Genomic DNA, 57,671 nt, shown 5'->3' with positions numbered 1-57,671 from the left:
GGTTGGCGCTGGCGGTGTCGGTCATGCTGTGCCGGATGCGACGCAACCTGTCGAGCCGGCCGCCGCGCATCGGCTCCATGCTCGCCATTGCTGCGGCCTGCGCGGTGGCGATCGTCGCCGCGGGCATCGTGCACGCCTTGTTCGCCAGCGTCGGCGGCGACGACAACGGCGGCCTGCCGGGGTTCTGGCGCTTCGTCGGCGGCAGCGCGGCGATCGTCGCGCTGATCACCGCATTGGCGCTGCGCTATTTCTACGTGATCGACGGTTGGCGCGCGCAGGTCAACGCCAACGCGCGCGCGCAAGCCGATGCGTTGCAGGCGCGCATCCGGCCGCATTTCCTGTTCAACAGCATGAACTTGATCGCCAGCCTGCTGCGCAGCCAGCCGGCGGTCGCCGAGCGCGCGGTGCTGGACTTGTCCGACTTGTTCCGCGCCGCGCTGGATGCGGGCGAAAGCGGCTCCAGTCTGGCCGAGGAAGTCGAGTTGGCCGAACGCTACCTGGCGATCGAATCGCTGCGCCTGGGCGAACGCCTGTCGATCGAATGGAAAAGGCAGGAGCCCTTGCCTTGGTCGCTGCCGATGCCCCGGCTGACGCTGCAGCCGCTGGTCGAGAACGCGGTGCTGCATGGCGTCTCGCGGCTGCCGGAAGGGGGGCAGGTAGAGATAGGGCTGGAGGCCGACGATCATTTGCTGCGGATCCGCATCCGCAATCCGGCGCCGCCCGTGGCGTCCCCGGTAGGTGCCGGAGCCGGCCATGCGCAGCGCAGCATCGGCCATCGGCTGGCCTACGCTTTCGGTCCGCGCGCACGGATGACCGCCGCCTGGGCGGAGGGCTACTATGAGTGCGAACTCAGCCTGCCGCTGGGTTATGCCCGACGGCCGTGAGGGGGCCAGCGCTTTGAAGATAGTCATCGCCGACGACGAACCCCTGGCACGCGAGCGCTTGCGCGATCTGCTCGCCGAGCAGGCCGGCGTGCAGGTGGTCGCCGAGGCGGGCGACGGCCGCGAAGCGCTGCATGCCTGCGCCGAGCACGATCCGGATCTGGTGTTGCTGGACATCGCGATGCCGGGCATCGACGGGTTGGAGGCGGCGCGCCACCTGGCCGCGTTCGATCCGCGCCCGGCGGTCGTGTTCTGCACCGCTTACGACGCGCATGCGCTGTCGGCGTTCGAAGCGGCGGCGATCGACTATCTGCTCAAGCCGGTGCGCCCCGAGCGCCTGGCCGCCGCGATCGAGCGTGTGCGCACTTTCGCCGCAGGCCGCGAACGCGACGCTTCGCATCCGGGCACGCGTCTGCGCACGCATCTGTGCGCGCGCATGCGCGGCAGCCTGCGGCTGATCCCGATCGAGGACGTGCATTACCTGCAGGCCGACGAGAAGTACGTGGTCGTGCATCACGCCCGTGGCGAGGATTTGCTGGAGGAATCGCTGAAGTCGCTGGAAGAGGAATTCGGCGAACGCTTCGTGCGCATCCACCGCAACTGTCTGGTGGCCCGGCATGAACTGGTCGAACTCAAACGCGCGCCGGACGGGCACGTGCACGCGATCCTGCGCCATGGCAAGCAGCCGCTGGAAGTCAGCCGACGCTGCGTGACCGGCTTGAAAGAAGCCGTCAAGCATCTGTAATGCCCGCTCTGTAACGCCCGCTCTGTAACGCCTGCTCTGTAACGCCTGCTCTGTAACGCCTGCTCCGCTGCCCTTGTTTTGCTCTGAGTTTTGCTCTGAGCTTTGCTCTGACTCTGAGTAGAGCGGGGCAAGCCCCGCTGCTCTTGCTCTTAAGCGGTTCGCTCTTAAGCCCTTCGCTCTTAAGCCCTTCGCTCTTAAGCCCTTTGCTCTTAAGCCCTTTGCTCTTAAGCCGTTCGCTCTTAAGCCGTTCGCTCCTATGCCGTCATCCCAGCGAACGCTGGGACCCATGTTGCTCTTGCTGTGCCCCTCAGCCGTCATCCCGGCGAAGGCCGGGATCCAGGCCCGCGTCCTCGCCGCTTGCGCTGCGGCTCGCGCCATGGACAAAGGCTTCCGCGCTGCGCGCGGGTCACTTTCTTTGCTGGCCCAAAGAAAGTAACCCAAGAAAGGGCCTGAACTGCGGTGCGATGCGTCGCACCTGAAAGTCCGCCAGCGGATCTGCTTTCGTCGTGGCTGACCTTCTTACGCAGGTACTAGATTTTGATTCGCCGCGATTGTAGTGACGTGGCTTTTGCGGAGTTTCGCTAAGGAGCGTTCTGGTCGATCGCCTCGAATCTGAATGTCGAAGCGAGGGAGGAATCCCGAGGGCCGGCGAGAAGGGCCAAGAACACGGGGAACCCCATCGCCGGGATCCCTTCCAAAGGCCCTTTTTCTTTGGTTACTGTTCTTTTTGGGCCCCACAAAAAGAAAGTAACTCGGCCGCGGTTTTAGCGGACGAAACCCCGGCCGGCAGGTCGCCACAAACCCCAAGCAAAGGCAGCGGAGCAAGTTCCGCGCTACAAAGCAACAGCAAATCTCCCCCCGGCCCTCTTTTTCAAAGAGGGGAGACAAGCCAAGGCGCTGGATTCCGGCACTCGACGGGATGACGGCTTTGAAGCAACAGTGGGGTAAGCCCCGCTCTACAAAGCGGAGGCAGGGGGCGATAATGGCGCATGGCCATTCTTCGTATCGCAACCCGCAAAAGCCCGCTGGCGCTATGGCAGAGCGAACACGTCGCAGCATTGCTCCGCGCGGCGCATCCCGGCCTCGCGGTGGAATTGGTGCCGATGAGCACGCGTGGCGACGAAGTGCTGGACCGCTCGCTGGCTGCGATCGGCGGCAAGGGCCTGTTCCTGAAGGAACTGGAAGTGGCGATGCAGCGCGGCCAGGCCGATTGCGCGGTGCATTCGCTCAAGGATGTGCCGATGGAACTGGAGCCCGGCTTCGCGCTGCCGGCGATCCTGGAACGCGCCGATTCGGCCGACGCCTTCGTCAGCAACCGTCATGCATCGATCGATGCCTTGCCCCGGGGCGCACGCGTCGGCACTTCTTCGTTGCGCCGGCAAGCGCAACTGCGCGCGCGGCGCCCGGATCTGCAGCTGCTCGACCTGCGCGGCAACGTCAACACGCGTCTGGCCAAGCTGGATGCCGGCGAGTACGACGCGATCGTGCTGGCCTGCGCCGGCTTGCAACGGCTGGACCTGGCTTCGCGGATCCGCGCGCGGCTCGATGCGCCGGACTGGCTGCCCGCGCCGGCGCAGGGTGCGATCGCCATCGAATGCCGCAGCGAAGATGCCGCGACGCAGTCGCGATGCGCAGCGCTGGACCATGCCGACACCCGCGCCCGCGTCGAAGCCGAGCGCGCGATGAACCGCGCGCTGCACGGCAGCTGCCACGTGCCGGTGGCGGCGCACGCGTCGCTGGCAGGTTCGCGTTTGTCGCTGGAAGGCTTGGTCGGTTCGGTCGAGGACGGCCGCTTGCTGCGCGCGAACGGCGAGGGCGATGCCGATGCTGCAGAGGCGCTCGGCATCGAAGTCGCGCAGAAGCTGCTCGATCAGGGCGCCGGCGACTGGCTGCGCGCGCACGTCTGAGGCGTTTCTCTGCCTTCGTAAGAGCGGCTTTAGCCGCGAGCTTTTGCCCGAATCGCGAAACCGCGAGAGAAGAGCTCGCGGTTAAAGCCGCTCCTACGAAGAGCGAATGTCAGAACGCGTATTGCAGCTTCACCGAACCTTCGGTATCGATCGTAGCGTCGCCGCCGGTCGCCGCGCGCCGCGTCTCGACGCCGGACTTGAGCGTCACCTGCGGCCGGATCTCGACATCGAAACTGATCGCATTGCGCACGAAAGTGGTGTTGTTGCGCCCGCTTTCCAGCTGCACCTGCTGGCTCCAGCGCGCGCGCTCGCCGAAGCGCTGGTTGAAATCCAGGCTGGCGCGCGCCACCGGGCCGGTGACGCCGACGCCGTCGTCGACCCAGGGCTGCAGCCGGTAGCCGGTGCCGAAGATCATCTTCACTTCGGTGTTGGGCCGCCGGATCGCCGCCACGCCGTAGCGGGCGCCGACCCGCCAATCCTTCGCGTAACTGTCCATCCAGTCGCGCGACGAAGCCGGCGCGTTCAGATGCAGGCCGTAAACCGGCTGGCCTGGCAGCGGCTGCGGCCCGGGCTTGTCGGCTCGGCCGAAGCTGAGGAAGCTGCGGTTGGACCATTCGGCATCGCCGCAGACCAGGCTGAAACAGGTCGGCAGCGCGGACATGCGCGCAGCCGCTACCGCGACCGCCAGCGGCTGGTCGGGCAGTTCAGGCAGGGGCAGCGGTGACAGGGGTTGGCCGATCACGGCGAACCACCAGGCGGCCAACATGGCGCATTCCTTGAATGTAAACGTTTACATGCCCATTATGCAGCCAAAACGCGGCGATCCCAAGGCCCTGGACCGGATCAGTAGTAGCGGCTTACCACGTGTTTAGCCTCGGCGAAGAATAGCCAGCGCTCGACGAAGGTACCAGCCAGCATGCAGACCACGGTCAGCGGGAACAGTCCGGCGGCGGCTTTGGGCCAGAGCGCTATCGCCACGGCCGCCAGCACCGGCACCCCGGCGAACAGGCCCAGCGCTAGCCGGCGCAGCCGCCGTGAATGCTCGCGTGCGACCACGAAGACCATTTCTTTGGTGATGAAGTTGGCCTCGGTATGCGGGCGTTCGAACACTTCCACCTCGCGCCCGGGCAGACCGACGGCCGCGCCGCGGGCCGGCCGCGGGTCGCTGCGGTCGGTCTCGCGCCAGTACAGCAGCTTCAATAGCGCGGCCAGCACGCCCAGCACCGCCAGGATCTTCGACAGCCCGCCTGCCGCCTGGGCGTCGGGCAACCGCCACAGCATCAGCAGGAACAACAGCGCCGCGCCGCCGAGCAGGGCGAACAGCAGATAGCCCGGCAGCACCAGCGGATGTGTCCAGGCGGGGATCGGCTTAAGCGAGGCGTAGATCATCGCCGTGCAGGCGATCGTCGCCAGCGCCAGCATGGCGGTGACCATGCCGACGATCACCAGCAGCGCCGCAGCGTCGGCGGATTTTTCGTTGCGCCACAACAGGAACACCATCGCCATCGCCGGCAGATAGGTCAGCAGCGACAGCACGCCTTCGCGCGACAACCATGAAGTGCGCCATTGCGACATCGCGCGCCAGGCGCGTTGCGGCTTGCCCAGATGGCCCAGCGAGCACAGCAGGCCTACCGTCACCAGGACTATGGCCAGCGCCGCGGCGATCAACTGCATCGAGGCCAGTTGCGGTGCCATGCTGCCGCGCGTTTGCAGCATCGAGACCGAGATCCCCAGCCAGACCAGCAGGCCGTAGCCGGCGCCCGACAGCGTGGTGAAGAAGATGACGGAGAGGGCGGGGTGCATGCGATTCCGACTTCCTGCTTTGCCGTTGCTTCAAGGCCGTCATTCCCCGCGAAGGCGGGAATCCAGCGACTTGGCTTCTTGTTTCAGAAGACAAAGTACTGGAAATGCGAACGGAAAGTCACTGGATTCCCGCCTTCGCGGGAATGGCGGCTTAAAAGCCCCCACAAACAGCAACCTGCAAGCGTGATCGGCTTAGCGCTTCAGGATCCGATCCAACCAATGCAACGGCGACGCCGCTTTTGACGGATTTTCGGCCGCGCCTTCATCGCCCGCGCGCCGCGGCCGCGGCGGCAGATAGCGGTTGACCGGCTGGTAGCCCAATTCGGGCATCAGCGCCACGCCGCCGCGTTCGGCCACCAGTTTGGACACTTTCGATTCCGGATCGCCCAGATCGCCGAAGTGCCGAGCCTTGGTCGGACAAGCCTGCACGCAGGCCGGCTGGCGTTCGCTCTCTTCCAGGTTCTGGTTGTAGATGCGGTCCACGCACAGCGTGCATTTCTTCATCACGCCTTCGACCGCCGAATACTCGCGCGCGCCGTAGGGGCAGGCCCAGCTGCACAGCTTGCAGCCGATGCACTTGTCTTCGTCGACCAGCACGATGCCGTCCTCGGCGCGCTTGTAGCTGGCGCCGGTGGGGCATACCGTGACGCAGGCCGGCGTTTCGCAGTGCAGGCAACTGCGCGGGAAATGCAGCGTCATCGCCGGTTGCGCGGCTGCTATAGCCCCTCTCCCTCCGGGAGAGGGGTTGGGGTGAGGGTTCGGCGAAGCGACGGCGTTCAAGCGGACGTCGTACTCCGAACCCTCATCCGCCCTTCGGGCACCCCGGATCGAGTCCGGGGCAGGCTCTTCTCCCGAAGGGAGAAGGGAAGCCAACGGTGCGACTTCGTAGCTGTGCACGCGGTTGAACCAAACCCCGGACGGATCCTTGCCATACGGGTTCTCGTCGGTCAGCGGCCCGGCGATGCCGCCGGAATTCCACTCCTTGCAACTGGTCGCGCAGGCATGGCAGCCGACACAGGTGTCCAGGTCGATGACCAGGCCGAGTTTCTTCTTCGACGGCGGGGGCAGCGCAGTCATGGTTCGCCCCTCGCTATCAGCCAGAGTCCCGATGCCGCAATGGCAAGGCCTCCCGCCAGCCTCACGATCAGGTCGCCGGTGGACGGCGGATCCGCGAATGGATTCGCGTCGTCCGATAGCTGCGCGCCCGCGGGGTCCAGCAGGGCCCAGAGCGAAAACACGGCTATGCCTGCGCCGAGCGCCACTACCGCCCATCCGGCCAATCCGAGCAACCGTTTCATCCGTGCGCCTTCTTACGCGCCTGCGCGCCGTAGCGAAGCGGCTTTTCGTCGCCTTCGCCGAAAGAGATCGGCATGAATTGCGGCTGCGATTCCATCGCCGCGCCGTCGACCTTGCGGATCGCGACGCGCAGGTCGAACCAGGCCGCCTGGCCGGTGACCGGATCGGCATTCGCGTAATCGCTCTTGGGCAGCTTGTCGGAAATGAGGTGATTCAACAGGAAGCCTTTTTCGCCTTCCGGCGCATTTTTCGCCAATCGCCAGGCGCCCTTGCGCTTGCCGATCGCATTCCAGCTCCACACGGTGTCCGGCTGCATGTTGCGTGCGAATTTGGCCTGCACGGTGATCTCGCCGTGATGAGAACTCAGCGCCACCCAATCCAGATCGGCGATGCCGTACTTGGCGCCGGTGTCCGGATGCAGGTACAGGTAATTGCGCGCCGCGATCTGCCGCAGCCACGCGTTCTGCGAACCCCAGGCGTGGTACATGAACATCGGCCGCTGGGTGATGGCCGACAACGGGAATTTGCTCTTTCCTTCTCCCTTCGGGAGAAGGTGCCCGAAGGGCGGATGAGGGTTCGGAGAAGCGTCGTAAGCCGGAGCACCGTCGTTCTCCGAACCCTCACCCCAACCCCTCTCCCGGTGAGAGAGGGGCTTCATGTCGTCGATTTCCGCACCTTCAAAGGGCTCGTACCAAATCGGCAGCGGATCGAAGTAGGTTGCCACGCGGTCGCGCTGCTCGTCCGGAGGCTGCGCAGCGCCATGGCCTTGCGCGGCTAAGCGGAACTTCTGCAGCGTTTCCGAATACAGTTGCAGCACGATCGGTTCGGTGGATCCGACGAAGCCGAAACGCTGCGCCCATTCCAGATAGCTGCGGTTGGCCATCTTGAAATAGCGCGCATGCTCGGGAATTTCCTCGCGCCAGAAGCCGCCGTTGTCGATGTAGCGCCGCATCTGTTCCGGATTCGGCGCGCCCTTGCCGTGCTGCGTGCCGTCAGCGCCGCGCCAACCCGCAAGCAGGCCAACGCCAGGCGCGCGTTCGTGGCGGACGATGTAGTCGGCGTAGTCGCGGTACAGCGGCGAGCCGTCGGCGTGCACCATGCCGGGCAGGCCCAGCCGCGCGCCCAGATCCAGCAGGACCGACTGGAAGCCGCGCACGTCGCGGCCTTCGCGCTGTGTGGCAGGATCGAACACGGGGTGGCGGATCGCATCCGCGGCGCCGTCGGCGTCGGAGATCGGCCGGTCGAGCAGGCTGATGCAGTCGTGACGTTCCAAATAGGTGGTATCCGGCAGCACCAGGTCCGCGTACGCGACCATTTCCGATGCGTACGCGTCGGAATAGATGATGCGCGGGATGCGGTATTCGCCGTCGTCGCGCTTGTCGGTGAGCCAGCCGATGGTCTCGCGGGTGTTCATCGCCGAGTTCCAGCTCATATTGGCCATGAACATCAGCAGCGTGTCGATCGGATACGGATCGCCGGCATGCGCATTGCGGATCACGGTATGCAGCATGCCGTGCGCGGCCAGCGGGTAACGCCATGAAAACGCGTGGTCGATGCGGCGCGGCTGCCCGTCCGCATCGACCAGCAGGTCCTCGGGCGCATGCACGAAGCCCAGCGGCGGCGCATCGAGCGCGCCGTTGTCCTTGCGCGTCTTGCCGGGCCGGTTGGGCGGCGCGATCGGCTTGGGGAACGGCGGCTGGTAGCGGAACGAGCCGGGCGCGTCCACCGCGCCCAGCAGCAGTTGCAAAAGATGCAGCGCGCGGCAGGTGTGGAAGCCGTTGCTGTGCGCGCTGATGCCGCGCATCGCGTGCATCGCCACGGGGCGGCCGACCATGTTCTTGTGTTCGCGGCCCCAGGCATCGGTCCAGGCGATCGGCAGGGTCAGATTGCTTTCGAACGCGGCCTGCGCCAGTTCGCGCGCGATGCGGCGGATGGTGTCGGCAGGGATGCCGCAACGTTCGGCGACGGCATCCGGGGCGTATTGCGGATCGAGGTAGCGTTCTGCGATCAGTTGGAAGACGGGCACGGCGCGGCGGCCGTCGGCGAGGGTGAATTCGCCGACGACTGCAGGCGAAATTCCAATGGCGTCGGCGCTTGCTTGAGCTCCCTCCCTTTCGCGTAGCGGAGGGGAGGGTTGGGGAGGGGTGCCTTTCGCTTGCGGAGAGTCTTGCCGCAGCTGGCTTACCCCCTCCCAACCTCCCCCTTCGCTGCGCGAAAGGGGAGGAGTTGAGGCGTCGCGATCCCAGCACAACGGATTGCCTTCGGCATCGCGCGCGAACAATCCATCGTCCGCACCGCCCGGATTGCGGACCACCAGCCAGTGCGCATTCGCATACCGCACCAGATAGTCCAGATCGATCCGATCCATGCGCAGCAATTCGTGGATCAGCGCGAACGCGAACAGCCCGTCGGTGCCCGGGCGGATGCCGATCCATTCGTCGGCGATCGCGCCGTAACCGGTGCGTACCGGATTGACCGCGACGATCTTGGCGCCGCTGGCCTTCAACCGGCCCAGGCCGAGCTTGATCGGATTGGAGTCGTGGTCTTCGGCCACGCCCCACAGCATGAAGTAGCGCGCATGCTCCCAGTCGGGCTCGCCGAATTCCCAGAAGCTGCCGCCGAGCGTGTACAGCCCGCCTGCGGCCATGTTGACCGAGCAGAACCCGCCGTGCGCGGCGTAATTGATCGTGCCGAACTGCTGTGCCCACCAGCCGGTCAGCGCTTGCGACTGGTCGCGGCCGGTGAAGAAGGCCAGCTCGTCGGGATTGCGTTCGCGGATCGGCGCCAGCCAACCGGTCGCGATCCGCAGCGCTTCTTCCCACTCGATCTCGCGGAACTCGCCGCTGCCGCGCTCGCCCACGCGCAGCATCGGCTTGTCCAGCCGCGCGGGCGAGTAGTGCTGCATGATCCCCGAGGCGCCCTTGGCGCAGATCACGCCCTGGTTGACCGGGTGCGCGGGATTGCCTTGGATGTAGCGGATCTTGCCGTCGGTGAGCCAGACTTTGATGCCGCAGCGGCACGCGCACATGTAGCACGTGGTCGTCTTGACGTCGTCGCCCGGCGAGGGCGAGGTGTTGATGGCTGGCTCTTTGGGAGCGGGCGCGGGCATGCCGCGTATTGTGCCTGCGCGCGGCACGCGCGTGGTGCTCTTGCTGTTCCCCTTTGAAATTTGCTGTTCCCCCCTTTGGAAAAGGGGGGCAGGGGGATTTGCTTTTGATCTTGGGTCCACAACAACAGCAACGGCAAGAGCAAATCCCCCTTAATCCGCCTTTTTCAAAGGGGGAAACAGCAAGGGCGACGGTGTTATTGCGGCGGGTCGATCTTGATCGAGGGGTCGTTGAAGCGCGTATAGCGGATCGTGACGTCCGCGGCCTTGCCTTCCTCGCTGCTGGTGTGGCGGATCTGCACCGGCAGACCGTCTTCGCCGATCCACATGGTCACATCGGTCGGCTTGGGTTGGGTGTTATGCACCAGGTACTTGCGCGCCGCGATGCCGTCCACGGTGTCGCGGCCCTGCGCTTCGACGGTCAGCGTGGCCTGGCTCTCGGCCAGCTTGGCCGGGTCGCGCCATTGGCTCAGCGTGCCCTTGGGCATGGGCATCTTCATCGAGCGGCCCTGCACGCTCATATACATGGTGTCGCCGATGATCACCTGGGTGCCCATCGGCATCTGCATGCGATAGCGGTCCGGGGCGACGAAATCCATCTCCGTTGTCATGCCGCCGCCCGGCATCGCGGCGCCGGTCATGTTCATGGTGGCGTGGAAACTCTTGACGTCCAGGAAGCCGTCCATCGCGGCCTTGATCTCGTCCTTGGCGCTGGGCAAGGGGTTGAGCTTGTCCGCGACCGCGGCGGCCGTCGACTGCGCCTCGGCGGGGGCGGGCGCGCCATCGGCGGCGGGTGCGGCGGGCTGTTGCTTGCAGGCGGCCAGTGCGGCGATCAGCGACAAGGCGAGCAGGACGACGGGAAGGCTGCGGCGCATGTGGGTTCCTTGTGGGAGAGCGGCTCGGCGGGCCGGTCCCGGCCCGGTATCCCTGGTGAGAACGTAGCCGCGGCATTGTGACGGACAGACGCCGCCACGACGCCGAAGAAGCCGCATAATCCGCCCATGGACCGTTACGAGCGCATCAACGCCCTGCACCGCATCCTGAAGTCCGCGCGATACCCGGTGACGGTGCCGCGGCTGCAGGAGGAACTCGGCTGCTCGCGCGCCACCGTCTACCGCGATCTGGCCTTCCTGCGCGATGCGCTGATGGCGCCGGTGGTCGGCGACGGCGAAGCGGGTTTCCGCTACGAATCCGGCGAAGCCAGCCGTTTCGAATTGCCCGGCCTGTGGCTGAGTTCGGAAGAACTGCACGCGCTGCTGGCCGCGCAGCAACTGCTGGCGCGCACCGGCGGCGGCGTGCTGTCGAGTGCGCTGGCGCCGCTGCACCAGCGCATCGAAGGCCTGCTCGCCGAGCATGCCGGCGGCAAGCGCTGGCCGGTGGAAAGGGTGCGGGTGATCCCGCACCGCACCCGCCGCACCGACGAGCACGCCTTCCGCACCGCCGCTTCGGCGGTGCTGGAACGCAAGCGGCTGGCGTTCGAATACCGCGCGCGTTCCACCGATGAGAAGACGCGGCGCACCGTTTCGCCGCAGCGCATCACCCACTACCGCGACAATTGGTACCTGGACGCCTGGGACCACGAACGCGACGCGCTGCGCAGCTTCTCGGTGGACCGCATCGGCAACGCGCGCGTGCTGGAGGAAGCCGCGCTCGACATCGGCGACGACCAGCTCGATCAGCACTTGTCGTCCAGCTACGGCATTTTCTCCGGCGAGCCCAAAGGCTGGGCCACGATCGTGTTCAGCCCCAAGGCCGCGCGCTGGGTGGCCGACGAGCACTGGCACTCGATGCAGCAGGGCCGCTGGCTGCCCGACGGCCGCTACGAACTGAAAATCCCCTACGGCACCTCGCGCGAACTGCTGATGGACGTGCTGCATTACGGCAGCGACGCCGAGGTGATCGAGCCCAAGTCGCTGCGCGAACAGGTGCGCTCGCTGCTGTCGCTGGCGCTGAGCCAGTACGACCGCGATTGATGGCGGCGGCGGAAGCCCCGAAGATCCGCCGCGGCGAACCCGTCGCGCTCGCATTGGGCGCAGGCGGCGCGCGCGGCCTGGCCCAGATCGGCGTGATCGAAGCGCTGGAGGCGCGCGGCATGGAGATCGTCACCGTGGCCGGTTCGTCCAGCGGTGCGCTGGTCGGCGGCATCTTCGCCGCGGGCAAGCTGCACGAGTACCGCGAACGCTTGGTGGCCATGGACCGCGGCGATTTCATCCGCCTGCTCGATCCGGCATTGGGCGGCAACGGCCTGTTCCGTGGCGAACGGCTGATCGATGCGATGCGCGAAGTGGTCGGCGATCCGCTGATCGAAACGCTGCCGATCGGCTACGTCGCCGTCGCGGTGGACCTGCTGCGCCAGCGCGAAGTGTGGCTGCGGCAGGGCCCGCTGTGGCAGGCGATCCGCGCCTCGTTCGCGATTCCCGGTCTGTTCACGCCGGCCGAAGTGCACGGACGCGAGTTGGTCGATGGCGGATTGCTGGCGCCGTTGCCGATCGCGGCCACGCGTTTGTCCGATGCGCACCGGCTGATCGCCGTCGACATGCACGGCTGGCCGGAAAAACCGCCCGGCCAACCTGCCGTAGCAGCCGATGCGCCGGCGCGCGAGAACCGTTTCACCGCCTGGGTCGAGCGCCACCTGCGGCGGCGCATGCGCGAGGAGCAGGGCGAAGAGATCGGCCTGAGCGAGATCATGGCGCGTTCGCTGGACACCATGCAGGCGCAGATCGCACGCATACAGCTCGCGCTGGATCCGCCGGAACTGGTGATCCGCATCCCGCGCGACGCCTGCCTGTTCTACGAATTCTGGCGCGCCGGCGAAATGATCGAGCTCGGCCGCATAGAGGCGGAGAAAGCGTTGGACGCCGCCGGTTACTGAACCTGACCGGACTCTCGACGCCGGCGCAAGGATCGCGCGGTTAGCATGGCGCGATGATCCAAAGCGCGCTGATCGTGTGCGTAGGCAATATCTGCCGCAGCCCCATGGCCGAAGCCTTGCTGCGCCATCGCCTGGCCGGCCGCGACTTCGCCGTCGGTTCGGCCGGGCTCGCCGCCTTGCGCGGCAACCCGATCGATCCGCTGGCCGAACAGGTGCTCGCGGCGCACGGATTGAGCGCGAAAGCGCACATCGCCCGGCAGATCGAACAGGCTTTGATCGACCGCGCCGACATCGTGCTGACGATGGAAAAACGCCATATGGCCGCGTTGCGCGCGCTGTCGCCGCAATCGAGCGGGAAAATATTCCTACTGCGCAGGTGGCGGGACGGCGCCGACATTCCCGATCCGTACGGCCGCAAGCTGGACGAATTCGAACGCGCCTACGACATGATACACAGCGCGATGGACGATTGGATTTCGCGCGTCTGACGCATGCGTTACAGCGTTAGACGACGTTCATGAACGGCGCACTCATGCGCGAACGGATCGATCATGCGCTGCACCTATTCAGCAGTCTGAAGCTGAGTTCTTCATCTTTTCATCAGGTTGCTATCACTAAATTCGCTTCGGCCTAACGGTAACGCCGAGGCGCAGCAAGTGATTCGTTTACTCCACATAAGGAAATTCGACCGCCCGGGGGGACGGTTGTTGTACGTGCGGATGCACACGGATTCCAACAACTAATAAAACAGCCTCCGAGGCACGCATGGATGATCCAAAACTGGTCGCAGCCAGCGCCATCGCATTGGCCGTGACATTGTTCGCCATCTTCTCCATACGGCCCGTTGCGCGCCGCTTCGGGTTGGTGGACAAGCCGGGCGGGCGCAAGCTCCACCGCGGCCGTATCCCCCTGATCGGCGGCCTGTGCATCTTCGCCGGCATGCTGGTGGGACTGAGCTACCTCGGCTATCTGGATCGCTTCGTGATGAGCCTGATGGCCGGCGGCGTGCTGATCGTCCTGATCGGCCTCGTCGACGATTTCGGCGACCTGAGCGTGCGCTCGCGCCTGTTCGCGGAGGCTGGCGTCGTGGCGCTGGTGATCGCGGCATCGGGATTCCACGTCGACGATCTCGGGCTCAAGCTCGGCGAGCACAGTTTGGCGCTGGGTGCGTTGGGCGTGCCGTTCACCATCGTCGCGGTGATCGGCTTGATCAACGCCTTCAACATGCTCGACGGCATCGACGGCCTCGCCGCTTCCATGGCGATGGTCAGCATCGCGGCGATCCTGTTCTTCGACCAGACCAGCTGGTCGGTGCCCAGCGTGCTGTTGCTGCTGCAGGTGCTGTTCGCCGCATTGATCCCCTACCTTTTCGTCAACCTGGGGTGGCCGGACGGACGCAAGATCTTCATGGGCGACGCCGGCAGCATGCTGATCGGCTTCCTGCTGGCATGGAGCCTGGTCTTCCTGAGCCATCGCAATGTGGCGCGGCTGGCGCCGGTCGACGTGCTGTGGTGCGTGGCGCTGCCGATCATGGACACGTTCGCGGTGATGTATCGCCGCCTGCGCCTCGGGCGATCGCCTTTCAAGCCGGATCGGCAGCATCTCCATCATCTGCTGCTGGACGCCGGCTATTCTCCGCGCCTCGCTCTGGCGGCCATCGTCTCCGCCGGCGTCCTGCTGGCGACGTTCGGCTATGTCTTGCGCGGCTTGCCGCACTTGGTGAGCGCAGCGGCGTTCGCAGCGACGCTGGTGGCCTACGTGTTGTGGCTGCCGCAGATGTTCGTGCGGCTGATCGCGCCATTCCGCTTGCGGCCTGCGACGGCCGAACGCGCTGCGGCCATCGTGGCCGGCGAGGGCGCGTTGGCGCAGGCGTGGGAACCGTCGCTTGCCTCCGGCGAACGCGGTAACGGCGGCGCCGTCGACGCGCCGGCCGCCGCGGAAGCGGACTCGTCGCAAAGCCCGTTGAAGGCTTTGTGGGTGCTCGCGGACCAGGCCGATGCGGACAAGATCGCGCCCATCGCCCAGCGCTTGTCTCAGGACGAACGTTTCGGGCCGACGGTATGCGTCGCCGCGAGCTCGGGCCAGGATCCGGACGCTGCGGTCCAAGTGCTCGATATGCCGCTGGGCCGCATGCCGGATCCCGTGGAGCCGGCTCGCGATCCGATCGAAATCGGCTCCGCGGCGTTCAGCGGCATGGAGCGCGTGCTGCGCGAAGTGCAACCGGACATGGTGCTCGTGCCCGGCGCCGCCGCCGCTTCGTTCGCGACGACCCTGGTCGCCTACTACCACCAGATTCCGGTGGTGTGCATCGATACCGAAACCGCGGACGACACGGACGCTCCGGGCGTGCCCGACGAAGCCAGCCGCAAAGTCATCCGCACGTTGGCGTCGTTGCATGTGACGGGCAACGCATCCGCCGGCCGGCATCTGATCGAAGACGGCGTGCCCGTCGAGCGCGTGCTGGTGGCCGACAGCGACCAGAGCGATGCCTGCGGGCGCATCGTCGAAGCTTTGGCGGGCTTGCGCGCCGCACCCGATGATCAAACCCCGCCGGTGCGGTACGCAGGCTCGCCACCGACCGCCGCGATGCAAGGCGCGCAAGCGTTATGACGTCCCAGGCCGCCGCCGTTCCCGGATGCGGCCGAAGACGAGCGCGCGCGATCGCTGGCGTAACGCCGGCTCCTCTCTACTCCCATCGGTGAAGAAACATGTCTAGCCCCCTGATCACGAGAATGGAACCGCCGCCGCAGGCGCCGCAAGCGATGCGCGAAGACGATATCGATCTTCCGTCGCTGGTGACCACGCTGGGCGAGAACAAGCGGCTGATCCTGTTCGGAACGGCATTGTTCCTGCTCGCCAGCGTGGCGTACGTGCTGCTGGCGACGCCGAAATACGAGGCCAATGCGGTGGTGCAGGTCGAGAGCCGTCTGCCCACTTTTCCCGGCTTGAGCGCGCGCGCCGGCATGCAGCCGCCGATGGCCGAAGAGGCCCCCGCGACGACGGAAATCCAGCTGCTGACGTCGCGCCGCGTGCTCGGCGAGGCGTTGCGGAACCTGCGCCTGGATATCGAAGTCCAGCCGTTGCGTTTCCCGCTGGTCGGCGACATCGTCGCGCGGCAGTTCCAGAAGTTGCAGCCCGGAACGCTGTCCGAGCCGTGGTTGGGCCTGAACCGCTACGGCTGGGGCGGGGAACGGCTCGATATCGCGCAATTCGAAGTGCCCGCCAACCTGGTCGACGTGCCGCTGCAACTGACCGCGCGCGAACGCGGCCAATACACGCTGTCGGACGGCAACGGCAATCTGCTCGCCAAAGGACGGGTGGGCGAAGTCGTCGCCGCGCAGGGCGTCAAGTTGCTCGTGCGGACGCTGGAAGCCAATCCCGGCATGCGCTTCGAGATCAAGCGCATGAACACGATCGCGATCATGGATACGCTGAGGAAGGAAATCAGCGCGACCGAACAGGGCAGGAGCTCGGGCGTCATCGCGCTGAGCTACGCCAACACCGACCCGGTGCTGGCCCGCGAAGTGCTGGACCAGGTCACCCAGGCCTACGTGCGCCAGAACGTGGCGCGCAATTCCGCCGAAGCGGCCAAGCGGCTGACCTTCGTCACCGAGCAGCTGCCGAACGTGCGCCGCGAACTGGCGAAGGCCCAGGCGGCGCTGAAGAATTTCCAGTCCCGCACCCAGACGATGGATGTGGGCCTGCAGAACAAGGCGCTCCTCGACCAGACCATCGCGCTGGATACCGGCATCCAGCAGCTGCGCATGCAGATGACCGAACTCGCCAGCCGCTACACGCCGCAGCATCCGGCCTACAAGGCGCTGCAGCAGCAGATCGGCCAGTTCCAGAGCGAAAAAGGCGCATTGCAGGGGCGCATCCGGCAATTGCCCGATACGCAGGAGGGCTTGTTCCGGCTCAGCCGCGACGTGGAGGTCACCAACCAGACCTATGCCAACCTGCTCGACCAGGCGCAGCAGCTCAACATCGCGCGCGCCAGCGCCGTCGGCAATGCGCGCGTGATCGATCCGTCAGCGGTCAACTTGGGCAGTCCGGCGTGGCCGAAGCCGATACCCGTCATCGCCGGCGGCACGGCGCTCGGCGCCTTGCTGATGGTCGCGATCGTGCTGTTGCGGCAGATGTTCAAGCGCGGCGTCGAAGATCCGGTCGACATCGAGTTGCTGGGCTTGCCGGTATACGCATCGATTCCGTTCAGCGAAAAGGGACGCGAACTGGCCGTGCATCCGCGCCATTTCCGCCGCGAAGGCCGCCAGCGCCTGCTGGCGCTGAGCGCGCCGACCGACCTGGCCATGGAAGCCCTGCGCACCTTGCGCACCAGCCTGCATTTCGCGCGGTTGGAAACCAGGAACAACCTTCTGATGATCGCCGCGCCGAGCCCGGGCGTGGGCAAGACCTTCGTTTGCGCCAACCTGGCGGTGACGATCGCCCAAGCCGGCCAGCGCGTGCTGCTGATCGATGCGGACATGCGCCGAGGCACGCTGCACGACGCCATCGGCGTCAAGGCCGAAGGCGGCCTGTCCGAACTCATCTCCGGACGCATCGGATTGGACGAAGCGTTGCGCCGCGTGTCCGGCACCGACAGCCTGGCGTTCATTTCGCGCGGCGCCGTGCCGCCCAATCCTTCCGAGCTGCTGATGAACGCCAACTTCGCCACGCTGCTGCACAAGCTGGCGCCGTGCTACGACATCGTGGTGATCGATACGCCGCCGGTGCTGGCGGTCACCGATGCGGCCGTGATCGGCCATCAGGTCGGCACCTGCCTGATGGTGGTGCGCTGGGGCCTCAACCAGCAGCGCGAGATCGCGCTGGCCAAGCAGCGGCTCGAGCAGAACGGCGTGCAGGTGAAGGGCGCGATCTTCAATGGCGTCCAGAAGCGCGGCGCCGGCCAATACGCCTACAGCTATTACGAGTACCTGCCGGCGCGCAATCCCTCGCCGACGCACTAGGGCTTATCCCGACAACGCTTACAGGCCCTAAGGCACCGCATGCAGATCACCATGTCCCCGTACTACGGCAAGCCCGATTTTTCCGGGCTTGCGCCCGGCGCCGCCGGGCCAGGCCAGGTCGACCCCGTGTCGGTGGCCGACCTGTTGCGCAACGCGTTCGTTTACCCGCCGCATTCGATACTGCAAGGCGTGAAGCTGGTGACGTTCGGCTTCTGCCCGCAGCACGACATGCATACCGCGCCGGAATTCCGCTTCAAATTCCGCAACGCGGGCGAGGTTCCGGAAACCGCCAGCCAGGACCAGGATTGGGTCGGCGTCTACCATCGCTTGTTGTGCGAAGCGGTAACGAACTCGTGCGCGGAAGCGCGGGCGCCATGGCTGCTGCAAAGCGGCGGCAAGGATTCGACCACGCTGGCGATCGCGATCGCCGACGCTCGCCCGGACGCCACCTGCGTCACCTACCTAGGCGGCCGCGAGGAGAACGAGCTGGAATCGGCGGCCTTCGTCGCCCGCAAGCTCGGGCTGCGGCACGAAGCGCTGGTCTGCGATCCGGGCCGCGCCTACGACCGTTATCTGGCGGCCGTGCACCGCATGCCGCTGCTCACTGCCGACTTCGCGCTGCTGTCGTACATGGACCTGGCGACCGAGATCGCCGCGCAGGGCGGCGACGGCGTCATCGACGGTCTCGGCGCCGACAGCTACTTCGGCACGCCGGTGAGCCGGCAGCAGCGGTTGCTGGCGCGGCTGGCGCGGCAGATGCGGTTGCCCGATCGCGTCGCGGAGCTTCCGCTGATCGACCGCAGCTTCGAGTTGTGCTTCGCGCTGGGGACTTTGCAGATGAATCCGATCGAGCGCGTCTTCCCCGGCTCGCGCTTCACCGACAGCGAAGTCGACAGTCTGTTCGGCCGCGACATGGCGAGCCTGTCGCGCGCGCGCCTGGCGCTGTTCACCGCCGAAATCGATTCGGCGACCAGCGCCTGGGAATGGCGCGACATGTCGATGTCGATCGCGGGCTCCGCGGGCGCTTTCGCCAAGGGCCTGTATGCCGCCCATGCCCTGTCGCTGCACGCCGCTTATCCCTTCTGCGATCGCGCATTGCGCGATTGGGTGCATCACCAAGTGCCGCGGGACCAGAAAGTGGATCCGGAAACGCGTGTCAACAAGATGCTGATCCGCAAGCACATCGCCACGCGCTTCGGCGATCTTCCCTACGTGCGCAACAAGGGCAGCTTTCGTTTCGACCTGCGCGGCCTGGCCGCGCAGCGCTTCGACCAGGTGCGCAGCTATGCGCAACAGGCCGCCGATCTGCTGCCGGGAGCCACGCCCTGGTTGGACAGGAATCGCCGCCGCCTGGACAACAAGTACCACGCTTCGAAGTTCTACTTGTTGGCCGTCGTCCTGCCGTGGGTGGTCTGCCGCAGCCGCGACGGCGCTTCGACGGCTGCCGCGCCATGAAGCGCCCCGGCGATGAAGGCGCGAGCCTGGGCTCGCGCAGGGATTTCATGGGCGGGCTGCTGAGCCTGGCCGCGTTCGCTGCGGTCTGCGGCGCGCTGCCCGCCATCGCCCGCGTCGCCGCTGCGCCCAGAGTGCGCGGCAATGCGCGGATAGATGTGCGCGACCACGGCGCCAAGGGCGATGGCGTCAGCGACGATACCGCCTCGTTCCAGGCCGCCATCGATGCCCTGCCGAAGGATGGCGGCACCGTATACGTGCCGGCAGGCGCCTATCTGATCGACCCGACGCGCAGCGTCAAGCTGCGCAGCCGGATGCACCTGTCGATGGACGATGCGGCCAAGCTCGTGGCCAAGCCCAATGCCGCGACGCGCGCATATGTGCTGCTGGCGCTGCAGGTGGAGAACGTGGAGATTTCCGGGGGGCGCATCGTCGGCGATCGCGATTCCCATTTGGGCACGGGTGGGGAGTGGGGCCACGGCATCAGGGTCCGCGGCTGCACTGCCGTCACTATCCGCGATATCCACATCTCCCGCTGCTGGGGCGACGGCATTTCCGCCGGCGGCGTCATCTTCAAGGGCGGGTCGTCCACGCCCGGCCGCGATCTGCTGATCGCCGATGTTGTCTGCACCGGGAATAGGCGCCAAGGATTGACCTTAGGCAGTTATCGCGGCGCTGTCGTGCGCGACAGCGAATTCAGCGGCACCGGCGGCACGCCGCCCGCCGCCGGCATCGATATCGAGCCCGATACCGATGTCGCGCGCGACATCCTGATCGAGAATTGCCTGGTGCGCGGCAACCGCGGGCCCGGCATCCAACTCTACAAGCGCGCCGCCGAAGTGACGATCAGGAAATGCACCATCGAACGCAATCGCGGAGACGGCATCCTGGGGCTCGCCGCGATCGACTGCGTCATCGTCGACAACCAGATCCGGAACAACGGGTCCAGAGGCGTCTCGCTGCGCGCCGGCTCGCGCAACGTCCGCATCGCGGGCAACCGGTTCGTCGGCAATCTGCAGGGCGGCAAACAGCAGATACGCACGGCCGACGACAGCGTCGCTGTGCGCATCGAATCGAACAATCAGTTCGAATAACGGCGCGAAGCGCGTTCCGCATCGACGTGATCTTTCCGTCGTAATGCCCGTCTGAAGCTTCCTGAATCCGTCTCTTGCATAGATTCATCTGCAACTGAATACGCGGACGCGTTTTTCGATCCGCTGCGTAGTCATGAACTTGAATAGGGGCGCGCGATGAACGGTTTATCGAAAAATTGATTCGGATATCACAAATGCGCGCAGCTGAGGTGGTCCGAGCGGACAGGATGCGGTAGGTTTAAAAAAGTGACGAACTGATGAAGGAGACAAAAATTGCGGCTGTTCGACGATATCCACGCCCTGGAAAATGATCCGAATAAGAACAATAAGAAAAGCGATCTTGCGCAAGCGATATCCGGGGCAGGCATCGGCCGCCGCGATTTCCTGCGCCAATCGTTCGCGATCGCGCTGCCGGCCGCGCTGATCGGCATCGCAGGACCGGCCCTGGCCGCTGCGGGCTCGGCAGCGACGGCCTCCAGCTACACGCTTCCCTCCCGCCAGCGCGGCAGCACGGTGCGCAACGTGCGCAACTACGGCGCAGTCGGCAATGGCGTCGCCGACGACACCGCAGCGTTCCAGGCGGCGATCAATTCGTTGCCGTCGGCGGGCGGCACGGTCGAGGTTCCGGCCGGCACGTACCGGATCGACGCGGTGACTTCCGTGAAGCTGCGCAGCTACATGCATCTGAAGCTGGCGCAGGACGCCAAAATCGTCGCCAAGCCGAACAGCGCGGAAAGGTACAACATCCTGTACGTGAACAAGGTGCGGGACGTCGAGATCTCTGGCGGCCAGATCATCGGCGAACGCAGCGGACACAACGGCACCACCGGCGAGTGGGGCCACGGCATCTTCGTTCGCGGGTCCAGCAACGTCACGATCCGCGACACGCACATCTCCAAATGCTGGGGAGACGGCTTGGTCGTCGCCGGCGCGGACATGTGGCAAGCGCCCGCGCAGCGCTCTTCGAACGTTTTCGTGGCCAACATCGTCAGCACCGGCAACCGGCGGCAGGCCATGTCGATCGGCTACGTGAACGACCTCAAGGTCTACGACTCGGAATTCAGCAACAGCAACGGCGCCACGCCCCAGTGCGGCATCGACATCGAGCCGGAGAACGGCAACACCTCGTACAAGGTGCTGTTCGAGAACTGCCTGGTCCGCGGCAACGCCAGGTACGGCATGCTGCTCTACAAGGGCTCGCAGGGCGTGACCATCCGCAACTGCATCGTGGAGAACAACGGCAGTTGCGGCATCGTCACGCGCAACGCGACGGCGACTTACATCGTCCAGAGCACCATCCGCAACAATTCGGCGACGGGCATCTTCATCCAGGACGGAACCAAGAACTGCCAGATCAGCCAGAACACCTCGTACGGCAACTACAACCGGCTCGGCACGGTCACCAGAACGCCGTTCGAGATGTCGGGCTGGAGCCCGGCGATCGAACGCGACATCCTGATCCAGGGCGCAGTTTCCGACATCCGGATCACGACCAACTACTACCGCTGACTCCGCGCGCCGCCCCGCATCGCCGGGGCGGCTTCGCGATCGCCGCCCAGGCGCCATGCGCAGTTCGGCGGAACGGCCAATACAAGCATCAGGATTAACGGTTCGGGAATCGCGCCAGCGGTCCGTCACATTGGAATCAGGCAGTCGCGATTAACGTCAGCCGATTGTCCGGCAACAACGTGATGCATGGTCATTCCGCCTTCCAACCCGCAACCGGGATTCCGGCGAAGCGCGCGCATCGAAAAGGCCTGTGCGTGACGGTGCCCGTGAGCATGACCGCATGGCGCCGTGCGGCGATGACCGTTTCGATGCTGGGCGTCGCCACGGCCGTCGGCGCGCTGATGGTATTCCTTACCCAGGCGCTGCTCGCGCGCCAGATGGGGCCCAATGCCTATGGTTTGTTCGCATCGTCGTTGGCCACGGTCACGATGATCGCGCCGCTGGCCGGCTTCGGACTGACCCAATTCCACCTGAAGGTCTACGGCGTCGAGGGATGGCAGGCGCGGCGTTGGCTGAAGCCGTCGATGGCTTTCATCCTGGCCACGACGCTGGCGGCGTTGGCCGTCGTCGTCGCATGGGCGCTGACGGGCGCGCCGCACGACGGCACGCGCTTCAGCCTGCTGGTGCTCGTGCCGGTGGTGTTGAGCGTTCTCGCCGTCAACCTGGTCAGCAACAAATACCGCCTGGAAAACCGTTTCGGGCGGATGGCGTTGAACCAGATGGTGATCCCCGGCAGCCGCCTGTTGGCGGCGATCGCGTTGCTGGTGGTGCCGCGGCCGTCGGGGGAACTCGTCGCGCTCTGTTACGGGGCGATTTCGCTGCTGGTCGCGTTGTCCGCGATACCGCAGATGCGGGCGATGTTCAGCGGCGAGATTTCGCTGGTCGGCTATGGGCCGCGAAGCGAATCGGAAGCGCCGGCCGCCGCAAGCCCCGGCATGGGCGCGGTATGGTCAGAAGCATGGGCCTACGGCGTGTATGCGGCGCTGTATCCGGTTTTTTTCCAGATCAGCACGATCCTTCTCAAATACCTGCAGGGCGATAGCCATGCCGGCATGTATGCGATCGCATTGGCGGTGATGACCGCGATCTACCTCATACCCGCCACGATCTACCAGAAGTTCCTGCAGGGCAAACTGCACCGATGGGCCGCGCACGACAAGCCGAAGTTCCAGCTGGTATACCGCAAGGGCAACGTCGCCATGTTCCTGCTGGGGTTGGCGGTGAGCGCGGCGCTGGTGCTGCTCGGTCCCTGGCTGGTCCCGCTCGTGTTCGGCGAACGCTATCAGCGCGTGGTGGCGATCCTGATGGTGCTGGCGTTCTGTCCGCCGATCCGCTTCCTCTCCACGTCGATGGGTTCGGCGCTGCTGACCGAGAACCACATGCGCTTCCGCGTGTATGCGATGGCGTTCGCTACCGTTGCCGCTGTCGCCGGCAATGCCTTGGTGATCCCCGCCTACGGCGACCTGGGCGCAGCGTGGGCCACCGTCGCCGCCGAAACGATACTGCTGCTGGGCACGTACTACGGCGTACGCCGTTTCACCCGAATTCAACGAGCCGGTGACGATAGTGATCGCGGCTAGCGCGCCGCCCGCGCTCGGCGACGAGATCGCCGCCGGCCAGGAAGTCCCGTTTATGACCGCAATCCCGGAGTATCGGACGAAGACGACGCATCCCTCCGCGTCCGCGGGCGCCCCGCTCAAGCGCGCAGTGGTATTGGCGATCTTCGCCGGATGGACGCTGTTCTCCGTCTACGTCTACAGCCGCTACAGCCAGCTAGGCGACGCGGAGGCGTACCTGACCGGCGGATACGACGAATACTCGCAGAGCCGCACGCTGCTGATCGCACGACTCGCCGGCGGTTTGCGGTCCGTGCTGGGCGCCGATGTGCTGGTGCACCTGGCGTTCTCCTTGTTCGCCGCCAGCGGCGTCTGCTATCTGGTCGCGCAGGGCGACATCCGCGGCCGCTATCGATGGCCGCTGCTGGCGATCCTCCTCAATCCCAATTTCGGCGTATGGGCTTCCGTCACCGGGCGCGAATCCCTGTTCGTGGGCCTGCTCGCCTATTTCATGGGAGCGGTGCTGGGCCACTATCGACGCCATGGCATGCTCCGCGTCCTGATCGCATCGCTTTGCGTGGCCGGGATGATCTATATCCGCGCAGCGTTCGGCATCGGCATCGCGTTGTTCCTGCTGATCTACCTTCTGTACGCGTGGGGCCCGCGCTTGCGCTTGAGCATCGGCATACAGGCGTTGTTTTTCGTGTCGCTGGCGGCGCTGGGCCTGTTGCTGGCCTGGCCGTATATCGACGACTACATCAGCAACGAGATCCTTCCGCTGGCCAGGAGCTATTTCACGGTGGCATCCGCCACCACCCGTACCTGGGTCGACCTGCAGACGACGCGCGATCTGCTGAGCGGCCTGTGGTGGATATTGCCGCTGTCGCTTATCGGCCCGACGCCCGCGGAGGTGCTCGCGAGGCCCGTCATGCTGCCGTTCCTGGCCGCGGGCCTGGTCGTGTTCGGTGTGCTCTGCCATTCGGCTTACGTGGCGCTGTTCAAGGCGCCGCGCGGGCCGTCGCGAGGAATCCTGGTGCTGGGATGGCTGCCCGCCACGCTCGTCATCCTGGTGTCGTACGCGCCGTTCGGCATCTACAACCCCGGAAGCGGCATTCGCTACGCTTCCTGTTTCCTGCTTTTCCTGGCATTCCCGTCGTTGCTGCTCGCGACCGCGCCCACCGTCGCGAACGTCAGGCGTTCGTTGCGGGGAAGCGCGGATGCGGACGATGCCGCAACAGCGAGTACGGCGATGAGCACATGACAGGCTTTAGGTTCTTGAACCGCAGACAACCCGATCGCGACGGAGAAATGTTTTCTAACATTCCCTGTCGCATGCGCCGGCTAGAATCGGGCCCCTTGCGACTGCCGGCACCGCATCGGCGATCGTCCGTCCACACCTTACGGAGAATCTGCAGATCACGATGAAGATAGCGTTCTTCGCGAATACCGATTGGTATCTGTACAACTTCAGGCTGTCGACGGCATTGCGGCTGCGGTCGCTCGGCGCCGAGGTCCTGATGGTGTCGCCGCCGGGCGATTTCGGCGCGCGTTTCGCCGAGCACGGGATCGCATGGCGGCAGTTGCCGATGAACCGCAGCAGCCTGGACCCCGTGCGCGAAACGCTGGTGCTGCGCGCGCTGGTGCGGCTGCTAGCCGCGGAGCGACCCGACCTGCTGCACAACTTCACGGTGAAGTGCGCGGTGTACGGCGCGCTGGCCGCGCGCATGGCGAAAATACCGGCCGTGGTCAATGCGGTGGCCGGCATGGGCTACGTGTTCACCAGCGACCGCATGAAGGCGCGCGCGCTCCGGCCGGTCGTCAGCGGCTTGATGCGCCGCACACTAGGGCACGGCAATTCGCGCACGATCCTGCAGAACCCCGACGACGTCGAGATGTTCGTCGCGCTGCGGCTGGCCCCGGCCGAGAAGATCCGTCTGATCCGCAGTTCGGGCGTCGATACGAACCGCTTCTGCCCGACCCCGCGCGACTCGGAAATCAGGCGTCCGCTACGCGTGCTGCTCGCGGCGCGACTGCTGTGGGAGAAGGGCGTGGGCGAATTCGCCGCTGCGGCCGCGATGCTGCGCCAGCAAGGCCGGGAGATCGAATTCCTGCTCGCGGGCATGCCCGATCCGGGCAACCCGCGCTCGGTGCCGCGGGCGGAAGTGGAGCGTTGGCAGCAGCAGGGCACGGTGAAGTGGCTTGGCCATGTCGACGATATGCCCGCACTGATGTGCGGGGCCGACGTGATGGCGTTGCCCAGCTATTACCGCGAAGGCGTGCCCAAGAGCCTGATCGAGGCCGCGGCCAGCGGATTGGCGCTGGTCACCACCGATCTGCCCGGTTGCCGCGAGGTGGTGGCCGAACACGGCGTCGATGGCTTGCACGTGCAGCCGCGCAGCGCGGAATCCTTGGCTGCGGCGCTGGCGCGGCTGGACGACGATCGCGCGCTGTTGCGGCGGCTCGGCGGCCGCGCGCGCGACCGCGCATTGCTGCACTTCGACCAGCGCAACGTCATCCAGCGGACGATCGACGTCTACAACGAACTTCTGCCGGTGCCGTTGCCGGACGACAGCGCTTTCAAGCCTGACGATGCGGAAGCGCTGCGGCATGTCGCCTGACGCGCCGGCGGTCTGACGCGCCGCGCCCATGCCGTCGATACAGGATCTCGTCGTCTCTTTGACGTACCCGCCGACCTTGTCGGCGGCGTTGCTCGCGTGCGCGGGATTGGGACTGTGCTTGCGCATGCGCAACACGGCGGTCGCGATCTCGGCTTTCGCGATCGCATGGTCGCTGGTCTGGTCTGTCCCGCGGTTTTCGGATGGGTTGCGCGGCCACCTCGAGTCCCGCTATCCGGTGGCGGACGAAGCGGCGTTGCCCGACGCGGATGCCATCGTCGTGCTGGGGGGCGGGCACTACGGTTGGATCAATCGCCCGGGTTTGCGCATCGACCAGCTCGAAAGCAGCCGCATCGCCGCCGGCGCGCGCGCCTGGCTGAGCGGGCGCGCGCCGATCGTCGTGCTTTCCGGCGGCGGCAGCGAAGCGCGCACGATGGCGAAGGCGATCGCAAGGTTCGGCGTTCCGGCATCGGCGCTGATATTGGAGGATCGCAGCCGCAATACGCGCGACAACGCGTCGTTCACCGCCGCCTTGACCAAGGGCCGCGGCGTGCGGCGGATATTGCTGGTGACCTCGTCGCTGCACATGCCGCGCGCGAGCCTGCTGTTCCGCGAAGCGGGCATCGATGTCGTGCCGGTGCCGGTGCCTGAACGCGCGCGCCGAGCGACGTGGCGGGAGCGCTGGGTGCCGTCTTTCGGCGCGTTGTGGCGCAGCGGACGCGCGCTCAAGGAGTATGTCGGCCTGCTTGCGGTCAGGTTACAGAACTGAATGCGAAAAATACCGGTCATTTTCATGAACGTCCGCAGACCGGCGCGCCGATCCTCACGCGATTGATGCAAACCAAACTTTAGGATTCCGTTGCGGCACAACGGCAGTGCCCACCTTCGCGCGGTGCGTTGCGCATTACACCGGCACATCCTCGCATGGAGATGCGGGCGATTATCGGCATCGCGATACCGATGTCCGTGCCGCGAGCCAAGAGGAAAGAACGTTGAAAATCACGACTCGTGCCTGCGCGCTTGCGCTCGTTATCGCGGTCAGCGGATGCGCCGGCCAGCAGATGAACACGCGTTCGGTGCAGAGCAGCGAACAGGGCGGCGACGTCGCCATGGTGCCGATCACGGCCGAGCTGGTGGCCGGCGAACAACGCCCGCTGCAGCGCCTGCCGTCGGAATTGGCCAGCTACCGGCCCGAGACCTACCGCATCAGTCCCGGCGACACGATCCTGGTCACCGTGTGGGACCACCCCGAACTGACCACGCCCGCCGGCAACCAGCAACAGGCCGTCATCAACGGCCGCTTGGTGCAGCCGGACGGCACGTTCTTCTATCCCTATGCCGGCAAGATCAACGTCAAGGGCATGAGCATCGAGGAACTGCGCAGCACGCTGTCCAGCCGCCTCGCGCAGTACATCCGCGATCCCAAGGTCGACGTCAACGTCGTCGGTTACGGCAGCCGCATCGCCTTGCAGGGCGCGTTCGTCGACACCTCTCCGCAGGACATCACCACGGTGCCGCTGACCTTGTCGCAAGCGATCGGCAAGGCGCGCATCAATGTCGAGCAGGCCGACCTGTCGGGATTGGTGCTGACTCGCGACGGCCGCGACTACAAACTCGATCTGGACGCGCTGAACCGCAACGGCAAGATCGCGCAGGACATCTATCTGAAACCCGGCGATCACCTGTACCTGCCGTTCAACGATCGCAAAGAGGTCTACGTGATCGGCGAAGTGCTGCGGCCGCAGGCGATCAACTTCAAGACCACGGACATGTCGCTCACCCAGGCCCTGGGCCGCACCGGCGGCTTGAATCCGATCACGTCCAAGGGCAGTGCGGTTTACGTGATCCGCGGCGTCGAGGAAATGAAGAACACGCCGGCAACGGTGTACCACCTCAACGCCAAATCGCCGGTGGCTTTCGCGCTGGCCGACCGCTTCTCCTTGCGGCCGGGCGACGTGGTGTGGGTGGGTCCGGCCGGGGTCACCCGTTGGAACCGCTTCCTGTCGCAGTTGCTGCCGTTGTCCGGCCTGATCAGCAACGCGGCCTCGGCCGAGTACAACTTCGGCCGTCCCGACTGATCGCCGCCGCCGCTCCGGCGACTACCGGAGCGGTTCGCGTCGCGGTCGCAACTTGTGAGATGGCCGCAGGGCACGGTGCGCTCCCGACCCGATGGAGCGTGCCATGTCTGTCTTCGCTGCCAACCCGACCCGCCGTGCCGCCTCCGCTGCCGACCCGGAGCTCGACCGCTTGCTCAAACAAGCGGTATTGATCGGCCTGATCGTAGTCCTGGCCCTGCCGACCGCGCGCGGCTACAGCGCCTGGTTCGGCTGGGTGCCGCTCTGGCTGCTGGGCATGCCCCTGACCGCCTGGTGGGCGCTGCATCGGTTCCGGTTGCCGCAGCGCGCCGTCGAGGGCGCCCCTGCGATGCGGCGCCGTCCTCGCGTCCAGGCGCGGCGCCGGTTCCAAGCCGCCGCACCGCATCGGCTGAGCCGGGCCGCCTGACCCGGCCGGCCGCTGACCTTCGGCACGGCAGCCGCGCCGATGGCCTGTGCTAGCGTTGGGGTTTCCAACGTTTTCGCCGGGGAGCGCCCATGTCGAAGCTGTCGCAGGCTTGCCATACCTTATTAATGGCCTCTGGCCTGGCCGCGTCGGTCGCCGGCGCCGCCCATGCCCAGGAGGCCGATAAAGTGACCGATCCGTCCGATACCTATGCCTGGCTGGAAGGCGTCGAGGATCAGAAGGCTTTGGAATGGGTCAGGGCCGAGAACGCCAAGACCGAGGCCGAGCTGGCCGCGACGCCGGAATTCAAGAAGCTGGAAGGCGAGATCCGCGCGATCCTGGATTCGGACGCGAAGATCCCAGGCGTCGAAAAGATCGGCGATTACTACTACAACTTCTGGAAGGACGCCAAGCACGAGCGCGGCCTCTGGCGCCGCACCACGCTCGAGGAATACCGCAAGCCGCAGCCCCAGTGGGAGACGGTGATCGACCTGGACGCGCTGAACGTCGCCGAGAACCGCAGCGGCGAGGAAAAGTGGGTCTGGCACGGCGCCGACTGCTTCAAGCCCGAATACAAACGCTGCCTGGTGGCGTTGTCGCCCGGCGGTTCCGACGCCGACGTCACCCGCGAATTCGACCTCACCACCAAGCAATGGGTGAAGGACGGCTTCTTCCGCAAGGAGGCCAAGGGCGCCCTGGGTTGGATCGACCAAGACACGGTGTACGTGTTCACCGATTTCGGCCCCGGCACGCTCACCAGTTCCGGTTATCCGCGCATCGTCAAACAATGGAAGCGCGGCACGCCGATCGAATCGGCGCAGGTGGTCTACGAGGGCAAGGCCGACGACATGTACATCGCGGCCATGCACGACAACACACCGGGCTACGAGCGCGATTTCGTCAGCCGTACCATCGCCTTCTACAACGACGAGCTCTACTTGCGCGGCAAGGACGGCAAGCTGAGCAAGATCGACGTTCCCAATTCGGTCAACAAGTCGGTGCACAAGCAGTGGCTGACGCTGGAGTTGCGCGAGCCGTGGACGGTCGGCGGCAAGACGTACGCGGCCGGGTCGCTGATCGCCGCGAGGTTCGACGATTTCATGGCCGGCAAGCGCGATTTCGACGTGCTGTTCGAGCCCACCGAGAAGACTTCGCTGCAGAGCTTCGTCTGGACCAAATCCCACGTGGTGCTGAACGTGCTGGACGACGTGAAGAACAAGCTGAGCGTGCTGACTCCGGGCACGGGCGGTTGGAAGAAGGGCGAGTTCGTCGGCGCGCCGGCATTCGGCACCCTGGCCGTGGGCGCGGTCGACGAAGACGACAGCGACGCGGTCTGGCTGACCGCGACCGATTACCTGACTCCAACCACGCTGTCGCTGGTCGAGATCGGCAAGCAGCCCGAACAGCTGAAGGCGATGCCGGTGTTCTTCGACGCCTCGAGGGACGTCATCGAACAGCACTTCGCCACGTCCAAGGACGGCACCAAGGTCCCGTACTTCATCGTCCGGCCGAAGGACATGAAGCTCGACGGCAGCACGCCGACGTTGTTGTACGGCTACGGCGGCTTCGAAATCTCGCTGACGCCGGCCTATTCGGGCGGCATCGGCAAGGGCTGGCTGGAGAAGGGCGGCGCCTATGTAGTCGCCAACATCCGCGGCGGCGGCGAGTACGGCCCGCGCTGGCACCAGGCCGCGCTCAAGGCCAACCGCCACAAGGCGTACGAGGATTTCGCCGCGGTCGCGCAGGACCTGGTCGCGCGCAAGATCACCTCGGTCAAGCGCCTGGGCATCCAGGGCGGCAGCAACGGCGGCCTGCTGACCGGCAACATGCTCACCCAGTACCCGGAACTGTTCGGCGCGGTCGTCGTGCAGGTGCCGCTGCTGGACATGAAGCGCTACAGCCATCTGCTGGCCGGCGCCTCGTGGATGGCCGAGTACGGCGATCCGGACAAGCCTGAGGAATGGAAATTCATCCAGACCTTCTCGCCTTATCACCTGTTCGATGCGTCCAAGACCTATCCGCCGACGATCTTCATGACCTCGACCAAGGACGACCGCGTGCATCCCGGCCACGCCCGCAAGATGATGGCCAAGATGCAGGCGGCCGGTAAGGACGTGCGTTATTACGAGAACATCGAGGGCGGGCACGGCGGCGCGGCCAACAATGCGCAGCAGGCGCATATGAATGCGCTGGCGTATACCTTCTTGTGGAAGGAACTGACCAAGTAACCCATCACCCGCCATCCCAGCGAATGCTGGGACCCATGTTGCTCTTCTGTTTTAGGCGGTCATTCCCGCGAAGGCGGGAATCCAGCGGCTTGAACGTCTAGTTTCCGAGAGCAAGATCAAAATGAGTCCCAGCGTTCGCTGGGATGACGGATAACGAACCCCCGTTGCGCTTTGCCGGATCGGACCCCATACATGAAAACCACTTTCTTCTCGCTGGCCACCCTTCTCCTGATGACCACCAACGCCGCCGCAGCCGATCTTCCGTCCCCGCCCGACGCCGCCAAGAAGCCGTACGAGGTGAAGGCTCCGTTCGGCGCGACCCGCAGCGACGAGTACTACTGGCTGCGCGACGACAAGCGCGAAAACAAGGAGATGCTGGCCTACCTCAACGCCGAGAACGCCTACGCCGACGCCTACATGGCGCCGCTCAAGCCGGTGCAGGACAAGCTTTACGACGAGATCGTCGCGCGGATCAAGCAGGACGACAGCAGCGTGCCGTTCCGCGAGCGCGGCTACTGGTACTACACCCGTTTCGAGACCGGCAAGGACTATCCGATCCACGCCCGCCGCAAGGGCACGATGGACGCGCCGGAAGAAATCCTGCTCGACGTCAACGCGATGGCCGCCGGCAAGGACTACTTCAACGTCGCCGAGTACGAAATCTCGCCCGACAACAAGATCATGGCCTGGACCGACGACGATGTCGGCCGTCGCCAGAACAAGATCCATTTCAGGAACCTGGAAACCGGCGAGACCTATCCGGAAACGATCCCCGGCGTCACCTCGTACACCGCCTGGGCCGACGACAACAAGACCCTGTTCTACGTCGAGAACGATCCGGAGACGCTGCTCACCACCCGGGTCAAGAAGCACGTGCTCGGCACGCCGGTGTCGCAGGACGAAACGGTGTACGAGGAGAAGGACAACAGCTTCTACATCGGCCTGTGGCGCACCCGCGACGACAAGTACATCTGCATCGACGTCGGCAGCACGGTGATGACCGAAATCCGCTGCGCGCCGGCAGCCGATCCTAAAACCTTCGCCGTCCTGTCGCCGCGCGAGCGCGATGTGGAGTACTACGCCGACCATCTCGGCGATCGCTGGGTGATCCGCACCAACGCCGACGGGGCCGAGAACTTCAAGATCGTCACCGCCCCCGACGGCAGCGCATCGCGCAAGGATTGGAAGGACTGGGTGCCGCACCGGGAGGACGTCTTCATCGAAGACATCGAACTGTTCGACGGCTTCGCCGCGATCTCCGAGCGCTCCGAGGGGCTCGAACGCATCCGCCTGCTGAAGGCCGGCGACAAGGAGGAGTACGTCAAGGCCGACGAAACCGCGTACTCGATGGGCTTCGCGGTCAACTCCGAGCCGGACACCGACTGGCTGCGCTACACCTACACCTCGATGACCACGCCGCCGACCACGTACGAGCTCAACACCAAGACCGGCGAGCGCCGCCAACTGAAGCAGCAGCCGGTGATCGGCTACGATCCGTCCAAGTACGCCACCGAACGCGTCTGGGCCACCGCGCGCGACGGCACCAGGATCCCGGTGTCGCTGGTCTACAAGAAAGGCTTCGAGAAGAACGGCAAGGCCGCGATGCTGCAGTACGCGTACGGCAGCTACGGCGCGTCGATGGACCCGGGCTTCAGCATCGTCAACGTCAGCCTGCTCGACCGCGGCATGGTCTACGCGCTGGCCCACATCCGCGGCGGCCAGGAAATGGGTCGCAAGTGGTACGACGACGGCAAGCTGTTCCACAAGAAGAACACCTTCACCGATTTCATCGACGTGACCGATCATTTGGTCAAAGAAGGTTATGCGGCGAAGGACCGCGTCGCCGCTTACGGCGGCAGCGCCGGCGGCTTGCTGATGGGCGCGATCGCCAATATGGCGCCGGAAAAATACCGGGTGATCCTGTCGCAGGTGCCGTTCGTCGACGTGGTGACGACGATGCTCGATCCGACCATCCCGCTGACCACGAACGAATACGACGAGTGGGGCAATCCGGAGAAGAAGGAATACTACGATTACATGATCACGTACTCGCCGTACGATAACCTGAAAAAGCAGGCGTATCCGGCGATATTCGTCGGCACCGGCCTGTGGGATTCGCAGGTCCAGTACTGGGAGCCGGCGAAATACGTCGCGCGCCTTCGCGATCTCGACACCGGCAAGCAGCCGGTGCTGTTCCGGACCAATATGGACGCCGGGCACGGCGGCAAGTCGGGACGGTTCCGCAAGTATCGCGAGCAATCGGAGATGTTCGCGTTCATGCTGGATCAGTTGGGCGTGGGCGCCACGACCGCGACGCATTGATCGCATAACGCAGGCTGCCGTTGCCCCCTTTGAAAAAGGGGGCGGATCGCCGAAGGCGATGGGGATTTGCTTTTTGTAGGAGCGGCTTTAGCCGCGAGCTTTTTAGCAGCATCAAAAGCTCGCGGCTAAAGCCGCTCTTACGAAAGGCAACATCAAAAGCAAACCCCCCTCGATCCCCCCTTTTTCAAAGGGGGAAGCAAAGCAAGATCGCTGCGCCGGCTATCATGGCGCCATGACCGATCGCATCCGTTTCCGCTGGGCCTGGTGGCTGCTGGCCTACGTGAGTCTCGGCGTGGGCATCGTCGGCATCTTCGTGCCGGGGTTGCCGACCACGGTGTTCGTGCTGGTCTCGGCCTGGGCTGCGGCGAAAGGCTCCGAGCGCCTGCATCGCTGGCTGCTTGCGCATCCGCGCTTCGGCCCGGCGATCCGGGATTGGCAGGCGCACGGCGCGGTATCGCGGCGCGCGAAATGGATGGCGACCGTCACGATGGCCGTATGCGCAGTCGTGTTGCTGCTGGTGATGCTGCGCTTCCCCGCGCACCGCTGGTGGATGACGGCGTTGCCGATCGCGTGCATGGCGATCGTGGCGATATGGCTATGGCGGCGGCCCGAACCGTAGGGTGGGCCCTGGTCCACCGTTGCGAAATTGCTTACGCGGCGTATGCGCGAACGAGCCCGGAAATTATTGACGCGGCCGGTTTGTCGAGTCGCGACGGCGGGCCAAGGCCCGCCCTACGCCTGGAATTCGGCGACGATCCGCGCGATGCCGTCCGGCGAAATATCGAACCCGATGTCTTGGCCCGGATTGACGACCAAGCCGTAACCGGGCGGCAGCCGGCGCAGGAAATCGCCGCCGTTCAACATCAGGCAATACGGCGCCATCGCCGCGAATTCGCCGAACCGGCTGCGGTCGGTGAAACAGGCCACCATCTGCACGCCTTCCTTGGGGAACAGCAAGGGCTGGAAACCGGCGCCGTCGGGCATCACTTCCTCGCCGCTGGGCACGGCGATTTCGGCTTCGATCAGCGCGGTGATCACGCGGCGGATGTCGGTGTCGCCCGTCTGCGCTTCCACCAGCGTCGCTTCAAACGGATTCATCGGCACGAAAGGCGCGGACATCGGTCATCCAATGCGTAAAACGTCACCCGCACCCTAGCGCAGGCCGGACGTCCGCGCAAACGGAAGAGCAAAAGAATTTTCGACACGGATAAAATCGGATAAAAGCAGATAAGGATTTTATTTTTATTCGCTTTGATCAGATTTTATCCGCGTCTAAAAAGCGGCTGCTTTCTCCACGAACCCGCTTCAGAACATCTTCAGCGGCATCCACGAGCCGTTCTCGCCCAACTGGAACAGCATCGAGCCGCGCGGGATCGGATCGCCGCCCGGCAGCACGAATTCGCGCGTCGGGTTCACCAGGAAGCCGCCCTTGTCGCCTTCGATCCGCACCGCGGTATGCCCGCCTTCGAGGAAGTGCGGCCAGCCGCCGGCATCGGCGGCGGTCGGCAGGCGGGTGCTCTTGCCGTCCAGCGGGAAGCTGATGCCGTAGATCACGCCGTCGCCGGCGGTGCCCTTGGCGACGTCGACATAGGCCAGGTCGGCCGAAGGCGCGCGTCCGGTGAAGCGCGAAGCGTCGGCGGCGTTGGCGATGGCGCCCGAATCCTCGATCGGCATGAAGAAGAACGCGCTGCCGTCGCGGCCGAGCGTGGCGTTGCCGGCGGTGTAGTACTTCAGGTTGCTGTTGCCGAAGAAGGCGACGCCGTATTCGCTGGGCTGCGCGGCCTTGGCGGTGAGCGCGGCGACATCGGTGGTGCTGCCCGCCGGCAACGCCAGTCGCGTCGGCGCGGCTTCGATGGCGCGAGGTGCGATGCTGGTCAGATGGCTCACGTCGTCGACATGGCTCAGCGCACCGGCCGCGCGTGCGCCCTTGGCCGCTGCGTTCACTTCGCCGGCGCCGATGAACATGCTGCCCACGTCCACCACCAGGCGTCCGCCGAACTTGGACCAGTCGCCATCGGCGGCGGCGGCCTGATAGCCCTGCGTCACGCCGTTCCACAAGCCTTCGGCCGTGCGCATATTGCCTTGCGGGTTCAGCGCCCAGCCGACCGGGCTGGTCAGGCTGCCGATGGCGATGCCGGTGTTGGCCACCGTCTGCACGCGCTCGAAATTGCGGTCGGCGTGGGTGGCCCATTCCAGCGGGTTGACCAGCTTGCTGGCGCCGTCGGCGAGCTGCACCACGCCCTTGCCCATGTCGTAGGTGGCGAGCAGGGCGCCTTCGGTGATGCCGATCTGGTTGGACACGTATTGGCCGACGCTGCGGCCGACCACGCCGCCATGTTCTTCGCCGAAGGCGACGATGTCCTGGCGGAAATCGTCGATGCCTTCCTCTGCGGATTGAACGGCGCCATCGATCTTTTCGCCGACCCAGTTCTTGGCCTCGTCAACATCGTCCAGCCGGTCGCCGACCCAGGTGCGGGCGTCGTTGGCGGCGTTGCCGATATCCGTGGCCCGATCGCCGGCCCACGACGTGACGCTGTTCCAGGCGCCGCTGATGCTGAATCCCATGGCAACCTCCCATTCGGGTCGGAGGGCGATGGCAAAAGGTTAGGTTTGCCGCCGGGCGCTGCCCAGCTAGGGCAAACCCTAAAAAACGGCGCCGCGCGGGCCCGGTTCAACGCCGCGTCGGCGGCCCGGGCGCTTCGTTCCGGCGTTGCGGGCCGCTACACTGCGCCGATGAAGACACGTTTGCTGCTTTTGTCGATCCTGGCGGCGCTGGCCCTGGCCGGTTGTGGCAACAAGGGTCCGCTGGTCCAGGCGCCGCCCGACCCGTCGGAAGAGGCGCCCGCCGACGACGGCACGCCGCCCGCCCACGACGAGTCAGAACCTGTCGATGCCGACGACACCGCGCCTGCACCGGAGAGCGAAACCGAACCGCCGGCCGACAATCCGGTCATCGAACCGGTGCCGCCCGCCGCCGGCACCGACGGCGCGTGAGCATGGATCGCGCCGCGCATCCGCGGGCGTCGGCACTGCGCTTCACCAAGATGCACGGCGCGGGCAACGATTTCGTCGTGCTCGACCTGCGCGACGGCATGCCGGCGCCTTCGGCCGACCTGTGTCGCGCCCTGGCCGATCGCCGTACCGGCGTGGGTTGCGATCAGATCCTGACCATCGAGCGGCCGCGCAGCGGGCAGGCGGTGGCGGCCTACCGCATCTGGAATTCCGACGGCTCGTCTTCGCAGCAATGCGGCAACGGCGCGCGCTGCGTGGCGGCATGGCTGGTGCGCGACGGTGCCGCAGGTAGCGGAGATTTCGCGCTCGACAGCCCGGCCGGCACGCATGCGGTGCAGCCGCTCGGTGGGCATCGCTATCGGATCGCGATGGGCGTGCCGGACTTCGCGCCGCAAGCCGTGCCGCTGGCCGGCTTCGATGCCGCGCAGGACGAGTATTCGGTCGACATCGACGGCGACGACGTGCGCTTCGGCGCGGTATCGATGGGCAACCCGCACGCGGTGCTGGAAGTGCTCGACGCCGCGACCGCGCCGGTGGCGACGCTGGGCCCGGCGTTGCAGCGCAGCGGTGCGTTGCCCCAGTCCGGCAACATCGGTTTCGCCGAAGTGGTGTCGCGCGATCGCATCCGCCTGCGCGTATTCGAGCGCGGCGTCGGCGAGACGCTGGCCTGCGGCAGCGGCGCCTGCGCGGCGGCGGCGGTGATGATGCGGCGCGGCCGCGTCGACCGCGAGGTCGCCGTGGTCCTGCCGGGCGGCGAATTGCGGATCGCCTGGCCGGACGACACGGCGCAGATCAGCATGGCCGGCCCGGCCGCATTCGTTTACGAAGGAGAATGGTTGCCATGACCGACAGCGGCGAACGCCTGGGTGCGCACGAAGTGGCCGTATGGCTGCGCCGTCACCCGAAATTCCTGCAGCAATTCCCCGACCTCGCCCTGAGCCTGCTGGTGCCGCGCGAGGACGGCCCGGCCGCATCGCTCGCCAGCTACCAGCTGGACGTGCTGCGCGACAAGAACCGCGAGTTGAACCGGCGTCTGCAGGACCTGTACGCCAACGCGCAGGAAAACGAGCGGCTGGCGGTACGTACCCACCAATTGACGCTGGCGATGATGCGCGAGCGCGATGCCGCCGGCACCGCGCGCGCGATGGCCGCATCGCTGGCCGAGGATTTCAACGGCGACCTGGTGCGGATCGTGCTGTTCGACGCGGTGCCCGGCATCGACGACGCCGATTGGCTGCAGATCATTCCGCAGAACGATGCGCAGCTGGCGTCGTTCCGCGATTGCCTGGAGGACGGCGAACCGCTGTGCGGCCGTTTGCAGCCGGAGAAGAATGCGGTGCTGTACGGCGTGCGCGCGCCGGAAGTGCAGTCCACCGCGCTCGTGCCGATGCCCGGCGTCGGCCTGCTCGCGGTCGGCAGCCACGAACCTAACCGGTTCTATCCCGGCATGGGCACGCTGTTCCTGCGGATGATGGGCGAGGCGCTGGCGACGGGGTTGGCGAGGTATGCGCGTTAGTTGCGCGACCTTCGTCGGCCGCATCCCTCATGGCCGTCATCCCGGCGAAGGCCGGGATCCAGTTTCGCCGACGAAAATCGCAATTCGCTGCGTCGCTTCATTCCCCTGGATCCCGGCCTTCGCCGGGATGACGGGGTAGTGGGATGACGGGCTCCCCTGCGATCGAAGACTTCCTCGCCCACCTGCAAGTCGAGCGCCGCATGTCCGCGCATACGCTCGACGCCTATCGCCGCGATCTGGCATCGCTGTCGCAATGGGCGGAGTCGCAAGGGCAGGGCGACGCGTCGAAACTTCAAGCGGACCAGTTGCGCGCCTTCGTCGCCAGCGAACACCGCCGCGGCCTGTCGCCGAAAAGCCTGCAGCGGCGTTTGTCGGCCTGCCGCAGCTTCTATCAGTGGCTGCTCAAGCACGGCCGCATCGCCGCCAGCCCGGTCGCGGCGATCAAGGCGCCGAAAGCGCCGCGCAAACTGCCGCAGGTGCTCGACCCGGACGAGGCGAAGGCTTTGGTCGAAGTGCCGACCGATGCGCCGCTGGGCCTGCGCGATCGCGCATTGCTCGAGCTGTTCTATTCGTCGGGCCTGCGCTTGAGTGAACTGTGCGGATTGCGCTGGCGCGACCTGGACATCGGCAACGGCCTGGTCACGGTGCTCGGCAAGGGCAGCAAGCAACGCAGCGTGCCGGTGGGGTCGCATGCGCGCGCGGCGTTGACGGACTGGAAGGCCGAGCAGAAACCGGCCGGGGATGCGCCGGTATTCCCCGGCCGCGGCGGCGCGGCGATCTCGCCGCGCGCGGTACAGATGCGGCTGCGCCTGCTCGCGCAGCGGCAGGGTCTGTTCAAGCGCGTGCATCCGCACTTGCTGCGCCATTCTTTCGCCAGCCATGTCCTGGAATCTTCCGGAGATTTGCGCGGCGTGCAGGAGCTGCTCGGCCATGCCGACATCGCCACCACGCAGATCTACACGCATCTGGATTTCCAGCACCTGGCCAAGGTCTACGACGCCGCGCACCCGCGCGCCAAGCGCAAGCCCGGCTCTTCGTAGGAGCGGCTTTAGCCGCGAGCTTTTGGCTGTCATCCCGAGCGCAGCGAGGGACCTGTTTGTAATCGCGTCGACGGCAGCAAAAACGGCAGGTCCCTCGCTGCGCTCGGGATGACGGCAAGATCAAAAGCTCGCGGCTAAAGCCGCTCCTACGAAAAGCATGGCTGCCCTTGTGCGCGGACGAGGCCACCCCCATCCATGGGATTCGACCCCGGAGCTCCTGATGGACCCCAGCCAGAATCCCAACGTTTTCCACGCAACCACCATCGTTTCCGTGCGCCGCAACGGCCGTGTCGCCGTCGCGGGCGACGGCCAGGTCACGCTCGGGCATACGGTGATGAAGGCCAACGCCCGCAAGGTGCGGCGCCTCGGCAAGGACGGGCAGGTGCTGGCCGGTTTCGCCGGCGCCGCAGCCGATGCGTTCACGCTTTTTGAATTATTCGAATCCAAACTCGAGAAACACGGCCAGCTGCAACGCGCCGCCGTCGAATTGGCCAAGGATTGGCGCACCGAACGCCGCCTGGGCAAACTCGAAGCGCTGCTCGCGGTCGCCGACAAGGAAACCTCGCTGATCATCAGCGGCACCGGCGATGTGATCGAGCCCGAAGACGGCCTGGTCGCGATCGGCTCCGGCGGGCCGTATGCGCTGTCCGCAGCGCGCGCCTTGCTGGCGCATACCGAGCTGGATGCCAAGCAGATCGCGACAGAGGCTTTGAACATCGCCGGCGACATCTGCATCTACACCAACCGCAACATCGTCGTCGAAGAGCTCTGACGCTCGCTTCTGTGGGAGCGGCTTCAGCCGCGATCTTTTGATGTCGGCTCGATCTTGAAAAGCTCGCGGCTGAAGCCGCTCCCACAAAATCATCCGCATCCAGCGAACAACAAATCCATGTCCAAGCCAGACAACAATTCCTCCACCATGACCCCGCGCGAAATCGTGCAGGAACTCGACCGCCACATCGTCGGCCAGCAGGCCGCCAAGCGCGCGGTCGCGATCGCGCTGCGCAATCGCTGGCGCCGCATGCAGTTGGGCGACGAGCTGCGCAACGAGGTCATGCCCAAGAACATCCTGATGATCGGCCCGACCGGCGTGGGCAAGACCGAGATCGCGCGACGCCTGGCCACGCTGGCCAACGCTCCCTTCGTTAAGGTCGAAGCTACGCGCTTCACCGAAGTCGGCTACGTCGGCAAGGATGTCGAGCAGATCATCCGCGACCTGGCCGACACCGCCGTCAAACTCTACCGCGAGCAGGCCAAGCAGCGCGTGCGCACCCAGGCGGAGGAGCGCGCCGAGGACCGCATTCTGGACGCATTGCTGCCGCGCCGCGCGCCGGGCGGCTTCGGCTTCAGCGCCGAAGAGGCCCGCAATGAGCCGTCCGCAGCCGACAGCGACACGCGCCTGAAGCTGCGCAAGCAATTGCGCGCCGGCGCGCTGGACGACCGCGAGATCGACATCGAAACCGCGGTCAATGTCGGCGTCGACATCATGGCGCCGCCCGGCATGGAAGAAATGGGCCAGCAGTTGCGGCAGATGTTCTCGCAGGTGGCCGGCAACAGGACCCACAAAAAGACGATGCCGATCAAAACCGCGCGTCCGCTGCTGATCGAAGAGGAGGCCGGCAAGCTGGTCAACGAAGACGAGATCCGCGAAGCGGCGATCGAGGCCTGCGAGCAGCACGGCATAGTCTTCATCGACGAGATCGACAAAGTCGCCAAGCGCAGCGAAGGCTACGGCGCGGACGTCAGCCGCGAAGGCGTGCAGCGCGACCTGCTGCCGCTGGTGGAAGGCTCCACCGTCAGCACCAAGTACGGCGCGGTCAAGACCGACCACATCCTGTTCATCGCCAGCGGCGCGTTCCATCTGGCCAAGCCTTCGGACCTGATTCCGGAGATGCAGGGCCGCTTCCCGATCCGGGTCGAACTCGGCGCGCTGGGCAAGGACGAATTCGTGCGCATCCTCACCGAACCCAAGGCCGCTTTGACCAAGCAGTACGTCGAGCTATTGAAGACCGAGGGCGTGTCGTTGAAATTCACCGACGATGCCGTCGAGCGCCTCGCCGAGATCGCCGCGCAGGTCAACGAGCGCCAGGAAAACATCGGCGCGCGGCGCCTTCATACCGTGCTCGAGCGCCTGCTCGACACCTTGAGCTTCGAAGCGCCCGATCGCGACGGTTCGTCCGTCGTCATCGACCGCGCCTATGTCGACGGGCACCTGGGCGAGTTGGTGCAGGATCCGGACCTGAGCCGCTACATCCTCTGATGCTTCCGTAGGCTGGGCTGATAAGCCCAGCCTACAAACGCTATTTGCACGCGAAACGATAGGCTTCTCGCAGATAAGGTCCGATCGTCTCCAGATCCGACGCGTCGCGCAGCTTGGCGACCTGCTGCACGCGTCCGCGTTCGTCCTGCACGGTCTTGAAGAAGATCGGGTCGTCGATGACCCGGTCCAGCTGCAGCGCGAGCCGCAGCGCATCCTTCATGAACACCACGTCGGCGAAGATGCGCGTGGTGCGGAACAGCGCGTAGCGATCCTTGGCGACCACTTCGATGTCGCCGTCGGCGCGCGCGGCGCGTTCGAGCTCCTCGTACAGCGCAACGAGCCACGGCGCCTTCCCCGCAAGCATCGCGGCCCGGTCGCCGGTGCCGCAACTATGCTTGGTGTTGGCGCGGTTGAAGATTCTCCCGCAATCGGGGCAGGTCCAGGCGGGCATGCGTACGCGGCTTGCATGGTTCGGGTCGAATATACGCCCGGCAAAGCCGATTTTCGGAAAAGCCAGCCGCGCGCAATGCGCGGCTGGCCAAGTACCGCTAGCGTCCTGGCATGCCGCGATTGGCGGCGGCCAAGGCGCCGACGCCGACGGCGACCGAGATCACGCCGACCAGCCAGGTCCAGACCCGGCCGCACTTGATGCACTCGATATCGATGATCCCGCCGGGCCCGAACAGGATGATGAGGCCGCCGACGATGATGATCCATGCCGCCGCTAGCTTGAACATATGCTCCTCCTTGGCGCGATGGGCCGGCTCCGCGGCCACCGCTCAGACTCCCCCTGCGTCCAAGGCCAACGTGGGCACCGCCCGGAGGCGGCCATCCTTTTTTGTGGGAGCGGCTTTAGCCGCGAGCTTTTGCAGGCGTAGCCATTTTTGAAGAGCTCGCGGCTAAAGCCGCTCCCACAAAATAAGAGGCGCATCAGTCCATCGGATAGAGCAGGGTGGCGATGAACGAGATCAGCCCCAGCACCAGCCATATCGCTACGCCGAAATGGTAGGTGGCAGCGCTGGGACCGCCCCAGGCGCCGAACAATGCCGCGCCGGTCACGCCGATCGCGACCACCGTCAGCAACCACGATGTCCACCAGGTGCTGCGCACCGTGGGAGGGGACCCCGCTTGCGCCAAGCGGCGGTTGCAGACGATCGCGGCGATCGCCACGACGGCGACTGCAAGCAGCCAGACGGCATGGGGGATGCGCCAATCGACGGCGCCGACGTCAGACAGCAGCGTGGGCAGCAGTGCGAGCGCGAATGTGCAGACGCCATGGCAGAGCGTCATCCAAAAGTTGTAGCGCACGCGCGGATGCCAACGGGCAATCGGGCGCCGGCGTAAGGAGGCGATCAGGCCGGTGAAGCCGGTCAGGGTGATCGCAATTTCGGCCAGACTGGACAGCGAGACGGTATCTTCGCCCATGGCGCGCGCTGAAAACGGCGCTGGGGAGGGCGCCGCTGCAGGATCGAACGCGTTCCGCGCCGCCGATCGGCCGCAATGCGATAATCGCCGCATGAGCGAACGCGAACAGGCCCCAGGCACCACCCATTTCGGCTTCCGCGAGGTGCCCACCGGAGACAAGCAGAAGCTGGTCGGGCAGGTGTTCTCGTCGGTGGCCGGCAACTACGATCTGATGAACGACCTGATGAGCGCGGGCATCCATCGGATCTGGAAGCGCTACTTCGTGGCCACCTGCCAGGTGAAGCGCGGCGATCGCGTGCTCGATCTGGCCGGCGGCACCGGCGACATCGCCGCGTTGCTGAAGGATCGCGTCGGCGATGGCGGGGAACTCGTCCTGGGCGACATCAACGGCGCGATGCTGCGCGTCGGCCGCGACCGCATGACCGACCGCGGCAACGTGCGTGGCTTCGAATACGTGCAGTGCAATGCGGAAACGCTGCCTTTCCCCGATGCCAGTTTCGATCTGGTCACCATCGCCTTCGGCCTGCGCAACGTCACCGACAAGGATGCGGCGCTGCGCGAGATGCTGCGCGTGCTGAAAGTGGGCGGGCAGGCGCGGGTGCTGGAGTTTTCGGCGGTGAAAGCGGAGTGGTTCAAGCCGCTCTACGACTTCCATTCGTTCCAGGTGCTGCCGCGGCTGGGCAAGTTGTTCGCCAGGGATGCCGACAGTTACCAATACTTGGCCGAATCGATCCGCCAGCATCCGCCGCAGGACGAGTTGAAAAGAATGATGGAGACGGCCGGTTTCGCACGCTGCGGCTACAAGAATCTCTCTGGCGGAATCGTCGCCATCCACACCGGCTACAGGGTCTAGCACCTGCTCTGTAGAGCGGCCTTGCCCGCTGCCCTTGCTCCGGCACTGTAGAGCGGAGCTTGCTCCGCTCCTCTTGCCTTTATGCCGTCCTGCTCTCATGCCGTCATCCCAGCGAACGCTGGGACCCATGTTGCTCTCGCCCTTGCCCTTAAGCCGTCATCCCGGCGAAGGCCGGGATCCAGGCCCGCGTCCTGGCAGCTTGCGCTGCGACTCGCGCCATGGACAAAAGCTTCCGGCTGCGCCGGGTCACTTTCTTTGCTGGCCCAAAGAAAGTAACCAAAGAAAGGGCCCGAAGCTTAAATGATGCGAAGCCTCTGAAAGTCCGCTAGCAACCTGGCTTTCGTCGTAGGTGACCTTCTTACGCAGGTACTAGATTTTGATTCGTTGCGTATGGGTGACGTGGCTTTTGCGGATTTGCGCGCTGAAAGCGTAGTCTTGGCTCGCGCTCGCGCTCGCGCTCGCGGCGTGGGCGTTCGTCTGCGCGTTATGGTCGCAAGCAGGTACCTTGGGCCCGGTAGGAAACGGCGGCCGCTCTTGGTTGCCGCCCTTCGGGTGTAGGTGGATTCATGGGTGCGCGCGGCGCCAGGTCCGCAAAACGTGACCGCTGCGGCACTGCCGCCCCGCGGCGAAGACGCTAAACTCGCGGTCCCCGTAGCCCCCGTAAGGCCGCCATGCGTCTGCCCCTTCTCGTATCCTGCCTCGCCGTGGCCCTCGTGGCCGGCTGTTCGCGCGAATCCGCGCAGCCCGCCCCTCCCGCCGCCGCGCCGCAGGCCGCCGCCGTGAAAACGATCGACGAACATTCCTATGCCGAGCCCGCCAAGGTCGCGACCAGCGACATCGCGCTGGAGCTCGCGCTCGATTTCGCCAGCAAGACCATCGCCGGCACGGCGACCTACACGCTGGACTGGAAGGATCCGGCCGCCCATCAGCTGGTGCTGGATACGCGCGACCTGACCATCGAAAAAGCCGAAGGCGAAAACGCGCCGGGGCAGTGGACGCCGCTCAAATTCGCCATGGCGCCGGCCGACAAGGTGCTCGGCAGCAAGCTCACCATCGAAGTGCCGGCGCGCAACGCGCGGGTGCGGGTGGCATACAAGACTTCGCCGGGCGCCTCCGGCCTGCAATGGCTCGAGCCGCCGATGACCGAAGGCAAGCAACAGCCCTTCATGTTCAGCCAGTCGCAGCAGATCCATGCGCGCTCGTGGGTGCCCTTGCAGGACACGCCGAGCGTGCGTTTCACCTACACCGCGCACGTCGTCGCGCCCGCGGATGCGATGGTGCTGATGAGCGCCGACAACGATCCGGCGGCGCCGCGCGACGGCGATTACACGTTCAAGATGCCGCAGAAGATCCCGTCGTATCTGCTGGCGATCGCCGCGGGCGACCTGGTGTTCAAGCCGCTCTCCGGACGCAGTGGCGTCTGGGCCGAGCCGGCGATGGTGGAGAAGGCCGCGGCCGAATTCGTCGACACCGAAAAAATGATCGAAACCGCCGAGAAGTTGTACGGTCCCTATCGCTGGGGCCGCTACGACATCCTGGTGCTGCCGCCTTCGTTCCCGTACGGCGGCATGGAAAATCCGCGCATGACCTTCGCCACGCCGACGGTGATCGTCGGCGACAAGTCGCTGGTGTCGCTGGTCGCGCATGAGTTGGCGCACAGCTGGTCTGGCAACTTGGTAACCTTCTCCAGCGCAAAAGACGCCTGGCTCAACGAAGGCGTGACCAGTTATGTGGAGAACCGCCTGGTCGAAGCGCTGTACGGCAAGGAACAGGCCGACATGGAGCGTGTGATCTCGCGCAACGAACTGAAGGCCGAGTTCAAGGATCTGGATCCCAAGTTGCAGGCGCTGGCGCTGAAGCCCGATGCGTTGCCCGATCCGGACGGCACCTCCAGTTCCACCGTTTACACCAAAGGCGCTTGGTTCCTGCAGTTCCTGGAAGAGCGTTTCGGCCGCGAGAACTTCGACGCGTTCCTGCGCGGCTATTTCGATCATTTCGCGTTCCAGAGCATTTCCACCGCGCAGTTCGCCGACTACGCCAAGAAAAACCTGCTCGACAAGTACCCTAACAAGGTGACGCAAGCCGAGTTCGACGCCTGGTTGTACGAACCGGGCGTTCCGGTCGGCGCGCCGCAGGCCCTGTCGCCGCGTTTCGGCGTGGTCGATTCGGCGCGGCTGGCTTGGCTGGGCAGCGCGCAGTTGCCGCCGCCGGTGATCACGTCGGCCTGGACCACGCAGGAATGGGTGCACTTCATCGAAGCCATGCCCGAAACGCTCATGCACGATCAAGTGGCGCAGTTGGATGCGGCCTACAAGTTCACCGGCACGCCCAACGGCGAGATCGCGCAACGCTGGTATCCGCTCACGGTGCGCAGCGGTTATCCGGAAGCGCGCCCGGCGATCGCCGAATTCCTGCAGCGCATCGGCCGCCGCAAGCTGATCATGCCCACGTACGAGGCGCTATCGAAAACGCCCGACGGGCTGGCCTTCGCCCAGGAAGTGTTCGCCAAGGCCAAGCCGGGCTACCACCCGATCACTACCGGATCGGTGGAAGCGCTGTTGTCCAAAGCCAAGCCGGTCGCGACCTTGACGCCGGCGCCGGCTCCGACGGAAGCGCCGCCGGCGCAATAAGCGGCATGCGCGTGCATCGTTATCGCAGCGTGCCCTCTTCCCGCAAAACGGAAGAGGGCCGGTTGCGCGCGGCCGGGCGCGGGGAAGCTGGTTAGGCATGCGCGCCGGCCGCATCGCACGCGGGCTGCTGGCGGCGCTGATCGCCGTCGTGGCGATGCTTGCGTTGGCCGTCATCGCCGTCTGGCGCGATCCGTACATGATCGTGCGCGCCGAGTATGCGCGCCAGCGCATCGCCGCCGGCCTGTCGCTGCATGCGGTCGAAGCGGCCGGTTACCGTTGGACCTATGTCGAACGCGACGCGGATCGCGCCGATGCGCCGACGTTGGTCATGCTGCACGGCTACACCGGCAGCAAGGAGAACTGGTATCGCCTGGTGCAGCGGCTGGATCGCCGTTACCGCATCGTCGTTCCCGATCTGCCCGGCTGGGGGCAGAGCGAGCGCAAGCCCGGCGCCGATTACGGTTATGCGGCGCAGGCCGCCAACGTGGCCGCTTTCATCGACGTCGTCAGCGAGCGTCCGGTGGTGCTGGTCGGGCACTCGATGGGCGGCGGCATCGCTGCGGTGACCGCGGCGCGCTATCCGGACGACGTGTCGCGCGTGGCGTTGCTCGACGCGTCGGGCGTACGCTTCAAGGACAATCGATTCGGCATCGATGTGCTGGCCGGCAAGAATCCGTTCGGCGTCGTCGACGCCGCCAGCCTGGAGCATTATCTGGGCATCCTGTTCCACGACCGCGCTGCGCGGCCGGCGATCCCGTGGCCCGCGTCCAAGGCCGTCATCGATTTCCGGCGCGGCGAAGGCGCCTTCGAGCAGTCGGTGCTCGACAGCGTCGGGCGCGGTCCGGACCGCTTCCTGCCGTACGAGGCGGCCGTCGACATCAAGCAGCCGGCCTTGTTGCTATGGTGCCGGCAGGACCAAGTGATCGACGCCAGCGCCCTGGACATTTTCGGCGCGCGGATGCCGCAGGCGCGCCGCGTGCTGCTCGACGGCTGCGGCCACATGTCGCTGATGGAACAACCCGCCGCGGTCGCGCAGGCGATCCGGGCATTGATCGAAAAAGGCAAACCACGATGAACAAGTACGCCGTTCTGCTGACCACCTGCTTGGCGCTCGCCGCGTGCAAGGGCGAAGATCCGAAAGCGGTCGCTGCCGCGCAACTGGCCGCGAAGGAACAGGCCGCCGCGCCGATCCTGCAGCAATACGAAGCCGCCGTCGCCGAACACAAATGGGAGCAGGCGCGCGCACAGGCCGATCTGCTGCAGTGGCAATACGCCGGCACGCAGGCTGCGGCCAAGGCCCAGCAGGGCTACGAAGAAGTGAAGGCCAAGGCCGAAGAGGCGCGCGAAGACCGTCGCCTGGTGGGGTTGTGGAGCTACGACAACGTCGCCGTGGGCGGCAAAGGCACGCAGAAGACGGCTTCGATCTACGCCAAGGAACGCGTCGACGTCGACGGCAGCGGCACCAAGCCGGTGCGGTTGATCTTCCGCGATCATCCCGAATGGGGCCGCAGCGCGTATCTGGTGCTGCAGGCCGGCGATTTCCGCTGTCCTGGCGGTTGCAAGGTGCAGGTCAAGGCCGACGATGCCGCCGCCAAGCCGATGGCCGCCACGCGGCCCAAGACCGACGAGGCGATCGCGATGTTCATCGAAGACGAACGCGCGTTGTGGCGCCTGGCGCGCAAGTCCAAAACGATCGCGATCGAATTCCCGGTGAAGGCGGGCAATACGCGCACTGCGGTGTTCGAAGTCGGCGGCCTGGACGGCGCGAATCTTCCCGGTTGGGATTGATCGAACGCTGCGGGCGTTTTTGCTTTTGTAGAGCGGAGCTTGCTCCGCTGCACTTGCTCTTTGTGGGAGCGGCTTCAGCCGCGAGCTTTTGCTATTGAGTCATCGTGACCGATAAAAGCTCGCGGCTGAAGCCGCTCCACAAAAGCCGCGTTCACGCAGCTTTATTGCGACGGGAGTAAGCTCGCCGCGTGCGCTGACAACGCACGGGCGGCGCGACGCGGGATGCGCGCGCCAAACACCTCTGCGGCGCCGCCGCTTCGGACGGCAGGCGGCGCGACGGAGACCGCCATGCTCTCCCCACGCCTGCATCACTTCCTGGACGAGCGCCACGCGCCCTACGCGACGCTCACGCACCACCGCACCGTCACTGCGCACGACACCGCTTCCGCTACGCACGTCGGCGAGCAACTGTTCGCCAAGACCGTGATGCTGAAGATCGACGGCGACATGGCGATGATGGTGATGCCGGCCGCTTACCGCGTCGATCTGACGCGGCTGTCGCGCGCGCTCGGCGGCAGCGAAGTCGAGATCGCCCAGGAATCCGAATTCAAGAGCGCATTCCCCGATTGCGAGCTGGGCGCGATGCCGCCGTTCGGCAACCTCTACGGCATGCCGGTCTACGTCGACGCGCGCCTGTCCGGGCATCCGGAAATCGTGTTCAACGCCGGTACCCATACCGATGCGGTGCGCATGCCGTACGCGGAATTCGAGCGTCTGGTCGAGCCGCAGACGCTATGGATGGCGCATGTGATGTAAGTGTCCGGCTTTCCGGCTGCCGGCTCTTCGTAAGAGCGGCTTCAGCCGCGAGCATTCTGATATCCGAAGTCGATCAAAAGCTCGCGGCCGAAGCCGCTCTTACAAAAGCGAAAGCTACAGCGCGTAGCCGAACTGCTGCCGGAACTGCTCGGCGAACTCGTCGTAATCGAAGCGCTGGTTCTGCGTGCCGGGGTGCTCGACCTTCAGCGCGCCCATCAGGTTGCCGATGCGGCCGATGGTCAGCCAGTCGTAGCCCTTCTCGATGCCGAAGATCAGGCCGGCGCGGAACGCGTCGCCGCAGCCGGTCGGGTCGGTGACGCGGCGTTCGTGCGCCGGCGGCACGTTGTGTTTCTTGCCGTCGGCATGGATCTCGCAACCCTGCGGACCGCGGGTGACGATGTAAGCCTTCACCTTGCCGGCGATGTCCTTCTCGCCCCAGCCGGTGCGTTCCTGCAACAGGTTGGATTCGTAGTCGTTGACGGTGACGTAGTCGGCCTGTTCGATGAAGTGGCGCAGTTCCTCGCCGTTGAACAGCGGCATCGCCTGGCCCGGGTCGAAGATGAAGGGAATGCCGGTCTCGGCGAATTCCTTGGCGTTCTGCAGCATGCCCTCGCGGCCGTCGGGGCTGACGATGCCGAAGGTGACGCCGGACACGTCGCGCACGTGGTTCTCGTACGACCGCATCATCGCGCCGGGATGGAAGGCGGTGATCTGGTTGTTGTCCAGGTCGGTGGTGATGAAGGCCTGCGGGGTGAACAGCTCTTCGATCACCTTGACCTGGTCAAGGCGGATCTCCAGCTCCGCGAACCATTCGCGGTAGGGCCCGAAATCCTGGCCCACGGTGGCCATCGGCACCGGCTCGCCGCCGAGCAGCTTGAGGTTGTAGGCGATATTGCCCGCGCAACCGCCGAACTCGCGGCGCATCCGGGGCACCAGGAACGATACGTTCAGGATGTGCACCTTGTCGGGCAGGATGTGGTTCTTGAACTGGTCGGGGAACACCATGATGGTGTCGTAGGCCAGGGAACCGCAGATCAGCGCAGACATCGGCAATCGCTCGTGGGCTTCGGAAGGCCGGCTAGGGTAGCGGGCGGGGCCGGGCGAGGCCAGCGGTAAGCCGATTTTCGTGCCCAGGGCCTCGTGCTCGGGGTCCCGGCGGCGGGCGCGGGGCGAACGCTCCGGCGCCCGGATTTCCAGCGGTTTCCCGCTGACGCCGCCCCAACACCGGCAAGCGCTTTTTGTTAGTCTAGCCGGCCTGCTCACACGCCCCTCACGACGGATTTTCGCCCCCGATGTTCAAGATGTTCCGCGGTTTGTTCTCCAATGACCTGTCCATCGATTTGGGCACGGCCAATACCCTGATCTTCGTTCGCGGCCAAGGCATCGTGCTCAACGAGCCGTCCGTGGTGGCGGTGCGGCAGGACCGCACGGTGGGCGGCAACCGCACGGTCGCGGCGGTCGGCATGGAAGCCAAGCAGATGCTGGGCCGCACCCCCGGCCACATCACCACCATCCGGCCGATGAAGGACGGCGTCATCGCCGACTTCACCTACACCGAGGAAATGCTCAAGCACTTCATCCGCAAGGTGCACAAGTCGCGCTTCCTGCGGCCCAGCCCGCGGGTGCTGATCTGCGTGCCCTGCGGCTCGACCCAGGTCGAGCAGCGCGCGATCAAGGAATCGGCGCTGGAAGCCGGCGCCCGCGACGTCTCCCTGATCGAAGAACCCATGGCCGCGGCGATCGGCGCCGGCATGCCGGTCACCGAGGCGCGCGGCTCGATGGTGGTGGACATCGGCGGCGGCACCTCGGAAGTGGCCGTGATCGCGCTCAACGGCATCGTCTACTCGCAGTCGGTGCGCATCGGCGGCGACCGCTTCGACGAGGCCATCATCAATTACGTGCGCCGCAACCACGGCACCCTGATCGGCGAGACCACCGCCGAGCGGATCAAGCTGGAGATCGGCTGCGCCTACCAGCAGCCGGAAGTGCGTGAAATGGAAGTCTCCGGCCGCAACCTCGCCGAAGGCGTGCCGCGGATGATCGTGATCAACTCCAACGAAGTGCTGGAAGCGCTGCGCGAACCGCTGGCCGGCATCGTGATGGCGATCAAGCAGGCGCTGGAGCAGACCCCGCCCGAGCTATGCGCCGACGTCGCCGAGCGCGGCATCGTGCTGACCGGCGGCGGCGCGCTGCTGCGCGACCTGGACCGCCTGATCAGCGAGGAAACCGGCCTGCACGTGCAGGTGGCGGACGATCCGCTGACCTGCGTGGCCCGCGGCGGCGGCCGGGCGCTGGAGCTGCTGGACATGCACGGCAACGAGTTCTTCGCCGGGGAATGATGCGGGATCTTTGTGGGAGCGGCTTCAGCCGCGAGCTCTTCCCACACGCCATCGCCATCGTGAAGAGCTCGCGGCTGAAGCCGCTCCCACAAAAAAAGCGCCGGCTTTCCACAAAGTCGGCGCCGATAAGAAATGGTCTAGGCTGATACCGGATTTCGCGCACCACATCGCTATTTCGCCGCTCGCATGAGCGGAATTTCGCCTTCAACGGCATACTCTTCGCTTATCGCACTGCCGACCTGCCGCCCACGTGCCTTCCTACGCCGGTCCCGCTCCCGCCCGTTCTGCCGATATCGCCGGCACGCTGCGGTTGCTGGCGTACTTGGCGCTGGGCGTGGCGCTGATCGTGCTGGACCACCGCGGCGGCTGGCTGCGGCAGATCCGCGGCAAGGCCGAGCTCATCACCCAGCCCTTGTGGTGGGTGGCCGGGTTGCCGGGACGGATCGGCAACAGCGTCCACGACGATGCCGCGACACGTTCGCGCCTGGCCGACGACAACCGCCTGCTGCGCAATGCCCTGCTGGTCAGCGGCGCGCGGCTGGCGCGGCTGCAGGCCGCGGCCGACGAGAATGCGCGCCTGCGCGGCATGCTCGGCGCCGCCCAGCGCGGGCAATTGGACGTGCAACTGGCGCCGATCCTCAATATCGACCTGGATCCGACCCGGCAGCGGCTGGTGCTCGGCGCCGGCAGCAATACGGGCGTGCGCCTGGGCCAGGTAGTGATCGATGCCGGCGGTGTGCTCGGCCAGATCATCGACGTCAAGCCGCTGACCGCGACCGTGCTGCTGCTCACCGACCCCGACCACGCCCTGCCGGCCACGGTGGCGCGCAACGGCGTGCGCCTGGTGGTCTACGGCCGTGGCGGTCGGCTGGAACTGGCCAATATTCCGCTATCCAGCGATGTCAAAGTCGGCGACAGCGTGGTCACGTCGGGGCTGGGCGGGCGTTTTCCGGCCGGCTTCCCGATCGGCACCATCGTCGCGCTGCGCCCCGACGATAGCCGCGCCTTCCTGCTCGGCGACCTGAAGCCGGCCGCGCAGCTGGATCGCGGGCGCGAGGTGTTGTTGTTGCGCGTCAGCACGTCGTCCGCATCGCCGGCGGCGCCGATGCAGAACACGGTGCAGACGCCATCGGGCGGGGAATCGCGATGAGCCGCTGGCGCCACAACTGGGTCATGCCGATCAGCGTGCTGGTCGCGCTGCTGCTGGGCCTGCTGCCCTTGCCCGACTCGCTGGCGCCGTTCCGCCCCTATTGGCTGGCGCTGGTGGTGGCGTATTGGGTCATCGAGAAGCCCGACAGCGCCGGCCTGGGCTTCGCCTTCGTCTGCGGCCTGCTCGCCGACCTGGCGATCGGCGGCGTGCTCGGCGAACAGGCGCTGCGGCTGACGGTGATGGCCTTCATCCTGGATCGGTTCCGCGCGCGGCTGCGCTTCTTTCCGCTGTCGCAGCAGTCGCTGGCGATCGGCGTGCTGCTGCTCAACGACCGCATCGTCAGCGCGGCGATCCATCTTGCATTGGGCGAACCGCAACTGCCCGGCCTGTTCTGGTGGGCGCCAGTGCTGAGCGCGTTGCTGTGGGCGCCGCTGTATCTGCTGTTCGATGCGATCAGGCTCGGCCGGCGGGCGCGCTGATGCGATTGCGTCCGCCGCGCCGGCATCTGAAGAACCTGGTCGCCGAGGCCGACCAGTTCCGCCGCCGCGCGCTGTTCGGTTTCGCCGTCGTGCTGGTCGCACTGGGCGGGCTGGCGGCCTGGTATTTCAAGTTGCAGGTGATCGAAGGCGAGGAATACGCGCAGCGGGCCGAGGCCAACCGCATCAAGCCGCGGCCGATCGTGCCGGGGCGGGGCCTGATCTACGACCGCAAGGGCCGCATCCTGGCCGACAACGTGCCCGCGTTCCGCCTGGACGTGGTGCCGGACAAGGCCGGCGATCCCAAAAAGCTGGTCGCCGAGCTCGGCAAGATCATCGCGTTGTCGCCCGAAGACATCGCCGCGTTCGAGAAGACGCGCAAGGCCACGCGTAGCTTCCGCCCGGTCACGCTCAAGCTGCGGATCAGCGACGACGAAGCCGCGCGCTTCGCGGTGGACCGCTGGCGCTTCCCGGGCGTGGAGCTGGTGCCGTATCTCAACCGGCGCTATCCGTACGGCCCGCTGCTGGCGCACGTGATCGGCTACGTGTCGCGCATCGACGAGAAGGATCTCGAGACGATGGGCGAAACCAACGCCGCCTACACGCACATCGGCAAGACCGGCATCGAGCGCTATTACGAGGAAGTGCTGCGCGGGCGGATCGGTTTCGAGCGCGTCGAAACCAATGTCGAAGGCCGCGCGATGCGCCAGATGGGCGTGCAGCCGGCCACGCCCGGCGCCGACCTGCGGCTGAGCATCGACCTGGACCTGCAGCAGGCCATGGTCGCCGCGTTCGGCGACCTGGACGGCTCGGCGGTGGCGATCGATCCGCGCACCGGCGAAATCCTGGCGATGGTCAGCCTGCCGGGCTACGACCCCAACCTGTTCGTCAACGGCATTTCGCATGCCGATTACAAATCGCTGATCGAAAATCCGTCGCGGCCGCTGTTCAACCGCAATGTGCTCGGCGGCGGCCCGCCCGGTTCGACGGTGAAGCCGCTGATCGGCTTGGCCGGCCTGGAAAGCGGGCTGCGCACGCCTGAATTCAAAGTGTTTTCGACGGGTGAGTTCCATATTCCGGGCCAGCGCGGCCGCGGCTGGCGCGATGCGCACGGCGGCGCGGGTTGGACCGACTTGCGCAAGTCGATCGCCGCGTCGGTGAATTTCTACTACTACAAGCTCGCCTACGACATGGGCATCGAGCGCTTCGATAGCTATATGCGCCAGTACGGGTTCGGTGCGCCCACCGGCATCGACCTGGTCGGCGAGCGCGCCGGCGCGGTGCCTTCTCCACAGAACAAGGCGACCTACAGCAAGGAGCCGTGGTACCCGGGCGAAACCGTCAACGCCGGCATCGGCCAGGGTTCTTGGGTCGCCACCACGCTGCAATTGGTGCGCGGCACTGCGGCGATCGCCGATGGCGGCCTGTTGCGCCGTCCGCACCTGGTCGCCGCGCGCCGCGACGGCTACCAATCGCCCTGGCTGCCGCTGGCGCAACCCGAGCCGGTGCGCATCTCCGACAATCCGGCGAACGTGCGTGCGGTGCAGGAAGGCATGATGGGCACGATGATGCCCGGCGGCACCGGTGCGGCCATGGCGCGCGGCGCGTCGTATGCGATGGCGGGCAAGACCGGCACCGCGCAGAAGATCAGCCGCAAGGGCAACGTCAGTTTCAATCCGCACCTGTTGCCTTATCACTTGCGGCACCAGGCGCTGTTCGTCGGTTATGCGCCGGCCGAGAATCCGACGATCGCCGTGGCGGTGTCGGTGGAGCACGGCGGTTACGGCGGCACGACCGCGGCGCCGATCGCCCGCAAGATCTTCGACGCGTGGCTGCTGGGCAAGATGCCCGAGCCGGATCCGGACGCGATCCCCGTCGCGCCGCCGGTGGTGACCGCGGTGACGGCTGCGCATGCCGTGGCGGAACCGGCGCGATGAACGCGATTCTGCGCTGGCTGAGCGACCTGGTCGCGCGCATCGTGCGCACGCTGGACTGGCCGTTGTGCCTGGCGCTGCTGGCGCTAATGGTGATCAGCCTGATGGTGCAGTACAGCGCCGGCAACGGCAGCTTGCGGCCGGTGTTCGCGCAGGGCGCGCGCTTCATGGTCGGCGGCGCGGCGATGTGGGCGCTGTCGCGGTTGCCGGCGATGCGCCTGCGCACCTGGACGCCGGCGATCTTCGCCTTGTCGATGTTGCCGCTGGTCGCGGTGCTGTTCATCGGCACCGGCAAGCACGGCCACCACTGGATCGACCTGAAGGTCTTCTATTTCCAGCCTTCGGAACTGCTCAAACTGAGCCTGCCGATGATGCTGGCCTGGTACCTGCATCGCGAGCCGCTGCCGCCGCGCGTGCATGTGGTGCTGATCGCGGGCGCCATGATCGCGCTGCCGACCGGATTGATCCTGCTGCAGCCGGATTTCGGCACCGGCATGCTGGTGGCGGTGAGCGGCGTGTTCGTGCTGTTCCTGGCCGGCCTGTCGTGGTGGTGGATCGGCGCGGCCGCCGCCGGCGTGGCCGCGGCGGCGCCCGCGGCGTGGTTCTGGTGGCTCAAGCCATACCAGAAGGATCGCATCCTGACTTTCCTGAACCCCGAATCCGATCCGCTCGGCACCGGCTGGAACATCATCCAGTCCAAGATCGCGGTCGGCTCGGGCGGCTGGATCGGCAAGGGCTGGGGGCAGGGTTCGCAATCGCGGCTGGATTACCTGCCCGAGCACACCACGGATTTCATCTTCGCGGTCTTGAGCGAGGAATTCGGCTGGGTCGGCGTGGCGGTGGTGCTGTCGCTGTATCTGTTCGTGATCGGACGCTGCCTGTGGATCGCGGCGCAGGCGCGCGACACCTATTCGCGCGTGCTGGCCGGCGCATTGGGGTTGGCGATGTTCGTGTACGTGATCGTCAACGGCGGCATGGTCTCGGGCCTGTTGCCGGTGGTCGGCGTGCCGATGCCGCTGCTGAGCTATGGCGGCACCTCGGCGGTATCTCTGCTGGCCGGCCTGGGCGTGGTGATGGCGGTGCGGGCGCATAAGCCCATGCACGTGCGCTAGCTCTTGTAGGAGCGGCTTCAGCCGCGAGCTGTTGATCTTGTTGAGGACAGCTTCAACGGTGATCTTTCATATCCAGACCGCATCCCAGTAAGGATAGTCACCGACGCGCTCCACCAAGCCGGCCCGCACCGGATTCATCGCCAGATATCGAGCCGCAGCGCGCAGATCTTCATCTTTCCGCAGTGCGTGATCGTGGAACCCAGGCGCCCAGATGCGGCCTAGCTGGGGATGCGCCAGTTTGAGCTGGCGCGAAGTCGACCCCTTCAGACGTCCCACGCAGCCGGACAAGGCATCCCCTTCGCCCACTTGAATGAGGCCGTGCCAGTGATCCGGCATCAGCACCCAAGCGAGCAACTGTGAGCGCTTCCAGGCATAGGAGTTCGAGATTTCGCTGGCGGCCAGCGAGGCAACCTCCCATCGGTCGAAGTGCTGAGTACGCTCGTGTGTGGCGAAGGTCACTAGGTAAATATGTCCGGCGATGGAGCAGCGACCTTTCCTGAGCATAACGTGTCCTCGTCCCATGCGTTAATTTCGCCGCCATGCCGACATAGCCGGCATCGGATTACATCGGGATATCGAGTAGGGAAACGACGACGGCGAAAAGCTCGCGGCTGAAGCCGCTCCTACAAGAGCAGCGAGCCCAAAAAACCGTCGAGGATTAACGGACGCTAGCCGTCGACATCGCCGCGGTGGGCCTGCCGCCGCTCGCGTGCTACCCTCGGCGCCGATGACACGACGCGCCCTGGCCTGCCTGCTGCCATTCGCCCTCGTTGCCTGTGCGACGAATGCCGCGGCCCCGACGCCGCCTTCCACGCCAACACCCGCTCCGGCCGCCGCTCCGACGCCGCCAGCCAGTGCTTTGCTGCCTAAAGTGCCGCAGCCGCCGGAACGCCCGGTCGCGCCTGCGCCGGTCACCGATCCTGCGATCCCGCGCGAGCAGCGCATCCAGGCCTTCGTCGATTACGCCGTCGGCACCTATCAGGCCGACCCGGCTTTCGTCCGCTCGGTGCTGGCGCAGGCGCAGTACCAGCAGAAGATCATCGATGCGATGACGCGCCCGGCCGAGGCCGTCAAGCCCTGGCGCGATTACCGGCCGATCTTCCTCACCGACGCGCGCATCGAAGGCGGCCGCGCGTTCTACGCGGCCAACCGCGGCGCGCTGGACCGCATCGCCGCCGAGACGGGCGTGCCCGCCGAATACATCGTCGCGATCATCGGCGTGGAGACCAGCTACGGCAAGATCACCGGCAACTATCGCGTCGTCGATGCGCTGTACACATTGGCCTTCGATTACCCCAAGCGTGCGCCGTTCTTCGCCGGCGAGCTGGCGCAGCTGTTCGCGCTGGGCAAGGTCGAACCTCAACTCGATATTCTCGCGTTGAAAGGCAGCTATGCCGGTGCGATGGGCATGGGCCAGTTCATGCCGTCCAGCTATCGTCTGTGGGGCAAGGACGGCGATGGCGACGGCCAGCGCGATCTGCTCACGCATCTGCCCGACGTGTTCGCCTCGATCGCCAATTACTTCGTCGTGCACGGCTGGCAGCGCGGCGGCCCGGTCGCGGCGCGCGCCGATCGCGATGCAGCAGCCGCCGATTTCGTGCCCGAGTCGCTCGATCCGGTCTATCCCCTGGCCGATCTGGCTGCGCGCGGTTACCGCCCGCAGGCCGGCCAGCCGACGGCGGAAGGCGCCACCTTGCTGTCGCTGGATGGCGAGATGGGCAAGGAATACTGGCTCGGTTACCGCAACTTCTACGTCATCACCCGCTACAACCGTTCGCCGATGTACGCGTTGGCGGTGCACCAGCTCGCGCAGGCGATACGCAATGGCGGGGCCGTGGGGGCCCCATGAAAACCGTCGCCGTCAAACGGTGCCTGGCCGCCGCCGTGATCGCCGCGCTCGCCGCTTGCAGCGCGCCCAAGAAGGATACGGCGCCTGTTGCAGGCCATAAGAACGCGCCGTCGCGCTCGTCGTCCGCCAAGCGCCATTCGCCGTACGCGCCGGCCCAGGAAGACCCCAGCAAGCGCGGCGATTACACCGCCGGCGGCTTGTACGCGCCGCATGTCGCCGACAGTGCGCCGGACGGCCTGCACGACGTGGATCTGATTCCCGAGCCCGAAGTCAAAGACGAGCCGCGCTCGCGCTACGGCAACCGTTCGCCCTACAAAGTGCTCGGCAAATCCTACAAGGTGTTGGACAGCGCCGACGGCTACGACGAGGAAGGCACCGCCTCGTTCTACGGCAAGAAATTCCACCAGCGCCGCACCTCGTCGCTGGAGGTGTACGACATGTACACTTTCAGCGCCGCGCACAAGACGTTGCCGCTGCCCAGCTACGCGCGCGTCACCAGCCTGGACAACGGCAAGTCGGTGATCGTGCGCGTCAACGATCGCGGCCCCTTCCACGACGGCCGCATCATCGACCTGAGCTACGCCGCGGCGGTGAAGCTGGGCATCGATCGCAAAGGCACCGGCAAAGTACGTGTCGAAGGCCTCAACGCCCGGCACACGGATACGGATACGCGCGTCGCGGC

50 protein-coding genes and 1 pseudogene (2 of these 51 cut by a window edge) are annotated in these 57,671 nt (G+C 65.9%); 38 read left to right on the top strand and 13 right to left on the bottom strand.

All coding sequences use genetic code 11. The features are described 5' to 3' along the window. The 3 genes from M2650_RS09710 to hemC form a co-directional block, all read left to right on the top strand. A protein-coding gene (locus M2650_RS09710) for a sensor histidine kinase (protein WP_249473739.1) crosses the window boundary here: on the top strand, positions 1-884 show its 3' portion. The gene continues 172 nt to the left of window position 1, outside the view; only the last 884 of its 1,056 coding nucleotides appear in the window; the start codon falls outside the window, past its left edge; the stop codon is at positions 882-884. After that, the gene (locus tag M2650_RS09705) at positions 868-1,626 is read left to right on the top strand and encodes a LytR/AlgR family response regulator transcription factor (RefSeq protein ID WP_249474361.1); all 759 of its coding nucleotides are present in this window, start codon (positions 868-870) and stop codon (positions 1,624-1,626) included. Before M2650_RS09710 ends, M2650_RS09705 begins: the two co-directional genes overlap by 17 nt. Positions 1,627-2,615: 989 nt before the next feature. Further along, the gene (hemC, locus tag M2650_RS09700; protein WP_249473738.1) at positions 2,616-3,533 is read left to right on the top strand and encodes a hydroxymethylbilane synthase; all 918 of its coding nucleotides are present in this window, start codon (positions 2,616-2,618) and stop codon (positions 3,531-3,533) included. Between the two features lie 109 nt (positions 3,534-3,642). On the opposite strand, the gene M2650_RS09695 is transcribed toward hemC, so the two are convergent. The 6 genes from M2650_RS09695 to M2650_RS09670 form a co-directional block, all read right to left on the bottom strand. Further along, a complete protein-coding gene (locus M2650_RS09695; RefSeq protein ID WP_249473737.1) occupies positions 3,643-4,299 on the bottom strand; it encodes a DUF481 domain-containing protein in 657 nt (218 codons plus the stop codon). Between the two features lie 77 nt (positions 4,300-4,376). Then, complete coding sequence (locus M2650_RS09690; protein ID WP_249473736.1) at positions 4,377-5,336, bottom strand: dimethyl sulfoxide reductase anchor subunit family protein; 960 nt, start codon at positions 5,334-5,336, stop codon at positions 4,377-4,379. A 192-nt stretch (positions 5,337-5,528) separates the two neighbouring features. Beyond that, positions 5,529-6,413, bottom strand: coding sequence for a 4Fe-4S dicluster domain-containing protein (locus tag M2650_RS09685; protein WP_283254645.1), 885 nt, complete (start codon positions 6,411-6,413; stop codon positions 5,529-5,531). Further along, positions 6,410-6,634, bottom strand: a complete 225-nt coding sequence (locus M2650_RS09680) for a hypothetical protein (RefSeq protein ID WP_249473733.1) — start codon at positions 6,632-6,634, stop codon at positions 6,410-6,412. Before M2650_RS09680 ends, M2650_RS09685 begins: the two co-directional genes overlap by 4 nt. Next, on the bottom strand, positions 6,631-9,741 hold the full coding sequence (locus M2650_RS09675) for a molybdopterin oxidoreductase family protein (protein WP_283254644.1): 3,111 nt from the start codon (positions 9,739-9,741) through the stop codon (positions 6,631-6,633). Before M2650_RS09675 ends, M2650_RS09680 begins: the two co-directional genes overlap by 4 nt. A gap of 194 nt (positions 9,742-9,935) precedes the next feature. Further along, positions 9,936-10,613: a LolA-like protein gene (locus M2650_RS09670; RefSeq protein WP_249473731.1), complete on the bottom strand. Its 678-nt coding sequence runs from the start codon at positions 10,611-10,613 to the stop codon at positions 9,936-9,938. Positions 10,614-10,739: 126 nt separating this feature from the next. Here M2650_RS09670 and M2650_RS09665 point away from each other — a divergent pair, with 126 nt between their 5' ends. From M2650_RS09665 to M2650_RS09585, 17 genes are all read left to right on the top strand, one after another. Further along, complete coding sequence (locus M2650_RS09665; RefSeq protein ID WP_249473729.1) at positions 10,740-11,711, top strand: helix-turn-helix transcriptional regulator; 972 nt, start codon at positions 10,740-10,742, stop codon at positions 11,709-11,711. Next, entirely contained in the window at positions 11,711-12,610 is a 900-nt protein-coding gene (locus M2650_RS09660; RefSeq protein WP_249473726.1) for a patatin-like phospholipase family protein, read from the top strand. The genes M2650_RS09665 and M2650_RS09660 overlap by 1 nt, the downstream gene beginning before the upstream one ends. 53 nt (positions 12,611-12,663) lie before the next feature. Then, positions 12,664-13,098, top strand: coding sequence for a low molecular weight protein-tyrosine-phosphatase (locus M2650_RS09655; protein WP_249473723.1), 435 nt, complete (start codon positions 12,664-12,666; stop codon positions 13,096-13,098). Between the two features lie 277 nt (positions 13,099-13,375). Then, a complete protein-coding gene (locus tag M2650_RS09650) occupies positions 13,376-15,220 on the top strand; it encodes a UDP-N-acetylglucosamine 2-epimerase (RefSeq protein ID WP_249473720.1) in 1,845 nt (614 codons plus the stop codon). Positions 15,221-15,318: 98 nt separating this feature from the next. Then, positions 15,319-17,574: a polysaccharide biosynthesis tyrosine autokinase gene (locus tag M2650_RS09645; protein WP_249473716.1), complete on the top strand. Its 2,256-nt coding sequence runs from the start codon at positions 15,319-15,321 to the stop codon at positions 17,572-17,574. A 39-nt stretch (positions 17,575-17,613) separates the two neighbouring features. After that, entirely contained in the window at positions 17,614-19,029 is a 1,416-nt protein-coding gene (locus M2650_RS09640; protein WP_249473715.1) for an asparagine synthase-related protein, read from the top strand. Continuing rightward, entirely contained in the window at positions 19,026-20,120 is a 1,095-nt protein-coding gene (locus M2650_RS09635; protein WP_249473713.1) for a right-handed parallel beta-helix repeat-containing protein, read from the top strand. Before M2650_RS09640 ends, M2650_RS09635 begins: the two co-directional genes overlap by 4 nt. Before the next feature lie 273 nt (positions 20,121-20,393). Continuing rightward, positions 20,394-21,629: a right-handed parallel beta-helix repeat-containing protein gene (locus M2650_RS09630; RefSeq protein ID WP_249473712.1), complete on the top strand. Its 1,236-nt coding sequence runs from the start codon at positions 20,394-20,396 to the stop codon at positions 21,627-21,629. 272 nt (positions 21,630-21,901) lie between these two features. Then, the gene (locus tag M2650_RS09625; RefSeq protein ID WP_249473711.1) at positions 21,902-23,209 is read left to right on the top strand and encodes a lipopolysaccharide biosynthesis protein; all 1,308 of its coding nucleotides are present in this window, start codon (positions 21,902-21,904) and stop codon (positions 23,207-23,209) included. Then, on the top strand, positions 23,187-24,446 hold the full coding sequence (locus M2650_RS09620) for a hypothetical protein (protein WP_249473709.1): 1,260 nt from the start codon (positions 23,187-23,189) through the stop codon (positions 24,444-24,446). The genes M2650_RS09625 and M2650_RS09620 overlap by 23 nt, the downstream gene beginning before the upstream one ends. 160 nt (positions 24,447-24,606) lie before the next feature. After that, positions 24,607-25,803, top strand: coding sequence for a glycosyltransferase family 4 protein (locus M2650_RS09615; protein ID WP_249473708.1), 1,197 nt, complete (start codon positions 24,607-24,609; stop codon positions 25,801-25,803). A 28-nt stretch (positions 25,804-25,831) separates the two neighbouring features. After that, positions 25,832-26,569 carry a YdcF family protein gene (locus M2650_RS09610; protein WP_249473705.1) on the top strand — a complete coding sequence of 246 codons (738 nt, stop codon included), beginning with the start codon at positions 25,832-25,834 and terminating at the stop codon, positions 26,567-26,569. A 223-nt stretch (positions 26,570-26,792) separates the two neighbouring features. Next, positions 26,793-27,878 carry a polysaccharide biosynthesis/export family protein gene (locus tag M2650_RS09605; protein WP_249473703.1) on the top strand — a complete coding sequence of 362 codons (1,086 nt, stop codon included), beginning with the start codon at positions 26,793-26,795 and terminating at the stop codon, positions 27,876-27,878. A gap of 103 nt (positions 27,879-27,981) precedes the next feature. After that, positions 27,982-28,302 carry a hypothetical protein gene (locus tag M2650_RS09600; protein ID WP_249473700.1) on the top strand — a complete coding sequence of 107 codons (321 nt, stop codon included), beginning with the start codon at positions 27,982-27,984 and terminating at the stop codon, positions 28,300-28,302. Between the two features lie 89 nt (positions 28,303-28,391). Beyond that, complete coding sequence (locus tag M2650_RS09595) at positions 28,392-30,527, top strand: prolyl oligopeptidase family serine peptidase (RefSeq protein WP_249473697.1); 2,136 nt, start codon at positions 28,392-28,394, stop codon at positions 30,525-30,527. 231 nt (positions 30,528-30,758) lie between these two features. Beyond that, complete coding sequence (locus M2650_RS09590) at positions 30,759-32,849, top strand: S9 family peptidase (RefSeq protein ID WP_249474359.1); 2,091 nt, start codon at positions 30,759-30,761, stop codon at positions 32,847-32,849. A 232-nt stretch (positions 32,850-33,081) separates the two neighbouring features. Further along, complete coding sequence (locus tag M2650_RS09585; protein WP_249473694.1) at positions 33,082-33,468, top strand: YbaN family protein; 387 nt, start codon at positions 33,082-33,084, stop codon at positions 33,466-33,468. Between the two features lie 113 nt (positions 33,469-33,581). On the opposite strand, the gene M2650_RS09580 is transcribed toward M2650_RS09585, so the two are convergent. Together M2650_RS09580 and M2650_RS09575 are read right to left on the bottom strand one after the other, a co-directional pair. Continuing rightward, positions 33,582-33,968 (bottom strand): SseB family protein, encoded by a 387-nt coding sequence (locus M2650_RS09580; RefSeq protein WP_249473691.1) that lies wholly within the window; start codon positions 33,966-33,968, stop codon positions 33,582-33,584. Positions 33,969-34,154: 186 nt separating this feature from the next. Then, positions 34,155-35,414, bottom strand: a complete 1,260-nt coding sequence (locus M2650_RS09575; protein WP_249473690.1) for a hypothetical protein — start codon at positions 35,412-35,414, stop codon at positions 34,155-34,157. Between the two features lie 168 nt (positions 35,415-35,582). On the opposite strand from M2650_RS09575, the gene lptM reads away from it, so the two are divergent. The 6 genes from lptM (at position 35,583) to hslU (ending at position 40,677) form a co-directional block, all read left to right on the top strand. Then, a complete protein-coding gene (gene lptM, locus M2650_RS09570; protein ID WP_249473688.1) occupies positions 35,583-35,843 on the top strand; it encodes an LPS translocon maturation chaperone LptM in 261 nt (86 codons plus the stop codon). A 2-nt stretch (positions 35,844-35,845) separates the two neighbouring features. Continuing rightward, complete coding sequence (gene dapF / locus M2650_RS09565; protein WP_249473686.1) at positions 35,846-36,706, top strand: diaminopimelate epimerase; 861 nt, start codon at positions 35,846-35,848, stop codon at positions 36,704-36,706. Then, positions 36,703-37,377, top strand: a complete 675-nt coding sequence (locus tag M2650_RS09560; protein WP_249473683.1) for a DUF484 family protein — start codon at positions 36,703-36,705, stop codon at positions 37,375-37,377. The genes dapF and M2650_RS09560 overlap by 4 nt, the downstream gene beginning before the upstream one ends. A gap of 143 nt (positions 37,378-37,520) precedes the next feature. Then, positions 37,521-38,417: a tyrosine recombinase XerC gene (gene xerC / locus M2650_RS09555; RefSeq protein ID WP_249473680.1), complete on the top strand. Its 897-nt coding sequence runs from the start codon at positions 37,521-37,523 to the stop codon at positions 38,415-38,417. 220 nt (positions 38,418-38,637) lie between these two features. Beyond that, entirely contained in the window at positions 38,638-39,189 is a 552-nt protein-coding gene (gene hslV / locus M2650_RS09550; RefSeq protein ID WP_249473677.1) for an ATP-dependent protease subunit HslV, read from the top strand. 117 nt (positions 39,190-39,306) lie between these two features. After that, positions 39,307-40,677 (top strand): ATP-dependent protease ATPase subunit HslU, encoded by a 1,371-nt coding sequence (hslU, locus tag M2650_RS09545; protein WP_249473674.1) that lies wholly within the window; start codon positions 39,307-39,309, stop codon positions 40,675-40,677. Positions 40,678-40,717: 40 nt separating this feature from the next. Here the strand turns inward: hslU and M2650_RS09540 are convergent, their stop codons facing one another. From M2650_RS09540 to M2650_RS09530, 3 genes are all read right to left on the bottom strand, one after another. Next, positions 40,718-41,128: a DUF5655 domain-containing protein gene (locus tag M2650_RS09540; RefSeq protein WP_249473673.1), complete on the bottom strand. Its 411-nt coding sequence runs from the start codon at positions 41,126-41,128 to the stop codon at positions 40,718-40,720. Positions 41,129-41,225: 97 nt separating this feature from the next. Then, on the bottom strand, positions 41,226-41,414 hold the full coding sequence (locus tag M2650_RS09535) for a hypothetical protein (RefSeq protein ID WP_249473670.1): 189 nt from the start codon (positions 41,412-41,414) through the stop codon (positions 41,226-41,228). A gap of 193 nt (positions 41,415-41,607) precedes the next feature. Then, on the bottom strand, positions 41,608-42,102 hold the full coding sequence (locus M2650_RS09530) for a hypothetical protein (protein WP_249473667.1): 495 nt from the start codon (positions 42,100-42,102) through the stop codon (positions 41,608-41,610). 91 nt (positions 42,103-42,193) lie between these two features. On the opposite strand from M2650_RS09530, the gene ubiE reads away from it, so the two are divergent. The 5 genes from ubiE (at position 42,194) to M2650_RS09505 (ending at position 48,129) form a co-directional block, all read left to right on the top strand. Then, positions 42,194-42,955: a bifunctional demethylmenaquinone methyltransferase/2-methoxy-6-polyprenyl-1,4-benzoquinol methylase UbiE gene (ubiE, locus tag M2650_RS09525; RefSeq protein WP_249473665.1), complete on the top strand. Its 762-nt coding sequence runs from the start codon at positions 42,194-42,196 to the stop codon at positions 42,953-42,955. Positions 42,956-43,626: 671 nt separating this feature from the next. After that, positions 43,627-45,585, top strand: a complete 1,959-nt coding sequence (locus M2650_RS09520; RefSeq protein WP_249473662.1) for a M1 family metallopeptidase — start codon at positions 43,627-43,629, stop codon at positions 45,583-45,585. Positions 45,586-45,682: 97 nt separating this feature from the next. After that, positions 45,683-46,660 (top strand): alpha/beta fold hydrolase, encoded by a 978-nt coding sequence (locus M2650_RS09515; RefSeq protein WP_249473660.1) that lies wholly within the window; start codon positions 45,683-45,685, stop codon positions 46,658-46,660. Next, positions 46,657-47,373, top strand: a complete 717-nt coding sequence (locus M2650_RS09510; RefSeq protein ID WP_249473658.1) for a hypothetical protein — start codon at positions 46,657-46,659, stop codon at positions 47,371-47,373. The genes M2650_RS09515 and M2650_RS09510 overlap by 4 nt, the downstream gene beginning before the upstream one ends. Before the next feature lie 288 nt (positions 47,374-47,661). Continuing rightward, positions 47,662-48,129, top strand: coding sequence for an aminoacyl-tRNA deacylase (locus tag M2650_RS09505; protein WP_249473656.1), 468 nt, complete (start codon positions 47,662-47,664; stop codon positions 48,127-48,129). Positions 48,130-48,243: 114 nt separating this feature from the next. On the opposite strand, the gene M2650_RS09500 is transcribed toward M2650_RS09505, so the two are convergent. Further along, on the bottom strand, positions 48,244-49,176 hold the full coding sequence (locus tag M2650_RS09500) for a carbohydrate kinase family protein (protein WP_249473653.1): 933 nt from the start codon (positions 49,174-49,176) through the stop codon (positions 48,244-48,246). A 245-nt stretch (positions 49,177-49,421) separates the two neighbouring features. On the opposite strand from M2650_RS09500, the gene M2650_RS09495 reads away from it, so the two are divergent. The 5 genes and pseudogenes from M2650_RS09495 (at position 49,422) to rodA (ending at position 55,140) form a co-directional block, all read left to right on the top strand. After that, positions 49,422-50,468, top strand: coding sequence for a rod shape-determining protein (locus M2650_RS09495; RefSeq protein WP_249473651.1), 1,047 nt, complete (start codon positions 49,422-49,424; stop codon positions 50,466-50,468). Positions 50,469-50,718: 250 nt separating this feature from the next. Beyond that, a pseudogene (mreC, locus tag M2650_RS09490) lies at positions 50,719-51,612 on the top strand (rod shape-determining protein MreC); the annotation flags it as partial. A 2-nt stretch (positions 51,613-51,614) separates the two neighbouring features. After that, entirely contained in the window at positions 51,615-52,097 is a 483-nt protein-coding gene (gene mreD, locus M2650_RS09485; RefSeq protein ID WP_249473648.1) for a rod shape-determining protein MreD, read from the top strand. Then, positions 52,097-54,031 carry a penicillin-binding protein 2 gene (gene mrdA, locus M2650_RS09480; protein ID WP_425602517.1) on the top strand — a complete coding sequence of 645 codons (1,935 nt, stop codon included), beginning with the start codon at positions 52,097-52,099 and terminating at the stop codon, positions 54,029-54,031. Before mreD ends, mrdA begins: the two co-directional genes overlap by 1 nt. Beyond that, entirely contained in the window at positions 54,028-55,140 is a 1,113-nt protein-coding gene (rodA, locus tag M2650_RS09475) for a rod shape-determining protein RodA (RefSeq protein WP_249473646.1), read from the top strand. The genes mrdA and rodA overlap by 4 nt, the downstream gene beginning before the upstream one ends. A gap of 66 nt (positions 55,141-55,206) precedes the next feature. Here rodA and M2650_RS09470 read toward each other — a convergent pair whose 3' ends face one another. Then, positions 55,207-55,644, bottom strand: a complete 438-nt coding sequence (locus M2650_RS09470) for an REP-associated tyrosine transposase (RefSeq protein ID WP_249473643.1) — start codon at positions 55,642-55,644, stop codon at positions 55,207-55,209. A gap of 223 nt (positions 55,645-55,867) precedes the next feature. Between M2650_RS09470 and mltB the strand changes: the two genes are divergently transcribed. Beyond that, complete coding sequence (gene mltB / locus M2650_RS09465) at positions 55,868-56,989, top strand: lytic murein transglycosylase B (RefSeq protein WP_249473640.1); 1,122 nt, start codon at positions 55,868-55,870, stop codon at positions 56,987-56,989. Further along, positions 56,986-57,671 carry the 5' portion of a septal ring lytic transglycosylase RlpA family protein gene (locus tag M2650_RS09460; RefSeq protein ID WP_249473638.1) on the top strand. Its footprint extends 607 nt past the window's final position, so 686 of the gene's 1,293 nt are visible here — the first part of the coding sequence; the start codon lies at positions 56,986-56,988; the stop codon falls past the right edge of the window. The genes mltB and M2650_RS09460 overlap by 4 nt, the downstream gene beginning before the upstream one ends.

It is taken from the genome of Luteimonas galliterrae (assembly GCF_023374055.1).
GTDB lineage: Bacteria > Pseudomonadota > Gammaproteobacteria > Xanthomonadales > Xanthomonadaceae > Luteimonas_C > Luteimonas_C galliterrae.
This window is presented reverse-complemented; position numbering and strand designations above follow the sequence as displayed.

Excerpts from the sequence above, each read along its gene's own strand:
- M2650_RS09610 (WP_249473705.1), top strand. The coding sequence starts at position 25,832 with ATGCCGTCGATACAGGATCTCGTCGTCTCTTTGACGTACCCGCCGACC.
- M2650_RS09635 (WP_249473713.1), top strand. The coding sequence starts at position 19,026 with ATGAAGCGCCCCGGCGATGAAGGCGCGAGCCTGGGCTCGCGCAGGGAT.
- lptM (WP_249473688.1), top strand. The coding sequence starts at position 35,583 with ATGAAGACACGTTTGCTGCTTTTGTCGATCCTGGCGGCGCTGGCCCTG.
- M2650_RS09580 (WP_249473691.1), bottom strand. The coding sequence starts at position 33,968 with ATGTCCGCGCCTTTCGTGCCGATGAATCCGTTTGAAGCGACGCTGGTG.
- M2650_RS09705 (WP_249474361.1), top strand. The coding sequence starts at position 868 with ATGCCCGACGGCCGTGAGGGGGCCAGCGCTTTGAAGATAGTCATCGCC.
- M2650_RS09600 (WP_249473700.1), top strand. The coding sequence starts at position 27,982 with ATGTCTGTCTTCGCTGCCAACCCGACCCGCCGTGCCGCCTCCGCTGCC.
- M2650_RS09595 (WP_249473697.1), top strand. The coding sequence starts at position 28,392 with ATGTCGAAGCTGTCGCAGGCTTGCCATACCTTATTAATGGCCTCTGGC.
- M2650_RS09520 (WP_249473662.1), top strand. The coding sequence starts at position 43,627 with ATGCGTCTGCCCCTTCTCGTATCCTGCCTCGCCGTGGCCCTCGTGGCC.
- M2650_RS09665 (WP_249473729.1), top strand. The coding sequence starts at position 10,740 with ATGGACCGTTACGAGCGCATCAACGCCCTGCACCGCATCCTGAAGTCC.
- hslU (WP_249473674.1), top strand. The coding sequence starts at position 39,307 with ATGTCCAAGCCAGACAACAATTCCTCCACCATGACCCCGCGCGAAATC.
- M2650_RS09535 (WP_249473670.1), bottom strand. The coding sequence starts at position 41,414 with ATGTTCAAGCTAGCGGCGGCATGGATCATCATCGTCGGCGGCCTCATC.
- M2650_RS09540 (WP_249473673.1), bottom strand. The coding sequence starts at position 41,128 with ATGCCCGCCTGGACCTGCCCCGATTGCGGGAGAATCTTCAACCGCGCC.
- xerC (WP_249473680.1), top strand. The coding sequence starts at position 37,521 with ATGACGGGCTCCCCTGCGATCGAAGACTTCCTCGCCCACCTGCAAGTC.
- M2650_RS09495 (WP_249473651.1), top strand. The coding sequence starts at position 49,422 with ATGTTCAAGATGTTCCGCGGTTTGTTCTCCAATGACCTGTCCATCGAT.
- M2650_RS09670 (WP_249473731.1), bottom strand. The coding sequence starts at position 10,613 with ATGCGCCGCAGCCTTCCCGTCGTCCTGCTCGCCTTGTCGCTGATCGCC.
- M2650_RS09680 (WP_249473733.1), bottom strand. The coding sequence starts at position 6,634 with ATGAAACGGTTGCTCGGATTGGCCGGATGGGCGGTAGTGGCGCTCGGC.
- M2650_RS09640 (WP_249473715.1), top strand. The coding sequence starts at position 17,614 with ATGCAGATCACCATGTCCCCGTACTACGGCAAGCCCGATTTTTCCGGG.
- hslV (WP_249473677.1), top strand. The coding sequence starts at position 38,638 with ATGGACCCCAGCCAGAATCCCAACGTTTTCCACGCAACCACCATCGTT.
- M2650_RS09470 (WP_249473643.1), bottom strand. The coding sequence starts at position 55,644 with ATGCTCAGGAAAGGTCGCTGCTCCATCGCCGGACATATTTACCTAGTG.
- mltB (WP_249473640.1), top strand. The coding sequence starts at position 55,868 with ATGACACGACGCGCCCTGGCCTGCCTGCTGCCATTCGCCCTCGTTGCC.
- M2650_RS09560 (WP_249473683.1), top strand. The coding sequence starts at position 36,703 with ATGACCGACAGCGGCGAACGCCTGGGTGCGCACGAAGTGGCCGTATGG.
- M2650_RS09655 (WP_249473723.1), top strand. The coding sequence starts at position 12,664 with ATGATCCAAAGCGCGCTGATCGTGTGCGTAGGCAATATCTGCCGCAGC.
- M2650_RS09515 (WP_249473660.1), top strand. The coding sequence starts at position 45,683 with ATGCGCGCCGGCCGCATCGCACGCGGGCTGCTGGCGGCGCTGATCGCC.
- M2650_RS09650 (WP_249473720.1), top strand. The coding sequence starts at position 13,376 with ATGGATGATCCAAAACTGGTCGCAGCCAGCGCCATCGCATTGGCCGTG.
- mreD (WP_249473648.1), top strand. The coding sequence starts at position 51,615 with ATGAGCCGCTGGCGCCACAACTGGGTCATGCCGATCAGCGTGCTGGTC.
- ubiE (WP_249473665.1), top strand. The coding sequence starts at position 42,194 with ATGAGCGAACGCGAACAGGCCCCAGGCACCACCCATTTCGGCTTCCGC.
- M2650_RS09615 (WP_249473708.1), top strand. The coding sequence starts at position 24,607 with ATGAAGATAGCGTTCTTCGCGAATACCGATTGGTATCTGTACAACTTC.
- M2650_RS09675 (WP_283254644.1), bottom strand. The coding sequence starts at position 9,741 with ATGCCCGCGCCCGCTCCCAAAGAGCCAGCCATCAACACCTCGCCCTCG.
- M2650_RS09685 (WP_283254645.1), bottom strand. The coding sequence starts at position 6,413 with ATGACTGCGCTGCCCCCGCCGTCGAAGAAGAAACTCGGCCTGGTCATC.
- M2650_RS09575 (WP_249473690.1), bottom strand. The coding sequence starts at position 35,414 with ATGGGATTCAGCATCAGCGGCGCCTGGAACAGCGTCACGTCGTGGGCC.
- M2650_RS09660 (WP_249473726.1), top strand. The coding sequence starts at position 11,711 with ATGGCGGCGGCGGAAGCCCCGAAGATCCGCCGCGGCGAACCCGTCGCG.
- M2650_RS09590 (WP_249474359.1), top strand. The coding sequence starts at position 30,759 with ATGACCACCAACGCCGCCGCAGCCGATCTTCCGTCCCCGCCCGACGCC.
- M2650_RS09510 (WP_249473658.1), top strand. The coding sequence starts at position 46,657 with ATGAACAAGTACGCCGTTCTGCTGACCACCTGCTTGGCGCTCGCCGCG.
- M2650_RS09625 (WP_249473711.1), top strand. The coding sequence starts at position 21,902 with ATGACCGCATGGCGCCGTGCGGCGATGACCGTTTCGATGCTGGGCGTC.
- rodA (WP_249473646.1), top strand. The coding sequence starts at position 54,028 with ATGAACGCGATTCTGCGCTGGCTGAGCGACCTGGTCGCGCGCATCGTG.
- M2650_RS09645 (WP_249473716.1), top strand. The coding sequence starts at position 15,319 with ATGTCTAGCCCCCTGATCACGAGAATGGAACCGCCGCCGCAGGCGCCG.
- hemC (WP_249473738.1), top strand. The coding sequence starts at position 2,616 with ATGGCCATTCTTCGTATCGCAACCCGCAAAAGCCCGCTGGCGCTATGG.
- M2650_RS09585 (WP_249473694.1), top strand. The coding sequence starts at position 33,082 with ATGACCGATCGCATCCGTTTCCGCTGGGCCTGGTGGCTGCTGGCCTAC.
- M2650_RS09500 (WP_249473653.1), bottom strand. The coding sequence starts at position 49,176 with ATGTCTGCGCTGATCTGCGGTTCCCTGGCCTACGACACCATCATGGTG.
- mrdA (WP_425602517.1), top strand. The coding sequence starts at position 52,097 with ATGCGATTGCGTCCGCCGCGCCGGCATCTGAAGAACCTGGTCGCCGAG.
- M2650_RS09695 (WP_249473737.1), bottom strand. The coding sequence starts at position 4,299 with ATGTTGGCCGCCTGGTGGTTCGCCGTGATCGGCCAACCCCTGTCACCG.
- M2650_RS09690 (WP_249473736.1), bottom strand. The coding sequence starts at position 5,336 with ATGCACCCCGCCCTCTCCGTCATCTTCTTCACCACGCTGTCGGGCGCC.
- M2650_RS09530 (WP_249473667.1), bottom strand. The coding sequence starts at position 42,102 with ATGGGCGAAGATACCGTCTCGCTGTCCAGTCTGGCCGAAATTGCGATC.
- dapF (WP_249473686.1), top strand. The coding sequence starts at position 35,846 with ATGGATCGCGCCGCGCATCCGCGGGCGTCGGCACTGCGCTTCACCAAG.
- M2650_RS09505 (WP_249473656.1), top strand. The coding sequence starts at position 47,662 with ATGCTCTCCCCACGCCTGCATCACTTCCTGGACGAGCGCCACGCGCCC.